Origin of the sequence: Methylobacterium gossipiicola (assembly GCF_900113485.1) — a bacterium.
Lineage (GTDB): Bacteria > Pseudomonadota > Alphaproteobacteria > Rhizobiales > Beijerinckiaceae > Methylobacterium > Methylobacterium gossipiicola.
This window is the reverse complement of record NZ_FOPM01000023.1, coordinates 1-56,766: the sequence shown is the minus strand read 5'-3', so window position 1 is coordinate 56,766 and position 56,766 is coordinate 1. Positions and strand designations below refer to the sequence as shown.

Sequence of the window (56,766 nt, the reverse complement as noted above, 5' to 3'; positions counted from 1 at the left end):
AGGTCGTTGCGCACGGCGCGGAACAGACGGCGCCCGAGGCCGAGACCCTGGTGAGTGGGCAGGATGTAGAGTTCGTCGATCTCCGCCGCCGTGCCGAGGGCGGGCCCCCGGGCCGGCCCGTAGACGGCGTAGCCCACGACGCCCTCCCCCGTCTCCACCACCACCAGGGGGCGGCGGCGCTGGGCCGCCCCGAGCCACCACGGCGCGCCGCGCCGGGCGATCATCCGCTCCAGGGACACGCCCGGAATGAGACCGCGATAAGCCTCGCGCCAAGTTTCGTCGAACACCTCCGACAGGCGGTCGGCATCCAGGGGGCGGGCGCGGCGGATACTGGTGGTGCTCGTGCTCATGGCGGGTCCCCGCGCGTGCCGTCCTGCCCCCGGACACCGCATCGAAGCTGACGATCCCGGCCAAGTTGAGACGGGATTGGGCAGGGCGAGACGAGGCAAGGTCGATGCCGTGGCGGTTTGCCCGGCCGGGGCGCGCCTGATAGATGCCGGGCTCCCCCGCAGAGCCGCGACCGCCCGCCCCGTGTTCAAACGCTTCCTGAAGCCCGAGACCCGCTATGCGCGCCGCATGGCCCGCATCGCCCGGTTCGAGCGGCCCATCGCCGGCCCGGTCTCGCGGGCGAAGGCCTGGGCGAACATGCTGCTCGTCGATCACGGCGTGTTCCGCCTCGCCTATCTCAACCGCCACCGGGTGGGCCAGGGCAAGCTGTGGCGCTCGGCCCAGCCGACGCCGCACCAACTCGCGTGGTTCAAGCGACAGGGGGTGCGCACCGTCATCTCCCTGCGGGGCGGGCGCGAGCACGGCTCCTGGCCGCTCCAGCGCGAAGCCTGCGCGCGGGAGGGGCTCACCCTGGTGGAGTTCGTCCTGCGCTCGCGCGAGGCCCCGTCCCGCGAGACGATCCTGGCCGCCAAGGATTTCTTCGCCAGCGTCGAATACCCGGCGATGATGCACTGCAAGTCCGGCGCCGACCGGGCCGGCATGGGGGCGGTGCTCTACCTCGTCCTGCACGAAGGCCGGCCCGTCTCCGAGGCCATGGGCCAGCTCTCGGCCCGCTACGGCCATTTCCGCTTCGCCAAGACCGGCATCCTCGATGCGTTCTTCGAACGCTACCTGCGCGAAGGCGAGGCGCGCGGCCTCGATTTCCTCACCTGGGTCGAGACCGTCTACGATCCGGAGGCGCTCAAGCGCGACTTCCGGCCCGGCTTCTGGTCGGATCTCGTCGTCGACCGGGTGATCAAGCGGGAATAGCCGAACCGAGGGCCGGTAAGGGTTTGTTAACCAAACCGGGTCGAACTGATGCTTCCGCACAGTGACTGGACCCGCGATGGCATCCTCTCCCCTCCGGCCCACCACGCCGACCCTGGCGAAGTACCCGATCCCCGTCGAGCTCATCACCACGCTCTACCGTGCGCAGGGGGCCGAGCTCGACGCCCTCATCGCCGGCATGACCGAATATGCCCGCGCCCGGGTCGCGGCGTATTGCGTCGAGCGCGAGCGTCTCCTCGACCTCGGCCTGCGCATGGCCGGCACCTGCGGCGAGGCGACCCTCGTGAAGGCCGCCGGGCCGAAGGCGGGCGCCGCCCTGTTCGAGCAGTCGCGCCCCGCGCCGGTCGCGGAAGCCGCGCCCGAGCCGGCCCCCGTCGTCGAGGCGGTTTCCGTCGTGCCGGTTCCGGCCGAGCCCGCCGCCCCGGCCCTGCGCGTCCTCGAATTCACCCCGGCGACCCCGGCGGCGGAGGCGCTGCCCCCCGCCGTCCTGGTCGGCCCGGCGAAGGCCGCCTGAACCGGGCCTTGTTGAACCGGGTCCTGCCCGAAAATGACCATCATTGCGGCCAAGCGTGGCCGTGACCGATCGGCTCGGGCCAACGTCCGGGCGACACCCATCACGTGGAGCGAGACGGCATGCGGGGATCCTGGGCGCGGAAACGGGGGGCGCAGAAATCCTGGACGAAGACGGCGGGGTCGGCCTTCGGCTTGATCCTGACGCTTCCGGTCCTCGGCGCCTGCCAATCCTCCACCTCCGCCGTCCAGACCACCGGCTCCCTGGCCGCCCGCCCCATCGCCGTCACCGACGAGGAGCGCGACTGCCTCGGCCGCGCCATGTACTTCGAATCGAACCGCAGCGACCGCGACGGGTTGCTGGCCGTGGGCACCGTGGTGATGAACCGGGTGCAGGCGGCCCCGCCCGGCAGCAGCATCTGCTCCGTGGTCGGCCAGCCCCGGCAATTCGCCCCCGGGGTGCTGACCAGGGCCATGGCGGCCCGGGATCTGCCGAAGGTGGCCGAGGTCGCCGACGCGATCCTCGACGGGCAGCGCCACCCGAAGGTCGGCCGGGCCATGCACTTCCACACGGCCGGCCTGCGCTTCCCCTACAACAACATGCACTACGTGGCGGCGGCGGGCGGCAACGTCTTCTACGAGAAGCGCAAGCCCGGTTCCCACGAGCTCATGATGCCGAGCCAGCCCACCACCGCCATGGCGTACGCCCCGGCGGCCACCCCCTCCCCGATCCAGAGCCGCATGGCCGAGCGTGACGTGCCGGCGGCCCAGACCATCCTCAACGAACCCGCCAAGGACATCTGTCGGACCGCCGGCCTCGCCATGACGAGCCAGGGCGGCTGAGGCGCGGCGCCCCTACTCCGCCGCGAGCCGGCTGACCTCGCGATAGGGATCGGCCGGATAAGTGCCGATGATCCGCACTTCCCGCGAAAAGTAGCCAAGTTCCTCCAGCGCCCGGGCGAGGCCCGGCTCCTCGGGGTGGCCGTCGACCTCGGCGTAGAACTGGGTCGCGGAGAACTGGCCCTCGACCATGTAGCTCTCGAGCTTCGACATGTTGACGCCGTTGGTGGCGAACCCGCCGAGCGCCTTGTAGAGGGCCGCCGGGATGTTGCGCACCCGGAAGACGAAGCTCGTGACGGAAGGCGCGGCGTTCGGCTCCGGCACCTCGGGTTCGGGGGCGAAGACGACGAAGCGCGTGGTGTTGTGGCTCTCGTCCTCGACGTTCCGAGCCACGATCTCCAGGCCATAGACCTCCGCCGCGAGCGCCGGGGCCAGGGCGCCGCGGGTCGGGTCGCCGGCCTGCGCCACCTCGCGGGCGGCGCCCGCCGTGTCGCCCGCCACCACGGCGCGGAGCCCCAGGCGCCGGATGATCTTGCGGCACTGCCCCAGCGCATGGACGTGGCTGTGCACGGTCTTGAGCGCCTCCGCCTTCGTCCCCGGCAGCACCATCAGTTGGAAATGGATCGGCAGGAAGTGTTCGGCGACGATGTGTAGGCGCGCCGTCGGGATGAGGTGATGGATGTCGGCGACGCGGCCGGCGATGGAGTTCTCGATGGGGATCATCGCCCGGGCGGCCCGGCCCTCGTTCACCGCCGCGAAGGCGTCTTCGAAGGTCGCGCAGGGCAGCGGCGTCCAGTCCGGATAGGCCTGGGCGCAGAGGATGTGCGAGTTGGCGCCGGGCTCGCCCTGGTAGGAAATGGTGCGGTGGGGCATCGAAGGGTCCGGGTGTCGAGGATCAGTTCAGGCGCCGGGCGGAGACGACGGCCCGGGCGCGTTCGAGGTCGGCCGGGGTGTCGACGCCGAGCGGCAGGTCGTCGACGATGATGGCGTCGATGCGCATCCCGGCTTCGAGGGCCCGCAGCTGTTCGAGCTTTTCGCGGGTCTCCAGGGTGCCGGGCGGCAGGGCCATGAATTTGGCGAGCGCCCGGCGGCGATACGCGTAGAGGCCGATATGGTGGTAATGCGGCCCCTCCCCCCATGGCGCCCGGGCGCGGGTGAAGTAGAGGGCCCGCAGGCGGTGCGGACTCAAGGGATGGCCCACGAGCTTGACGACGTTCGGGTCGTCGCGCTCCGCCTCGTGGGTGATGACCGCGCACAGGGTGGCGATGTCCACGGCCTTGTCGGTGAGCGGCAGGATCGCGGCGCCGATGATGGCCGGATCGATGGTCGGCAGGTCGCCCTGCACGTTGACGACGACGTCGTGGTTGCCCTGCGGATCGACGATCTCCAGGGCTTCGGCGAGGCGGTCGGAGCCGGACGGGTGGTCGGCCCGCGTCATCACGGCGATGCCGCCCTGCGCCTCGATGACGTCCCGGATGGCGGGGGCGTCGGTGGCCACCACCACGGGACCGATCCCGGCCTCGACGGCCCGGCGCCAGACGTGGACGATCATCGGCGCGCCGTCGAGGTCGAGGAGCGGCTTGCCCGGCAGGCGGGTCGCGGCGAGGCGCGCGGGGATGAGGATGAGGGGATCGGACATGTCTCGACACGCTCCGGCGGGCCGGCCGCCCCGGGCTCCGGGGAGCCTTCGGCGGTCGAGGAAATCTCGTGCCTGCGCTTAGCAGCGGTGGCGCGCCTTGTCATGGCGGGGCCGACGGGGCGGTTCGGAGCGGACGAGTTACGGATCGGCCTCTGCGACTACGCGGCGTCCCCCCGCGCCATTGTCAAGATCGGGCCGCAGCGGCTAAGCACTCTCGACCGTTTCCAAAGTCCGATGCGCCCCGCGTCCGGACCCGTCCTAGCGCGCCCGAACGGACGCACCGGAGTTGTCGAGAATGGACTCTTTCGAGCTGAACAAGGTCGCGGGTGCTGCGCTCGGCGCACTCCTGTTCGCCGTGGGGTCCGGGTTCGTCGCCGAGTTGATCTATCACCCGAAGCCCGCCGGGGCCGCCGGCTACGCCCTGCCCGAGCCGCAGGCCAAGGCCGCCGGCGCCGCCCCCGAGGTGAAGGCCGAGCCCCTTCCGATCCGGCTCGCCAGCGCCAGCGCCGACAAGGGCCAATCGGCCGCCAAGAAGTGCGCCTCGTGCCACAGCTTCGACAAGGGCGGTCCGAACAAGGTCGGCCCGCACCTCTGGGGCGTCGTCGACCGGCAGAAGGCGCATGAGAGCGGGTTCGAATATTCCGCCGCCCTCAAGGAGAAGGGCGGCACCTGGACCTACGACGAACTCGACCACTTCCTGACCAATCCGAAGGGCTACGTCGCCGGCACCAAGATGGCCTTCGCCGGCATCGCCTCGCCCACGGAGCGCGCCGACGTCATCGCCTACCTGCGCACCCTGTCGGACAGCCCCGCGCCCCTGCCGGCGGCGGAGAAGAAGGCCGAGGCCAAGCCTGCGGACGTCAAGCCTGCGGATGCGAAGCCGGCCGAGGCGAAACCCGCAGATGCGGTAAAGCCGGCGGGCACCCCGCCGACGCCTCCGGCTCCGAAGCAGGGCGAGTAGGAAGCGACAGGTCTCGATGAGACGGAAGGCCGGGCCCAAGCCCGGCCTTCTTCGTTCTGCGCGCGCTGGTGCGTACTCTTGCCGTTGCGCGGATGCGCGCCCTTGGCGCCGCCCCTCCGTCCGTCCTAGAACAGCCCCCTGCTGTCGTCGCGCGGACGGCACGCGGGAGGCCCTGGACCAAACGGAAAGATCGCCCCATCGTGATGCGACACGCCCTGATCGGACGCCTCCTGGCCGCTTCCCTGGCCTTCGGAGCCCTGACGCCCGCAGCCCAGGCCGCGCCCGATCCGGCAAGCCAGACCGCTCCCGAAAAAGTCCCATCCGGCGTTTGGCGCCATGCCGTCACCCTCATGGGCGAGCCGAAATACGGCGCGGATTTCAAGCATTTCGATTATGCCGACCCGGCCGCACCCAAGGGCGGCCTCGTGCGCCTCGGGGCACAGGGGGGCTTCGACAACTTCAACATCGTCGTGGCGGGCCGCAAGGGCGACCTCGAGAACGGTATCGCGCAGATCTACGATACCCTGATGACCGAGTCGGCCGACGAGCCGTTCTCCTCCTACGGCCTCATCGCCGAGGGGCTGCGCCTCGCGGACGACCTCTCCGCCGTCACCTACCGCCTGCGCGAGGGGGCGCGCTGGCATGACGGCCAGCCGATCACGCCCGAGGACGTGGTGTGGTCCTTCACCGTGCAGAAGGAGAACAGCCCGTCGCTCGCCGCCTACTATCACACCGTGACCAAGGCCGAGGTGACGGGGCCGCGCGAGGTGACCTTCACCTTCGCGGAAGCCGGCAACCGCGAATTGCCCCAGGTGATCGGGCAATTGCGCGTGCTGCCGAAACATTGGTGGACGGGTCAGGATGCGCAGGGCCGCCCCCGCGACGTGACGCAGACCACCCTGGAAATCCCCCTCGGTTCCGGCCCCTATCGGCTCGCCAAGTTCGAGCCTGGCCGCAGCGCCACCTACGAGCGCGTGGCCGATTACTGGGGCAAGGATCTACCGGTCAACGTCGGTCGCTATAATTTTGGCACGATGCGGTTCGAGTATTTCCGCGACGCCACCGTGCAGATCGAAGCCCTGAAGGGCGATCTCTACGACTTCCGCGCCGAGAACATCGCCCGCAACTGGGCCACCGCCTACGACGATTTTCCTGCCGTGAAGGAGGGCCGCCTCGTCAAGGAGGAGTTCCCCGATCGCGGCAACGGCAACATGCAGGCCTTCGCCTTCAACACCCGCCGAGCGAAGTTCGCCGATCCGCGCGTGCGCCGGGCCTTCAACCTCGCGATGAATTTCGAGGAGATGAACCGCGCGCTGTTCTACGGCCTCTACAAGCGCATCGACTCGTATTTCTACGGCTCGGAACTGGCCTCCTCCGGCCTGCCCCAGGGCGAGGAATTGGCGATTCTGGAGAGCGTGCGCGACAAGGTCCCGGCCTCCGTGTTCACGACGCCCTACACCAACCCCGTCTCCGGCACGCCCGACGCCGTGCGCGCCAACCTGCGCGAGGCCGTGCGGCTCTTCAAGGAAGCGGGTTACGAATTGCGCGGCGGCCAGATGGTCAACGCCAAGACCGGCGAGCCGCTGACCGTCGAGTTCCTCGAATTCCAGAACGTGTTCGAGCGGGTGATCCTGCCCTACGCCGCCCAGCTCAAGCTCATCGGCATCCAGAGCAGCCTGCGGGTCATCGATCAGGCGCAGTACCAGAACCGGATCCGCGCCTTCGACTTCGACGTCACCACGGCGTCCTGGCCCGAATCCCTCTCGCCCGGCAATGAGCAGCGCGAATATTGGGGCTCGGCCGCCGCCGGCAAGGAAGGCTCGCGCAACCTCATCGGCATCAAGGATGCGGGCATCGACGCCCTCATCGACCGGGTGATCTTCGCCAAGGACCGGCCCACGGTCCTGGCCGCCACCCATGCCCTGGACCGGGTGCTCCTCGCCCACGATTTCGTGGTGCCGCAATGGGCTTCCAACGTCTCGCGGACCATCCGGTGGAATCGGTTCGCCCATCCCAAGGTGTTGCCGACCTACGGCAGCTCGGGCTTCCCGACCACGTGGTGGTACGACGAGGCGCTCGCGGCCAAGACGGGAGCGCCCCGTTGAGCGGCGCAACCCGGCGCACCCTCGTGTTCGGCGCCGGGGCGATCGCCGCCGCCGCCGCCCTGCCAGCGCGGGCACAGTCACGCACCCACCATGGCCTGTCGAGCTTCGGCGACCTGAAGTACCCGGCCGATTTCCGGAACTTCGACTACGTCAATCCGGAGGCCCCGCGCGGCGGCCGGTTCTCAGCGCAGCTGACTCAGACCTTCGGCAATCAGGCGAGCGACACCTTCAACACCCTCAACGTCTACGTCCTGCGCGGCGATGGCGCGGCGGGGATGAACCTCACCTTCGATTCCCTGATGGTGCGGGCGCTCGACGAACCCGATGCCCTCTATGGCCTCGTCGCCCGCGCGGTGGAGATCTCCGACGACGGCCTGACCTACCGTTTCGCCCTGCGGCCCCAGGCGCGGTTCCACGACGGTTCGCGGCTGACGGCGCGGGATGTCGCCTTCTCGCTCATGCTCCTGAAGGACAAGGGCCACCCGGAGATTTCCCAGGTGATCCGGGACATGAGCGAGGCGGTGGCCGAGGGCGACGAGACCGTAACGGTCCGCTTCGCGCCCGGCCGCAGCCGCGACCTACCGCTGTTCGTCGCGACCCTGCCGGTGTTCTCGGCGGCCTATTACGAAAAACGCGACTTCGAGGCCTCGACCTTGGAGCCGCCCCTCGGCTCCGGCCCGTATCAGGTCGGGCGCCTCGAGCCTGGCCGCTTCATCGAGCTGCAGCGGGTGGCCGATTACTGGGCCGCCGATCTGCCCGTGAATGTCGGCCAGAACAATTTCGACGCCATCCGGTACGAGTATTTTCGCGACCGTCAGGTGGGGTTCGAGGCGTTCAAGAGCGGTGCCTTCACGTTCCGCGAAGAGTTCACCGCCCGCGTCTGGGCGACGCTCTACGATTTTCCCGCCGTCACCGAAGGCCGGGTGCGTAGGGAGGTGTTGCCCGATGCGCGCCCCTCCGGCACGCAGGGCTGGTTCCTCAACACCCGCCGCGAGGCGTTCCGCGATGCCCGGGTGCGCGAGGCCATCGGCCTGTGCTTCGACTTCGCGTGGTCGAAGAAGAACCTGTTCTACGGCAGCTACCTCCGCACGGCCTCGTTCTTCGAAAATTCCGACCTCAAGGCCACGGGGACGCCCGACGCCGCCGAGCTCGCCCTCCTCGATCCCCTGCGTGCCGACCTGGCCGCGGAGGTGTTCGGGCAAGCCTGGACGCCGCCGGATTCCGACGGTTCGGGCCAGGACCGGGCCAACCTCAGCCGCGCCGTGGCGCTGCTGCGCGAGGCCGGCTGCACCCGCGAGGGCGGGATCGTGCGGCTCCCCGGCGGCAAGCCCCTGGAGATCGAGTTCCTCGACGCCGATCCGGTGTTCGAGCCGGTGACGCACCCGTTCATCCGCAACCTCGGCCTCATCGGCATCAAGGCCCGCTTTCGCCTCGTCGATGCCTCGCAGTACCAGTCGCGCCTGAAGGATTTCGACTTCGACGTCACCTCGCGGCGCTACGCCAGCGGGGTGAATCCGGGCGCCGAATTGCGCGAGGTCTACGGATCGCGCAGCGCCGCGACGCCGGGCTCCAACAACCTTGCGGGCATCAGCAATCCGGCCATCGACCGGCTCCTCGACCGGGTCGCCGAGGCGCGGACCCGGGCCGATCTCGTCACCGCCTGCCGTGCCCTCGACCGGACCCTGCGGGCCGGGCGTTACTGGGTGCCCATGTGGTACAAGGCCGACCACCGCCTCGCCCTGTGGGACGTCTACGGCCGTCCGGCCAAGGGACCGGCCTACGACCTCGGCGTGCCGGGCGTGTGGTGGTACGACGCGGAAAAGGCCCGGCGCATCGGCCGCAACTGAGGTTTCGAGAGTGTTCGCCTACATCCTGCGCCGCCTCGCCCTCATGGTGCCGACGATCCTCGGCATCATGCTCATCACCTTCGCCATTGTGCAATTCGCCCCCGGCGGCCCCGTCGAGCGGGTGCTGGCGCAGATCCAGGGCCAGGGCGACGGCAGCCTGTCGCGCATCACCGGCGGGGCCGGCGATCTCGGCGGCGCGGCACGGGCCAATTCCGGTGGGGCTGAGACCAATGCCCGCTATCGCGGCGCCCAGGGGCTCGACCCGGCCTTCATCAAGAAGCTCGAACAGCAATTCGGCTTCGACAAGCCGGCCCCCGAGCGGTTCCTGAAGATGATCTGGGACTATGCCCGGTTCGATTTCGGCAAGAGCTACTTTCGCGACGTGTCGGTGCTGCAATTGATCCGCGAGCGCCTGCCGGTGTCGATCTCCCTGGGCCTCTGGATGACGCTGATCTCCTACGCCATCTCGATCCCGCTCGGCATCCGCAAGGCGGTGCATGACGGCTCGCGCTTCGACCTCTGGACCTCGGGCGTCGTCATCATCGGCTACGCCATCCCGAGCTTCCTGTTCGGCATCGCCCTCATCATCCTGTTCGCCGGGGGCTCGTTCCTCCAGCTCTTTCCCCTACGCGGCCTCACCTCCGAGAACTTCGCGACCCTGAGCTTGTGGGGCAAGGTGGTGGACTATGCCTGGCACATGGTCCTGCCGCTCACCGCCCTGGTACTCGGAGCGTTCGCGACCTCGACTCTGCTCACGAAGAACTCGTTCCTCGACGAGATCCGCAAGCAATACGTCCTGACCGCGCGGATGAAGGGCCTGTCCGAGCGCCGGGTGCTCTACGGGCACGTGTTCCGCAACGCCATGCTCATCGTCATCGCGGGCTTTCCGGCGGCCTTCATCTCGGCCTTCTTCACGGGCTCGCTCCTCATCGAGACGATCTTCTCCCTGGACGGTCTCGGGCTCCTGTCCTTCACCTCCATCGTCGGGCGCGACTATCCGGTGGTGTTCGCGACCCTCTACATCTTCTCCCTCGTGGGGCTGGCGGTGAACCTGCTGTCGGATCTGATCTACACCTGGATCGACCCGCGCATCGATTTCTCGGCCCGCGCGACGTGACCGCCCTGCCGCTGATCCTGCGCACGGAGCATCCCGGGGACGCGGCCGGCATCGAGCGTCTGCACGCCCGCGCCTTCGGGCCGGGCCGCTTCGCCCGCACCGCCTACCGCCTCCGCGAGGGCAGCGCGCCCGTCTCGGAACTCTGCTTTACGGCCCTCGTGGGTTCCTATCTCGTCGGCTCCGTCCGCCTGTGGCCAGCCGAGGCCGGTGGGTCTCTCCTCGTGCTGGGACCCCTGACCGTCGATCCGAGTTTCGAGGGACGCGGCATCGGCAGCAGCCTCATGCACACGGCCCTCGACGCCGCCCGGAGCGCCGGCCACGGCCTCGTCGTGCTGGTGGGCGACGCGCCCTATTACCGCCGCTTCGGCTTCACCCCCGTGCCGCCCGGCCGGCTGGTCCCGCCCGGCCCCGTCGACCCCGCCCGCTTCCTCTGTTGCGAACTCGTGCCGGGCGCGGCCGAGACGGTGTCGGGAACCGTCAGCGCGGTGCGCCCGCGCTGATCCTCGGGCTGGGGGCGATGCTCACCCGAGACCGAAGGGTTCGCTCGGAGGTATCACGGGCGTTCGCCGTCAGGCTGCTTGCGCCCTCGGCGTTTCGAGGCGCGCCAGCGCCCGTTCCAGGGCGGCGAAGCAGGCCGGATCGAACGAGGTCCCGACCTCGTCGCGCATGATGCCGAGGGCCTTCGGGATCGGCATTGCCGCCCGATAGGGTCGGTTGGCCGTGAGGGCGTCGAACACATCGGACACCGAGACGATGCGGGTCTCGAGGCAGATCGCCTCGCCCGCCAGGCCCCGGGGATAACCCTTGCCATCGAGGCGTTCGTGATGCCCGCCGCCGATGCGGGCCATCTCCCGGAAGGCTTCGACCCGGCCGAGGATGTTCTCGGACAGAGAGGCATGGTTGCGCATGGCGATCCATTCGGAATCGTCGAGCTTGCCGTTCTTGTCGAGGATGGTGTTCGAGACTCCGAGCTTGCCAATGTCGTGCAGGAGTGCCGCCCGCTTGAGCCAGCGGCGGCGCTCGGCCTCGAAGCCGAGTTCCTCCGCGATCAGATCGGCATAGACCGCGACGCGTTCGGAATGGCCGGAGGTGAACGGGCTCTTCGAGTCGATCACCTGCGCGAAGGCGCGGGCGATGTCGTCGAGGTAATCGGCATCGAGGACGATCTGGCGCTGGGCCGGTTCGAGGGCGAACACGGCTTCCTCGACGTTGTCCGACGCCAGGACGGCCCAGAACTCGTCCGAGGCGGCGACGCCTTCGAAGGCCGCCGTCACCTGAGGGTCGAACCACGTCCCCGTCCGCGAGCGGACCTCCGCCAGGGCGGCGGCGCGGCCGGCCGAGCGATGGAACACGTCCACGATCTGCGCCAGGAGAGCGATGCGGGCGTAGAGGGGAATCGCCGGACCGGCCAGCCGATGGGGCTTGCCCTGCCCGTTCCAGTGCTCATCGAGGGCGAGGATACCGCCGCAGACGGATTCGGGGAACCGCATCTGCCGGGCGATCTCGGCCCCGCGCTGGCAGCGGGTCTCGATGAGTTCCTGGGCGATCTCGCCGCCGTTCTGCAGAATGTTCAGGATGGCGCGGAAGCGGTCCGCCAATCCCGCCTTCAGGCCCGTATGCGAGAAGACGAAACCGAGAACCTGGGGAAGGCGGTCGCTGACGGTCTTGAAGTCGTGTTTGAAGGTGAGATCGTCGGCCATGTACAGCTGGCAGATGCGCGCGGCGTTCGAGGAGCAGCCGAGGTCCTTCAGCAGGATCGTGTAGTAGAGTTCCCAGAGTTGCAGGTCCGGCAGTCCCATGGCCCGGCCGATATGGATGCCGATCCAGCACGCGCGCACGCAGTGCCCCTCCGGCTGGCCCTCGGTGAGATCGAGGGCGTGGCTCAAGGCCCCCAGGAGTTCCGAGAGCCGCATGCTGCTCGCCGCATCCGGGACGGGGGGGGCGGTCGGATCGACGAGGGACAGGGGCATCGGGCGGCTCGGTTCGAACGCGGCTACGGCAGCCCTCTTATGTTACGATGGAACCTCACCAAGCCTTAAGGGCGCGGCTCCATCATCGGACGTGGTTTCCCATCCCTCACGCCGCCCGGCCGCGCCGTCCCTCCACGAGCCACATGGCGAGGACCGCCGCCGCCAGGGCCGCCAGCGCCCAGAGGCCGAGCGCCAGGGGATAGACCGCGACACCCCGGATGTTGGCGCTGTCGCTGGGGCGGAAGCCGATCCAATCGGCGCCGCTCGCGCGGCCGCTCCGCACGGTCTGGAGGCGCGGCACCACCGTCCCGCCGGCTTCCGCCACCCGGCGAATCGAGCCGCCCGTGGCCTCGGCAAGCGCCCTGAGGCGGTCGGTGTCGCTGAAGACGTCCGTCAGCTCGCGCGGGTTCGGCGGACCGACGCTGACGAAGGCGACAAGGTTGCCCGAGCGCAGGGTGTGGAGCCCGAGTTGCTCGGCCTCGAAGGTCGTGGCGAACAGACCCGGTTCGGCCTGAGTCAGGGTGAGGCTGCGCTCGGCCCCCGTCGGCCCCGTGACGGTGACGGGCTCGACGGTGTCGGCCATGGTCTGGCGTTCGACCCGGATCTCGCGGCCATGCCCCGTGGTCGTCGCCCGCAGGGCCTCCTCCTCCAGGGCCGGCTCCTTCATCAGCCAGTGCCCCAGCCGCCGCAGGAGATCGAGATAGGGGCCGCCCTCCTGGTAGCCCCGCGCCCACAGCCAGGCATGGTCCGACAGCAGCAGGGCGACGCGGCCCTTCTCCTCGCGGGAGAGGGCCAGCAGCGGCAGGGCGTTCGGCCCCTGGAGGATCGGCTGGATACCGGGCTTCACGCCCGCCGAGACGATGCGCAGCCAGTCGCCCCAGGCCGGGGGCGTCGCGTCCGAGCCCGGCAGGGCGCGGGTGACGGGATGGCGGGTACCCGTGGCGGTCAAGGCCGCCTTGTAGGGCTGCTCGACGACCCGACCGTTGGGCTCGCCCGGCAGGATCGCCGAGAGCCGGGTGCGGGCCAGACTCGCCGGGCCGGCGAATTCCGGCCCCGCCGCGATGAGGAGCGCGCCGCCGTCGCGGACGTAGCGGACGATGTTGTCGAAATAGGCCTGCGGCAGCACGCTCTGGTTGGCGTAACGGTCGAAGATGATCAGGTCGAAATCCTTGATCTTCTGGACGAACAGCTCCCGCGTCGGGAACGCGATGAGGGAAAGTTCCGAGATCGGCGTGCCATCCTGCTTCTCCGGGGGGCGGAGAATCGTGAAGTGCACGAGATCGACGTTGGCGTCGGATTTAAGCAGGTTGCGCCAGGTCCGCTCGCCCTGGTGCGGCTCGCCCGAGACCAGAAGCACCCTGAGTTTTTCGCGAATTCCCTCGATGGGCAGGACCGCGCGGTTGTTCACGTTGGTGAGCTCGCCGGCCAAGGGCTCGACCTCGATCTCGACGACGTTGGGGCCGCCATGCTCGATCCGCAGGGTAAGGGAGAACGGCTTGCCCGTGGGGAAGCTGCGCCGCCCCACCTCCTCGCCGTCGCGGCGCACGGTGACGACGGCGTTGCCGGTGCCGCCGCGCTCCATCACCTCGGCGCGGATCGTGAGATCGCGCCCGACGATGCCGAAGCGCGGTGCCTCGATGAGCTTGATCTGGCGATCGCGCTCGTCCGGGTGCCCGGTGACGAGGACGTGCAGCGGCCCCTTGATCCCGAGGGCCGCCGCCGAGGCCGGAATGTCGTGGACCACACCGTCCGTGAGCATCACCACCCCGGCGAGGCGCTCAGGCGGCACGTCGGCCAGCGCCTGCGAGAGGGCGGTGAACAGCTTGGTGCCGTCGTCGCTGTCCTTGGCGTCGGGCACGTCGATGAAGCGCGGCTCGATCCCCGTCAGGGCGCCGAAGCGGCGCTGGAGTTCGGCCCGGACTGTGTCGGTCATGGCCGGCCGGTCGCCCAGCGTCTGCGAGCCCGAACGGTCCACCACCACGGCGACGACGTCTTTGACCGGCTCGCGGTCCTCCCGCACGAGGGCTGGGTTGGCGAGGGCCAGGAGGACGAGACCCAGCACGAGGGCGCGGAGAAGCGCGGTGCCGCCGCGTGCCAGGATTGCCAGGACGGCGAAGACCGCAACGAGGACGCCGAAGCCGGCGAGCACCGGCCACGGCACCAGGGGGGTGAAACTGAGGCTCAGCATCGGCGCGCGGCCTCTTCCTTGCTCGAAATCCCGCTCACTGGCCCAGGCGCTCCAACAGGGCCGGCACGTGGACCTGATCGGCCTTGTAGTTACCCGTAAGGGTGTAGATCACGACGTTGACGCCGCCGCGAAACGCCATCTCGCGCTGACGCTCCTCGCCGCCGACGACGGGGTAGAGCGGCTCGCCGCCCTTGCCCACCGCCCAGGCGGCCGCGAGATCGTTGCCCGTGATGATGATCGGCGAGACGCCGTCGCCCGCCCGCGCCGGGCGGCGCTCCGTGCCCTCGGCGGCGGGTGGCAGGGCCTCGACCCAGGTCTGACCCGTGGCGTAGCGGCCGGGGAAGCTGTCCACGAGGTAGAACGCCTTGGTCAGCACATGGTCGGGCGGCACCGGCTCCAGCTCGGGGACTTCGAGGGTGGACAGCATGGTGCGCAGGTACAGGGCCTCGGGCGACGGCGGGCCGCCGGGGCGGGCCGTCAGCGCGTCGCGGGTGTCGAACAACACGGTGCCGCCGTTGCGCATGAAGGCGTCGATGCGCCGGATCGCGACCGCGCTCGGCTGCGGCCGATTGGCGGCGATGGGCCAGTAGATCAGGGGATAGAACGCGAGTTCGTCCTTGGCCGGATCGAGGCCGATGGGCTCGCCCGGTTCCAGGGCGGTGCGGTTGGCGAGCACCTGCGTCAGGCCGGTCAAGCCTGCCCGGCTCGCCGCATCCACCGCCTCGTCACCGGTGATGACGTAGGCGAGGCGGGTGACGAGGGCCGATTCGATGTGGCCCGGCTTCCCCGCATTCTGGGTTTGGGCCTGGGCCGGATCGGGCACGATGCCGGGTGTGGCGAGGGCCAGCACCAGGGCGGCCGTCGCCGCCCGCCCGCCGACGCGGCGCAGGAAGCCGCCGAGCCAGAGGCCCGCGAGGGTGTCGAGGAGGAGGAGCATGAGGGCCAGGGTGAAGAGTGGGGCGCGCAGATCGAGAGTTTCGGCGCCGGCCAGGGTCCCCGTGCGGGCGGTGGAAAGGGGCGCGAAGTCGAGGGCGGACAGGCGGTCGCTCGGCGTCAGGGCGTTGACGGCGATGCCGCCCTCCGGCGGACCGTAGAAGCCGGGCGGATGCTCGAACGCACCGCGCTCGGCGTAATCCGCCGGCACGGCGGTGGCGCCGGGGGGCGGGCTTCCCAAGGCGCCGAACCCGTCGAGGGTCAGGCGCGGGGCGAGAATCGCCGCCGGGGCGCGGGCCGCCTCGCCGGCCGGTTTGGCTCCCGTGCCGGCGAGCGCCACCACCCGGCGCAGCATGTCGATGAACAGGCCCGACAGGGGTAGGTTCGACCACGTGGTGTCGGCGGTGACGTGGAACAGGACCACGAGCCCCTGCCCCCGCTTCTGCGCGGTGACGATGGGGGTGCCGTCCTGCAGGGAAGCCCAGGTCCGGCCCGGCAGGTCGCCATCGGGCTCGGCCAGGATCTGGCGGCGCACGCCGATATCGGCCGGAGGCGTGAGACCGGCGAACGGGCTCTCGGGGGCGAAGGGGGCGAGCGTCTTCGGGCTGTCCCACGACAGGGTCCCGCCGAGCGTCCGTCCGCCGCGGCGCAGGCGCACGGGCACTAGGGGATCGTTGCCGGCGGCGAGGCGCGGCCCGGCGAAGCGCAGGAGCAGGCCGCCCGCATCGACGAAGGATTCGACCCGCTCCAGGGTGGCGGCGTCGAGGGCGCCGACATCGGCGAGCACGAGGACGGAGACCTGTCCGTCGAGCATCTGGGCGATGGAGTCTGCCACCCCCTTGGCCCCGCGCGGCTCCAGCACGTCGGCGAACGGCGTCAGGGCCTTGGAAAGATAATGCGTCGGCGCCAGCAGGGGCTGGGCCTGATCGCTCGTGCCGCCGAAGACGAGGCCGACCCGGCGGCGCTTGCCGCGCTCGTCCACGAGGGTCACGGCCCCGGCCGAACGCTCGCCGAGGATTTCGAGGCGGCTGATGCCGTTGCGCAGCTCCACCGGCAGGTCGAAGCCGACCTCCGCCTCGGTGGCATCGGCCGCGAAGGTGAAGCCGGTCTCGGCGAGGGGCAGGCCCTTCTGGTCGAGGGCACGCACGGTGCCGCCGTCGCGCCCGTTGGCCGCCGCCCGCAGGGCACGGACGGTCAGGCGCCCGCCGGATTCGGCGCCCGACAGGGCGAGGGCCGGCGGGCGGTCCGCCCGCAAAATGGTCAGGGCCGTGCCGTGCTTCGCGACGAGGTCGGCCAAATTCTTGGAAAAACCGCCCTCCCCCGGCGCGGCGACGCCGTCGCTGATCCAGAGGGCGGCGGCCCCGGGGTTGCGGTCGAGGAAGGTCGCGAGGGCCGGGAGATGCGGGCCGCGCGCGGCGAGGTATGGCCGGGGCGAGACGGCGCGCAGGCGCTCCAGGGCATCGGCCGGGCTGCGGGCTTCGAGGGCGGCCGGCGGTTCGGCGAGGCCCACCAGGGCGACGGGGCGCCCGTCCCGCGCGGCGGCTTCGAGCGTGTCCTCGGCGACGGCGAGGCGCTCGCGCCAGTCATGGGCGGCGGAGAAGCCGTTGTCGATCATCACCACGAGGGGCGTGCGCCCCGCCGCGCCGCCGAGGCCCGACGGGTTCCAGACCGGGCCGGACACCGCGAGGATGAGGCAGGCGGCCACGAGCAGGCGCAGGATGAGGAGCCAGGGCGGCGTGCGGGCCGGCGTCTCGCGCTTCGGCAGCAGGTCGGCCATGATCCGCAGGGGCGGGAAGTCGATGCGGCGCGGGCGCGGCGGCGTCACCCGCAGCAGGAACCACAGGGCCGGCAGGGCGATGAGCGCGGCGAGCGCCAGGGGGGCGGCGAAGGTCAGGGGCAATCCGAGCACGGTTCGTGGTCCTCAGCCGGTCCCGCGCGCGGCGGCCACGAGGGTGAGCAGGCGCAGGGCGGCTTCGCTGGCCGGTCGGTCGGTGCGGTGGAGGGTGAGGGTCCAGCCCTGCGCGCGGGCGATCTCGGCGAGACCGGCGCGGTGCGCGGCGAGGCGGTCGCGGTAGGCGTCGCCCCAGGCCCCGGCATCACCGATGGCGAGGCTGCGGTTCGTCTCCGGATCGTGCAGCACCGCCTGACCCGAGAACGGGAAGGTTTCCTCCACGGGGTCGGCAATGGCCACGAGGTGGCCGTGGGTGCCGTGGGCCGCGATGGCGTCGACCGAGGCTTTCACCTCGCTCAAGGGCGACAGGAAATCGCTGACGAGGATCGCCTCGTCGAAGCGGCCCGGCGTGGCACGGGGCGGCGCGTCGTTCGTGAGCCCGGCGCCATCGCCCACGAGGGCCTGGGCCAGGGTCTCGACGATGCGGCGCGACGTGACGGCGCGGGTGAGGCCCAGCAGCCCGACCCGTTCGCCGCCCTCCACCAGGGTATCGGCGAGGGCGAAGGCCAGCACCAGGGCTCGCTCCACCTTCGGCGCCTGGGCGAGGTGCGAAGCGAATCCCATGGAAGCCGAGCGGTCGACCCAGAACCAGATGTTGTGGGCCGCCTCCCATTCGCGCTCGCGCACGTAAAGCCGGTCGTCGCGGGCTGAGCGGCGCCAGTCGATGCGCGCCGCCGCCTCGCCGGCCACGAAGGGGCGGAACTGCCAGAAGCTCTCGCCCGGTCCCGCCCGGCGGCGCCCGTGAAGGCCGTGCGCCAGGGTGGTGGACACCCGCCGGGCTTCGAGGATCAGGCGGGGCATCCGCTCGGCGAGCTCAAGCGCGCTCTCGGTCTCGCGCCGCCCCGGCGTGCGGGCCTCGGCGGGCAAGACGCGCGTGGGAGATAGGGCCATCGCCTAGAGCTTGGCCGCGAGCCCGGCGATGAGACCCGGAATGGTCTCGCCGTCGGCCCGTGCGGCGAAACTGAGCGCCATGCGGTGCTTGAGGACGGGTTCGGCGAGCGCCTTCACGTCGGCGATGGAGGGGGCGACGCGGCCCTCGATGAGGGCGCGGGCGCGCACCGCCAGGGTGAGGGCCTGACTGGCGCGGGGGCCCGGTCCCCACAGGAGCTTGCCCTTGAGGGACGGATCGCCGCCCTCGGGCCTGGCCGAGCGCACGAGGTCGAGGATCGCGTCCACCACGGCGTCGCCGACCGGCAGGCGGCGCACGAGGCGCTGGGCCGTCAGCAACTGCTCGGTGTCCATCACCGCCTTCGGCTTGTGATCGTCGACGCCCGTGGTCTCGATGAGAATGCGACGCTCGGCGGCGCGGTCGGGATAGCCGACGTCGATCTCCAGCAGGAACCGGTCGAGCTGTGCTTCCGGCAGGGGGTAGGTGCCCTCCTGCTCGATGGGGTTCTGGGTCGCCAGCACGTGGAAGGGGCGCGGCAGGTCGTGGCGCTCGCCCGCCACGGAGACGAAATGCTCCTGCATGGCCTGGAGCAGGGCCGATTGGGTGCGCGGGCTCGCACGGTTGATCTCGTCGGCCATGAGGAGTTGGGTGAAGACTGGCCCCTTCACGAAGCGGAACGAGCGGTGCCGGTTGGCGTCCTCGTCCAAGATCTCGGTGCCTAGGATGTCGGACGGCATCAGATCGGGGGTGAACTGGACGCGCCGGCCATCGAGGCCGAGCACGGTGCCGAGGGTCTCGACGAGTTTGGTCTTGGCCAGGCCCGGCAGGCCGACCAGCAGACCGTGGCCGCCCGCCAGGATGGTGATGAGCGAGAGATCGACCACCTGCTCCTGGCCGAAGATCACCCGGTGGACCGCCTCGCGCGCTTGGCCCACCGTCTCGAGACAGGCTTCCGCCGTGGCGACGATGCCGTCGTCGAGAGCCGTGGCCGGCTGGGAGCCTTGCGTCATGCGGTGTCGGTCCTCGCGGGAGCCGCGACGTGTCGGGTCGAGGCGGCGTTCAGGGTGGCGGAGTGTGGCGCCGTTTGCCTCGCCCTGGCAAGGTCGGCGCGACGCCGCAGGCGCGAAGCGCCCGTTTGACAGTGCCTTTCGGGCCGCGAATCGCCCGGGCTCGCGGCGGAGTCCGGCTGTACCCAACGGTGTGGGGGGCGCTATCTCATGGCCATGACCACGTCTTCGTCCGATCCGACCATCGACCGCCTGAGCGCCGCCCTTGGGGACCTCCCCCGGCGCGGCCCCCCGCCCGTCGAGCAATGGAATCCGCCCTATTGCGGCGCCATCGACATGCGCATCGCCGCCGACGGGACCTGGTTCCACGATGGCGCGCCGATCCGGCGTCCCGCCCTCGTCAAGCTGTTCGCCTCGATCCTCCGCCGAGAGCCCGATGGACGGGTGGTGCTGGTGACCCCGGTGGAGAGCGTCGGCATCACCGTGGAGGACGCGGCCTTCGTGGCCGTCGAGATGGCCGTGGAGGGGGACGGCGACGGGCGCCGCATCGCCATCCGCACCAACGTCGATGACCTCGTGGCGGTGGATGCCGACCATGCCCTACGGTTCGAGGAGGATGCGGCCGGGGGCCTGCGCCCCTACGTCCATGTCCGGCGCGGCCTCTGGGCCCTGGTGACGCGGGCCCTCACCTACGATCTCGTGGCTCTCGCCGAGGAGCGCGACGGCTGGCTCGGCATCGCCGCCGGGGGCCTGTTCCACCGGATCGCCCCCGCCGCCGGGGCATGAGCGCGGACGCCGTCGCCGATTTCGTCGCCCGTGCCGCCCGCCTCGACACGGAGCCGCCGCGGCCCGGGGAGCCGACCGCCAATCCCCGCGGCGACCACGACCTCGACGGCCCCGAGGTCGTCCCGGAGGGGCCGCATCGCCGCGCGGCGGTGCTGGTCCCCGTGGTGCCCCGCCCGGCGGGGCTCGGCGTCATCTTCACCGTGCGCTCGGCACACCTGCGCGACCATTCCGGCCAGATCGCGTTTCCGGGCGGCAAGATCGACCCAGGTGACGCCTCCCCCGCCGCCGCCGCCCTGCGCGAGGCCCAGGAGGAGATCGGCCTCGAAGCGGGCGCGGTCCGGACGCTCGGCTACCTCGACCCCTACCTCTCGGCCACGGGCTTCCTGGTGATCCCGGTGCTCGGCCTCGTCGATCCGGACGCGCCCCTGCGCCCCAACCCCGCCGAGGTGGCGGCGATCTTCGAGGCACCCCTCACCCATCTCCTCAACCGCAGCCTGCGGCGAATCGAGAGCGCGGACTGGCGGGGGCGCACCCGCCGCACCTATGTGATCCCCTACGGCGCCCACCGGATCTGGGGCGTGACGGCCGGCATCGTGAACAACCTTCACGAGCGCCTGTATCCCTGATCCAGCGCACCGCGCGAGAGTTTCATGATCCGCAGACTCGTCGAGGAAGTCGCCCTTTTCCTCCTGCCGTTCCTGCTGTTCGCCGGTTACCTCGCCCTCAGCGGCCGGCATCCTCACGACAAGGCCCATTGGGAGGGCAAGGTCTTTCGCCTCACCCTCACGGGACTCGTCCTGGCCATCCTCGCCCTCGTGGCCACCGGCCTGTTCGGCGAGCGCCATCGCGGCGGCTACGTGCCGCCGCACATGGAGAACGGCGTCGTGGTGCCGGGGCAGTTCCGGTGAGACCCCTCGATTCGAACGGCCCCCGCCGCCTCCTGGCAATGGCAGGTGTCGGACGGGTGTTGGACGCCCTGGCGGTCGCGGGCGAAGAGACACGCCTCGTCGGTGGCTGCGTCCGTGATGCCCTCCTCGGCCGCCCGTCCGACGACATCGATCTGGCCACAACCCTGACGCCGGAGGCCGTCATCGCCCGCGCGGCGGCGGCGTCCTTGCGCAGCATCCCCACGGGGATCGAGCACGGCACCGTGACGCTGCTCGTCGGGGTCCAGACGTTCGAGGTTACGACCCTGCGGGAGGATGTCGAGACCGATGGACGCCACGCCGTGGTGCGGTTCGGCCGCGACTTCGCCCGCGACGCCGAGCGCCGGGACTTCACCATCAACGCCCTGTCGGTGGACGTCACCGGCACGGTCCAGGACACCACGGGCGGGATCGCCGACCTCGCGGCGGGCCGCGTGCGCTTCATCGGCGACGCCCGGACCCGCATTCGCGAGGACGCCTTGCGCATCCTGCGGTTCTTTCGGTTCCAGGCCCGCTACGGCCTCGGCCCACCCGATCCGGAGGGGCTCGCCGCCTGCATCGCCGCCCGCGCCGCCCTCGACGGCCTGTCGCGCGAGCGGGTGCGGGCCGAACTGTTGAAACTGGTGATGGCACCCGGCAGCATCGCGGCGGTGACGACCTTGAGCGAGACCGGTCTCCTCGGCCGCCTCATCGGCGGACTCGGTGACCTGCGGCGGTTCGCGCGCGTTGCGCAGGCGCCCACCGATGCGGCGGGGCGCCTCGCCGCTCTGGCGGTCTTTTCGGAAGACGATGCCGAACGGCTGGCCGGGCGGTTGCGCCTCTCGAAGGCCGAACTGGTTCGGCTCGCCACCTACGCACGGGCGCTCGTGGCCGCGAAAACCCTGGAAACGATCGACGAATCGCGCCTGCGCGGTCTGGCGGCGCTCCACGGGGCGCCGAACCTCGAACTGGCCTTCACGGCCCTGGGGGGCGGATCGCGCCCGACTCTGACGGCCGAGGCCGGCGATCTCCTCGGGCGGATGGCACGGGGCGAGGTGGCGGCGCCGGTCTTTCCCCTCACGGGGGCGGATCTCGTGGCCCACGGCATCCCGCCTGGGCGGGAGATCGGACGGCGCCTCGGCCGCGCGCGGGCGCTCTGGCTCGAAGCCGGCTGCCCGGAGGGGATCGAGGCACGGGAGACTCTGCTGGTCCGCGCCCTCTCCTAACGGTTAGGGCGACGTCCGCGATTCACGAATCACGGACGTCGCCCTCGATCCTGCTACGGTCGCACGCTCTTCATGCGACCCGAAAACCACTTCCCTCGACAGGGCTTGGAGTGCCCCATGAAACTCCCGTCCCCGGACGGTTCTCGCTCTGAAGACGACGGGAGAGCGGGAGTTTCGTGAGAAACACTCAGAGGGCCAACGCCACCTTGGCGTCCTGGAGCTGGACGATCTGGCCGTTCAGCTCGTCCTTCTTGGCGAAGTCCGTCGTGGCGTCGCGCAGGAGCTCGACGGCGGCGATGTCGCGGTCGAGGGATTCCGGCGTGATCTCCTCGAAGGCCGTGGCCCGCTCGGCGATGACGGTGACGGAGGTCGGTCCGATATCGGCGAAGCCGCCTCGCACGAGGACGCGCTTGCCGGCATGTCCCGCCTCGTTGATCACGATCACGCCGACCTTGAGGGCCGTGAGCACGGGCGCGTGGCCGGGCAGGACGGTCATCTCGCCGTCGACGCCGGGCAGCTGCACCGCCTCGATGGGGCCGGAATACACCGTGCGCTCGGGGCCGACGAAATCGAACTGGAAGGTGGCCATATCGTCGCGAATCCCGGTTCGGGTTGTCTGCTGTTTAGAAACGGCGCGCGGCCCGGGGCCGTGCGCCGTGGATGGGGTCAGGCCCGGTCGCGACCGGCGGTGGCGCCGGTCGCGAGGCCGATCCTGCGGTTCGAGTCTTAGGCCGCCGCGGCGATCTTCTTCGCCTTCTCCTTGGCGTCCTCGATGGTGCCGACCATGTAGAACGCCGCCTCCGGCAGGTCGTCGTAGTCGCCGTTCACGAGGCCCTTGAAGCCCTTGATCGTGTCGGCCAGCGGCACCTGGATGCCGGGCGAGCCGGTGAAGATCTCGGCCACCGAGAAGGGCTGCGAGAAGAAGCGCTCGATCTTGCGGGCGCGGGCCACGGTGAGCTTGTCCTCTTCCGAGAGCTCGTCCATGCCCAGGATCGCGATGATGTCCTGCAGGGCCTTGTAGCGCTGCAGGGTCTGCTGGACCTTGCGGGCGACCTCGTAGTGCTCGTCACCGAGCACGGCGGGGTTGAGCATGCGCGAGGTGGAGTCGAGCGGGTCCACGGCCGGGTAGATGCCCTTCTCGGCGATGGAGCGCGACAGCACCGTCGTGGCGTCGAGGTGGGCGAACGAGGCGGCGGGCGCCGGGTCGGTCAGATCGTCGGCCGGCACGTAGATGGCCTGCACCGAGGTGATCGAGCCCTTGGTGGTGGTGGTGATGCGCTCCTGCAGGGCGCCCATGTCGGTGGCGAGCGTCGGCTGGTAGCCCACGGCCGAGGGGATGCGGCCGAGAAGCGCCGACACTTCCGAACCGGCCTGGGTGAAGCGGAAGATGTTGTCCACGAAGAACAGCACGTCCTGGCCCTGATCGCGGAAATCTTCCGCGATGGTGAGGCCGGTGAGCGCCACGCGCGAGCGGGCGCCGGGGGACTCGTTCATCTGGCCGTACACGAGGGCGCACTTGGAGCCTTCGGCCGAGCCGTTGTGCTCCTTCGGGTCCATGTTCACCTTGGACTCGATCATCTCGTGGTAGAGATCGTTGCCCTCGCGGGTGCGCTCACCCACGCCGGCGAACACCGAGTAGCCCGAGTGCACCTTGGCGATGTTGTTGATGAGCTCCATGATCAGCACGGTCTTGCCGACGCCGGCGCCGCCGAACAGGCCGATCTTGCCGCCCTTGGCGTAGGGGGCGAGGAGATCCACCACCTTGATGCCGGTGACGAGGATCTGCGACTCGGTGGACTGCTCGGAATAGGCGGGCGCCGGCTGGTGGATGGCGCGGAGCGTCTCGGACTGGATCGGGCCGGCCTCGTCGATGGGCTCGCCGATGACGTTCATGATGCGGCCGAGGGTGTTGAAGCCCACCGGCACCTTGATGGCCTCGCCCGTGTCGGTGACCTCCTGGCCGCGGACCAGACCCTCGGAGGTGTCCATGGCGATGCAGCGCACGGTGCTCTCACCGAGCTGCATGGCGACTTCGAGAACGAGGCGGTTGCCGTTGTTCTTGGTTTCGAGGGCGTTCAGGATCTCGGGAAGGTGGCCGTCGAAGGCCACGTCGACGACGGGGCCGATGACCTGGGTGATCTTGCCGACCTTGCTCGAGCCGGCGCCGGGGATCGCGGTGTTCGCCATGTTAACGGTCCTTGAGAGATGTTGCGGTCAGGGCGTCGGGAGCGCTTAGAGCGCTTCGGCGCCCGAGATGATCTCGATGAGTTCCTTGGTGATCATGGCCTGACGCGTGCGGTTGTAGATCTGCGTCTGCTTCTTGATCATCTCGCCGGCGTTGCGCGTGGCGGAATCCATGGCGCCCGTGCGGGCACCCTGCTCGGAGGCGGCGTTCTCGAGGAGCGCCCGGAACACCTGCACCGTGAGGTTGCGCGGCAGCAGCGTGTCGAGGATCACCTCTTCGTTCGGCTCGAACTGCAGGGCGGCGTCGGGGGCGGTGCCGCCGGTCTCGGGCAACTCGGCCGGGATCAGGCGCTGGGCGGTGGGCACCTGCGCGATGACCGAGCGGAACCGCGAGTAGAACAGCGTCGCGACGTCGAACTCACCGGCGTCGAAGCGCGCGATGATGCTGTCGGCGATCTCGGCGGCGAACTCGTAATCCACCGGCTTGTTGCCGCGCAGGTCCCGGTTCTCGATGATCTGATCGCGGTACTGCCGACGCAGGAGGTCGTAGCCCTTCTTGCCGACGGTGACGATCTTGACCGTCTTGCCCTCGGCCGTCAGGCGGCGGATGTGCTCGCGGGCCAGACGCACGATGGAGGAGTTGAAGCCGCCGCACAGGCCGCGATCGGCGGTGCAGACGATGAGGAGGTGGGTCTTCTCGGAGCCCGTGCCGGAGAGCAGCCGGGGGCCCTGCACGCCGCCGACGAGGTTCGCCGCGAGGTTTCCGAGCACCTGGGACATCTTCTCGGCGTAGGGACGCGCGCTTTCGGCGGCCATCTGGGCGCGCCGCAGCTTGGCGGCGGCGACCATCTGCATGGCCTTGGTGATCTTCTGCGTGCCCTTCACCGACGCGATGCGGTTACGCAGATCCTTCAAACTCGCCATGGGTGTCTTCCAGATCCATCCGCTACGGCTCGGGAGGGGGCGCCCGGCCTTCCGGGCGCCTCACTGACGGGGCCGGTCCCGAGACGGACCGGCCAGGACTTGGTCAGGCCGGGGGCCTCAGGCCAGCGACTTGGCCACGCCCTCGACGACGCTCTTCAGCGTCTTGGCGCTGTCGTCGGACAGATCCTTCGAGTCGCGGATCTTGGTGAGCAGATCGGCGTGCTTCGTGCGCAGGGTCGACAGCAGGGCGTCCTCGAACGGACGGACCTTCGAGACCGGCAGGTTGTCGAGGTAGCCGTTGACGCCGGCGTAGATCACCGCGACCTGCTCTTCCATCTTCAGCGGCGAGAATTGCGGCTGCTTCAGGAGTTCGGTCAGGCGCGAGCCGCGGTTCAGCAGCTTCTGGGTCGACGCGTCGAGGTCGGAGCCGAACTGCGCGAAGGCGGCCATCTCGCGGTACTGGGCGAGCTCACCCTTGATCTTGCCGGCGACCTTTTTCATGGCCTTCGTCTGGGCCGAGGAGCCCACGCGGGAGACCGAGAGGCCGACGTTCACCGCCGGGCGGATGCCCTGGTAGAACAGATCGGTCTCGAGGAAGATCTGGCCGTCGGTGATCGAGATCACGTTGGTGGGGATGTAGGCCGAGACGTCGTTCGCCTGGGTCTCGATGACCGGAAGCGCGGTCAGCGAACCGTTGCCGGCGGCGTCGCCCATCTTGGCGGCGCGCTCGAGGAGACGCGAGTGGAGGTAGAACACGTCGCCCGGGTAAGCCTCGCGGCCCGGCGGACGGCGCAGGAGCAGGGACATCTGGCGGTAGGCCACGGCCTGCTTCGAGAGATCGTCATACACGATCACGGCATGCATGCCGTTGTCGCGGAAGTACTCGCCCATGGCGCAGCCGGCGAACGGTGCGATGAACTGCATCGGCGCGGCGTCGGAGGCGGTGGCGGCGATCACGATGGAGTATTCGAGCGCGCCGTTGTCCTCGAGGGACTTCACGAACTGGGCGACCGTCGAGCGCTTCTGGCCGATGGCGACGTAGACGCAGTAGAGCTTGGCGTTCTCGTCGGTGCCGGCGTGAGCGGGCTTCTGGTTCAGGATCGTGTCCAGGGCGATGGCGGTCTTGCCGGTCTGGCGATCGCCGATGATGAGCTCGCGCTGGCCGCGGCCGACGGGGATCAGGGCGTCGATGGCCTTCAGGCCCGTGGCCATCGGCTCGTGCACCGACTTGCGCGGGATGATGCCGGGGGCCTTCACGTCGACGCGGCGACGCTCGGTGGTGGCGATGGGGCCCTTGCCGTCGATGGGGTTGCCCAGCGCGTCGACGACGCGGCCGAGCAGCGCCTTGCCCACCGGCACGTCCACGATGGCGCCGGTCCGCTTGACGGTCTGGCCTTCCTTGATGTCGCGGTCGGACCCGAAGATCACGATGCCGACGTTGTCCTGCTCGAGGTTGAGGGCCATGCCGCGCACGCCCGACTCGAACTCGACCATCTCGCCGGCCTGAACGCTGTCGAGGCCGTAGGCGCGGGCGATGCCGTCACCGACGGACAGAACCTGACCCACCTCGGTGACTTCGGCTTCCTGGCCGAAATTCTTGATCTGATCCTTCAGGATCGCGGAGATCTCGGCGGCGCGGATGTCCATCGTCGGGCCTCTTGTCGTTGATTGAATGAATGGGTCTTGAAGAACGGGAAGGGTCGGGCCTGTGACGGCCTACCGGGCTTCCCGCATGGCAAGGCGAATACCGTTGAGCTTGGTCCGCAGGGACGCATCCACCATGCGGCTGCCGATCTTGACCACGAGGCCGCCGATCAGGCTGGGGTCGATCCGGAGGTCGAGGTCGATCTCAGCCCGGGCGACGTCGCGCAGGGACGCCTTGATCTCCTCGACGACGGCGTCGGACGGACGCTCGGCGACGGTGACCTCGGCGCGCACGATCCCCTTCGAGTCCCGCACGAGGCCCCGGAAGGCGCGGATCATGTCGGGCAGGGCGAACAGGCGGCGGTTGGAGGCGGCGAGGCGAATGAAATTCGCGCCGAGTCCGCCGATGCCGGCCTTCTCGAGGAGGGCGCCGATGGCGGAGGCCTGCTCCTCGCCGGAGAAGACGGGGCTACGCACGAAACGGCGCAGATCCGCGCTCTCCTTGAGGAGCGCATCGAACTGATCGAGGCTCGCCGCGACACCATCGATATCGCGCTCGTCGCGCGCCAGTTCGAACAGGGCCGACGCGTAACGCGCCGCCACACCTGCAACCGGGGAACCCGCCTCGGAACCGTTCTGCGCCACGCGCCGCTCTCTCTTCAATCCGGCCCTAGGGTTTCCCGCCACCGCGTGCCGTGGAGTGCGGCGCGGCTTCGAAAACCGTCAGGATTGGGAACTGCCGGTCTGCGCGGGTCATATCAAAACCCGCCCTTCCGGCGCGGCGAGGGCCTAGCATGCGGGTTGTGGGGGCGCAAGACGATGGGCCGCGCCCGCACGGGAGAGGCGCGAAGGGGGCGAGGCGACCGTCGAATCGGCCGACTGCCGTTGTGCGCTGCGGGAGATTCGGTCGCTCCAAACGGTGGCGAAGGTGAGGCGGGGACGCTTCGTACCGGTTCCGAACGATCCACTCGGTCTTCGGCGGGGGCGCGCCCCTCGCCCGACAGGAGAACGAGCGCGTCTCGCCGATCCGACTTGAACGACCGGACATGCGTCAGCAGGTGATTCGATCGCAGCGGCGCGTCGCGGCGATCATCCGCGCGAGGGATTTCGCGCCGGGATGGCCGAGGAGGCCGGTGTTGCCCAGCACGTAGGACGGGGTGGCGGAGAGCCCGAGATCGGCGGCCATGCGCATCTGTGCCTTCAGGGCGAGACGGACCTCCTCGCTGTCGCCGATGGCTTCCAGGTCCGCCGCCGGCACTCCGAGCTTGGCCGCGGCCTTCAGGGCGCCCGGGCCGTCGATGGTGCCGCGCCCGGCCAGCAGGGTACCGTAGAGGCTCCACGCGGCGGACGAGCCGAGCTTGCGCTGCACCGCGAGCACGACCTTGGCGGCTTGCGCCGATTGCGGCGACAGGATCGGGTTGTTGATGAGGCCGATGCGGAGGGTCGGGTCGCTCTCGGCGAGGGACTGCATGTCCGCCGCCGCCTTCCGGCAATACGGGCAATTGTAGTCGAAGAACTCGTACAGCGTCGTCTCGGCCTCGGCCGGGCCGACATAGGTGACGCCCTTCAGGCCGGGGATTTCCCCCACGATCTCGCCGGGCAGGCGCATGTTGGCGACGGGTCGACCCTCGTCGTTGTCGACCTTGTAGGTCTGTCCGTAGCCCTGCCCGTGGGCCCCCCCGGAGAGGCCGGCGCCGAGTCCGGCACCCAGGGATGTGACGAGGAAGTGTCGACGGTCGAAACGCATGGGAGACAGCCCGAGGAGCGAGGAGCGGATCGGGCCGGCTCCTACAGCACCGTGTCCAAAATGGGATTGGGCCCGGGCCGGAGGTCCGTTTTCGCCGACGCCCGTCGCCGATGCCTGTCCTGGAACGCGGTCGCCCGCCTATTCCCGCATGGCGCCCGGCCGGTCGCCGACGGCCCAGGCCAGGGCCTGTTCGAGGCGATCGTTGCCCCAGAACAATTCGCCGTCGCCCGTGAGGAAGGTCGGCGCCCCGAAGATGCCGCGCGAGCGCGCCTCTTCGCCGTTGACCCGCAGGCGACCCTTGTTGGTCTCGGCCGCCGCCTGTTTCAGGATCACCGTGCCGTCGAGGCCGAGGCCATTGAGCAGGCCGACCACGGCCGAGGGCTCGGCGACGGACTGGCCCTTGGCGAATTCGGCTTCGTACACAGCTTTCGAGAAGGGCACGAGCCAGTCATGGTCCATGCCGTAGGTGGCCGCGCGGGTGGCGCTGAGGCTGTTCTGCGGGAACGGGTCGGGCCGCTTCACCGGCGGCAGCCCGAGGCGGGCGGCCTCGCGCTCCACGTCGCGCCACATGTGCCGGCCCTTGGCCGGATAGAGGTTGAACGGCGAGGAATTCCAGCCCTGCGCCGCGAAGATCGGGCCGACGAGAAATGGGCGCCAGCGCACCTCGACGCCGGCGTCTTCCGCCAGGGCTTCGATCCGCATAGCCGCGAGGTAGGAGTAGGTGGAAGCGAACTCGTACCAGAATTCGAGGGTCGGCCGGCGCGGCATACGTCGAAACTCCGGATCGTGTGAGGAGGCCACTTTCGCCGCCCGGCCCCCCGGGGGCAAGGCCGCCGGCAGGGTTAGCAAGCCGTGACCCCGGTCCCTGGGATGAGCGGGGACAAGGCGGTCGGACCCTCGGTGGGGCATGGGGCGAACGCATCCGGCGGCATGGCGGTTGCACCGCCCGTCGCTCCGCTGTTAAGCCGCCGCGAGACGCCAGGCCCCCCTTTTTTCCAATCCGAGCGAATCCGATGTCAGACCCGAACTCGAAGCCCGTCAACAAGGTGGTGCTCGCCTATTCGGGCGGCCTCGACACCTCGATCATCCTGAAGTGGCTGCAGACCACCTACGGCTGCGAGGTCATCACCTTTACGGCCGATCTCGGCCAGGGCGAGGAGCTGGAACCGGCGCGCAAGAAGGCGGAACTCCTCGGCATCAAGCCCGAGAACATCTTCATCGAGGATCTGCGCGAGGAATTCGTGCGGGACTACGTGTTCCCGATGTTCCGCGCCAACGCCGTCTACGAGGGCGTCTACCTGCTCGGCACCTCCATCGCCCGGCCGCTCATCGCCAAGAAGCAGATCGAGATTGCCGAGCGCCTCGGCGCCGACGCCGTCTGTCACGGCGCCACGGGCAAGGGCAACGATCAGGTGCGGTTCGAACTCGGCTACTACGCCCTCAAGCCCGACGTGACCGTGATTGCGCCGTGGCGCGAGTGGGATCTGAAGTCCCGCGAGCAGCTCATCGCCTTCGCCGAACAGCATCAGATTCCCATCGCCAAGGACAAGCGCGGCGAGAGCCCGTTCTCCGTGGACGCCAACCTCCTGCATGCCTCCTCCGAGGGTAAGGTGCTGGAGGACCCCGCCGACGAGGTGCCGGACTACGTGTTTTCCCGGACCCGCTCGCCGGAGGAGGCCCCCGACACGCCGACGGTCATCACCATCGGGTTCGAGAAGGGCGATGCCGTTTCCATCGACGGCGAGCGGCTGTCTCCCGCGACCCTGCTGGCCAAGCTCAACCAGCTCGGCCACGACAACGGCATCGGGCGCCTCGATCTCGTCGAAAACCGCTTCGTCGGCATGAAGAGCCGCGGCATGTACGAGACGCCGGGCGGCACCATCCTGCTGCCGGCCCACCGCGCCATCGAGTCGATCACCCTCGACCGGGGGGCCGCACACCTGAAGGACCAGCTCATGCCGCAATACGCGGAGCTGATCTACAACGGCTTCTGGTTCTCGCCCGAGCGCGAGATGCTCCAGGCTCTCATCGACAAGAGCCAGGAGATGGTGACCGGCGAGGTGCGGCTGAAGCTCTACAAGGGCGGCGTCCACGTCATCGGCCGCACCAGCCCGAACTCCCTGTACGACCAGGATCTCGTCACCTTCGAGGAGGGGGCCGTGGCGTACGATCACCGGGATGCCGCGGGCTTCATCAAGCTCAACGCCCTGCGCCTGCGCACCCTGGCGCAGCGCAAGAAGAAGCTCGGCGCCTGAGGGCGTCATTTCCCCGGTGCGGGCCGCGCCGGGGAGACCGTTCGCGGTGGGGTGCGGGTTCCCTTCTCAGAACCATGGAGGCTGGCTGAAAACCCGAATCCTGCGCGGGAAGCGGTCTGGCTATGCAACGGGCCGAAACTGGGTCGATCAAGGCAAATCGGTGAATCTGCCCTGGGAACAAGACCTGCTCACCGGACTTATGGCTTTGTCCAGTCTATGGAGAAGTCATTATGGCTAAGACGTTGACCGGTGCTGTTCTTTGTCTGTCCTGTGTTTGGATGGTTGCTCCAGCCCTCGCCTCGCCCAACACGATGCCCCAGGGCAAGCGGGATGAGATGGCCCAACGGGACACCAAGCACGAAGTGACCGCGCAGCAGAAGGAAAACAGGGAAGCCAATCGCAACGTCGACACTCTGATCCAGAACCGGAAGTAGGCGGAAGACGGGCTTCGCGAAACGCCCGCTCTCTCTCCGCTTCTCCCTCCGGAGGGTGAGCGGGCGTTTCCCGAACGACGACCGTTTCCAAACGGACGATGGGGTTCAACCCCGGGGCGGGTCGGCGGTCATCATCCATCCGACCTACCTTTGGTTTGTCTCAGCGGTCGGCCCGCCTCGAGATTTGGGTCTCAGGCCGCGATCCAGCCCGATTCGCCGCGCCGGAACAGGCCTGGACCGAGATCGGCGTAGCGCAGGAAGATCTGCAGGGCCGGCTGCATCTCATGATGAAGGGCCGGCGGAGCTTCGGCCTTGCCATAGGGGCGCGCCGGATCGATGGCCGGCACGTCCCGGGCCGCGTCCCAGATCACGCTTAAGGCACGCACCAGGGCGAGGTGCTCGGCGCCGACGTCGAAGGTCACGTGCTCGGGCGTCTCGCCCGTGGTCTCATCGCGAAACACGTCGCCGACATCGTCCGAAGCCAGCTTGGCCAGGGTGTTGTGATAGGCGTAGCGCCCCGGCTTCAGGACCGCGTGGGCGCAGAACACCGCCAGGGCGTCGCCGAGCGCCCGGTGTTCCTCGTCCGCGCCGTCGTCGTCGCCCGTGACGTTGAAGATGTCGCCGTCCCGGTCGGTGCTGCCGTAGGGCGCATCCGGATGCACGATGGGCGCCCCCACCCCGTCGCGGTTCCAGGCCACCACCATCCGGCGGATCAGCGCGATGCGCTCGAGGGTGAGTTCGAAGGTCGGCTCGGTCATCGCGGGTCTTTCTCGATACGGTCCGGCCTGCTCTATCGGATGTCGAGGGACCGCGCATCTTGCGACACGTAGAGCACCCGCAAGTCCGAATCGGGCACGTAGTTCTCCGCCGTGAAGGCGAAGGTCGTGGGTCCGGTTTTCGCGATGCCGTTCCGGCACAGGCTCACGAGGTTCTTGGGGTCGCCCTTGTCGATGGTGAGCGCGAACGTGCCGATGGTACCGGCCCAGTTGCGCGCCGTCGTGACGATGTAGGGAACCACCACGGCGCTGACCACGGCGTCCGCGCCGCCGCCCTTGTCCGCCGCCTTCGCGCTCGCCGCGGCGAGGAGCCGGCGCAGGCCGGCCACGCCCGCATCGTCGAGGCAGTAGCGGGCGCGGAAGGCCCGGTCGGTGAGATCGCTACGCCCGATCAGCAGGCTGCCCTTCACCGGCCGGTAGGCATGCTCGATGACGAGGTCGCGCCCGGCCGGGAAGGTCTGCTCCCAGTGGAACTTGGCCTCGCTGCGCCAGAGACCGCCGCCGGGTCCATCCTCGTCCGTGATCAGCTCGGCCTTCACGAGTTCGGCGCGTGCGGTCGGCGTCAGCTTGGCCAGAGCCGCCTCGAACGCGTCCCGGCGCATGGGGTTGAGGGGGAGGCCGTGCTTGCGCAGGAGGTCGCCGACCTCGCGGGTGCCGAGGAACGCGCGCTCCTCGAGCTGCGGGGTGAGCGGCGCCCCGTCCACCGTCACGGTGAAGCCGACGAAGTTGGGGCTCGATTCGTCGGGTAGGGTCTGGGCCGAGGTCACGAGTTCGGCCCCGTCGATGGGCGGCAACGGAAACGCCACCCGCACGGTGCGCAGGCTCGCCGATCGGTTGCGAAATACGTAGCGCACGGTGATGCGGTCGAGGCCGATCCGCAGATCCTCGCGCGCGAGACCGATCTCGGGATCCTTCACCAGGACGAGGCCGCCGGCGTCGAGTTCGGCGGCGCTGTCATTGGCTCGGGCGGGCGCCGCGAGGAGAATGGCCGCCAGGAGGGCGACGGGCACGCGGCGGGACTGAAGCATCGTGGCGGGAATCCGGGAGACAGCGATTCGGCGGCGGGGCCTGGGCGACCCCGGCGACTTATGACATCACCTGGACCCGATCGGCGAGACAAGCAGAGCTGGGTCCGTCCGGATGCGGCGCCTCATCGCTTGAGGCACCCCATCAGCCCCGCCACGCCGTTCATCCGTCCCTGAATCCGTGCCGCCGCCGCCCGCACGCCCCGCGACGGCAGGGCCGGGTTGCGCAGGATCGGGTTGGGCAGCACGGCGGCGAGCAAAGCCGCCTCCCCGCGCGTCAGGTCGCGGGCGGGCTTGCCGAACCAGCGTCGCGCGGCGGCCTCGGCCCCGAACACACCCTCCCCCCATTCGGCGACGTTGAGGTAGATCTCCATCATCCGGCGCTTGCCCCAGAGGGCGTCGGCGCCGAGCGCCAGGGGGATCTCGAGGCCCTTGCGCAGCACCGAACGGCCCGGCCACAGGAACACGTTCTTCACCGTCTGCATGGAGATCGTCGAGGCGCCCCGGCTCGGGCCGTCCTCGTCGTCGACAACCTCGCGCAGGGCACCCCAATCGACGCCGTCATGCAGGCAGAACCTCTGGTCCTCGGAGGCGATCACAGCCTGGACGAGATGGGGTGAGATCGCCGCCAGGGGCACGGCCTGCCGGTCCACGGAGCGCAGGGTTGCCCACCGCGCGAGCATCAGGGTTGAGGGCGGCGGCACCGCGCTATAGACGAGCGCCATGACGAGCAGGACGCCGAAGGCCAAAGCGGGCAGCAGCAGGACGAGTCCGACGATCCGGCGCGGGCGCCAGCCCCGTGCCGAGTCCGTCGCCGCCCGTGTTGGCCGGCGGCGCAGGGGCCGCTCGGCGCTCTCCGCTCCCTCCCGAATCTGACTTTCCTCCCCTCGCCGCACGTTCACCCTTCCGAAGGCCCGCCCGACCATGACGTCAACGCAAGGATCCCACGCTTCGGTCAAGGCGGATGCCCCGGTCGATGCGTTTTCCCACAGGCTTGCCACGGTGGCGGACGCCGTGGAGGCGTGGCTCGCCGACCGCCTCACCCCCGAGACCCAGGCCGGCGAGATCACCCGGCCGGTGCGCCTGATGGAGGCCATGCGCCACGCCGTGCTCGGCGGCGGCAAGCGCCTGCGCCCGTTCCTCGCCGTGGAGACGGCCCGGATGCTCGGCGCCGACACCGCCGGGGCGCTCGCCGCCGGTTCGGCCATCGAACTCGTGCACTGCTATTCCCTCGTCCACGACGACATGCCGGCCATGGACGACGACGACCTGCGCCGCGGCAAGCCCACCGTCCACAAGGCCTATGACGAGGCCACCGCCATCCTGGTGGGCGACGCGCTCCAGACCCTCGCCTTCGAGGTGCTGGCCGATGCCACCTGGCAGCCCGATCCGGCGATCCGGGCCGACCTCGTCCTCGGCCTCGCCAAGGCGTCGGGCCTCGGCGGCATGGTCGGCGGCCAACTCCTCGACCTCGGGGCGGAGGGCCGCTTCGGCCCGGTCTCGCTGACCGTCGACGACACCCTCCAGCTTCAGGCCATGAAGACCGGCGCGATCCTCGCCTTCTCGGTGGAAGCCGGCGCCATCGTGGGCGGCGCCACCCCGGACGAGCGCCGCGCCCTCCTGCGCTACGGCCACGCCCTGGGCCAGGCCTTCCAGATCGCCGACGACATCCTCGACCGCGAAGCCTCCGCCGAAGCCATGGGCAAGGCGACCGGCAAGGACAAGGATGCCGGCAAGGCCACCCTCGTCGACCGCCTCGGCCTCGACGGCGCCCGCGCCGAGTGCGACCGCCTCGTCGGCGTCTGCGAGGACGCCGTCTCCGCCTGGGGCGACCGGGCACAGATCCTTCGCGAGGCCGCGCGGTTCACCGTGGCGCGCAAGGTCTGATCCCCGAGAGCCTCGCGCTTCCTTCGTAACACCGAACCCGCTCCGCCGGCCCGACGAACCCAAGCGAGTTGATCCCATGACCACCCACAAGCTCCTCCTCTTGCCCGGCGACGGCATCGGCCCCGAGGTGATGGCCGAGGTCGAGAAGGTGATCGGCTTCCTCGGCGAGGCCGGTATCGCGGCGTTCGAGACGGAGGGCGACCTCGTCGGCGGTTGCGCCATCGATGCCCACGGCGTGCCGCTCACCGACGCCGCCCTCGCCCGGGCGGAGGCCGCCGACGCGGTCCTGCTCGGCGCCGTCGGCGGACCGAAATGGGCGAACGTCGCCTACGAGATCCGGCCGGAGGCGGGCCTGCTGCGCCTGCGCAAGGATCTCGGCCTGTTCGCCAACCTGCGCCCGGCCATCTGCTACCCGGCGCTCGCCGAAGCCTCCGCCCTCAAGCGCGAACTCGTCGAGGGCCTCGACATCATGATCGTGCGCGAGCTCACGGGCGGCGTCTATTTCGGCGAGCCGAAGGAGATCACGACCTTGGCCGACGGCACGAAGCGCGCCGTCGACACCCAGGTCTACACCACGGGGGAGATCGACCGCATCGCCCGCGTCGCCTTCGACCTCGCGCGCAAGCGTTCGGGCCGCGTCGCCTCGGCCGAGAAGCACAACGTGATGAAGTCCGGCGTCCTGTGGAAGGAGGTCGTCACGCAGGTGCACGCCGAATACGCCGATGTCGCCCTGGAGCACGTGCTGGCCGACAATTGCGCCATGCAGCTCGTGCGGCGCCCCAAGCAATACGACGTCCTCGTCACCGACAACCTGTTCGGCGACGTGCTCTCCGACGTGGCCGCGATGCTCACCGGCTCCCTCGGGATGCTGCCGTCGGCGTCGCTGGGCGCCGTCGACGCCAAGGGCTCGCGCAAGGCCCTGTATGAGCCCGTGCACGGCTCGGCCCCGGACATCGCCGGGCGCGACCTCGCCAACCCGCTGGCCATGATCGGGTCCCTGGCCATGGCCCTGCGCTACTCGTTCGGCCTCGGCGAGGCGGCCGATCTCCTCGACGGCGCGATCACGGACGCCCTGGCGGGTGGCGCCCGCACCCGCGACATCGCCCCCGAGGGAACCCGGGCGCTGGGCACCGCCGGTATGGGCGATGCCGTCGTGGCTGCCCTCAAGGCCCGGATTGGCTGAGGAAAACACGGCTGCCACGGCTTCGCCACAAGCGGAGCCGTGTTGTCGCCACATCTGTCAAGGTAATCTGTCCCCGTAGTTACCAGCCGCGGGAAGAACAGAGCACATGCAGGGTCGCACGGTCGGATCGTCACGGACTGTCCTCGCCAACGGCCCGTTCAAGGGGCCTGTCAAAGGACCCCTGCGGGGGCGCTCCGGGGCATCCGCCACGACATCCGATGCCCTCACCCTCGGCGGACATGTCGGCCACCAGCACGGGAGCCGCGCCGCACTCATCCGTTCCGTACTGTCCGTGACCCTGCTGGCCGGCGGCCTCAGCGTCGCCCTCCTCAACGGCGTGGGCCCGAGCGGGACGGGCCTCGCCGGCGTCCAGTCGGCGCAGGCCATGACCAACGTGGCGATGCCCCCGCCCCGCCTGCGGACGGCCGAGCCCGCCATCCTGGGTACGTCCCCCGGGGTCCTGACCGCCTCGGCCGCCTTCGCGCCGATCCACGACCTCGACACCGAACTCGGCTCCAACGCCGTCGACCGGGTGTCCTACGACTTCCTCATCACCGAGAGTGCCGTGGGCGACCCCAACGACATCCTCGAATTCGGCCCGATGAAGATTCGCCGCCACCTCGTGCAGAAGATCGTCACCGCCGCCCAGAAGGTGGAGACCGATCCCGTGCTGCTCATGGCGGTGGCCGACAAGGAATCGAGCTTCAAGACCGAGGTGCAGGCGCAGACCTCCTCGGCCACGGGCCTGTTCCAGTTCATCGAGCGGACCTGGCTCGGCGTCGTGCGCGATTTCGGCCCCAAATACGGTCTGGCCCAGGATGCCGCCCTGGTGGTGACGGGCGACAACGGCCGCCCCGCGGTCAACGATCCGGCCGAGCGCATCCGCATCCTCGAGATGCGCCGCGATCCCTACCTCTCGGCCCTCATGGCCGGCGAGATGCTGAAGCGCGACGCCGCCCGCATCGCCCTGCGCATCGGCCGCGATCTGTCGCTGGGGGAAATCTACCTCGCCCACTTCCTTGGACCGGACGACGCCGAGCAGTTCCTCGCCACCGTCGTCGACAAGCCGAAAGCCGCCGCCGCGCAGATGTTGCCGGGGCCGGCGCGGGCCAACAAGGCCATCTTCTTCGCCGCCCAGCGCGGCCGCCGCAAGGCGACGAGCCTGTCCGTCGCCCAGGTCCACGAGAAGTTCGAGGCGATGATGAGCGCCCGTGGCGCCCGTTACCGCGATGTCAAGGCGGTCGCCGGATTGCTGAGCTACGCCGACGCCTCCGCCGAATGAGCGGATGGCGGTCCGGGCGCGGATTTTTCCGCAACTCGTCGCGCCGTCCCGGCTTTAAGGTGAGTGCGCTCGACTCCCGGAGCACCGCGAGACCCATTGTCGGAGGCTTCCCTTGGCCGATCCCGAGGCCGATACGAACGGCATTCCGCAACGCGGCGTCGGCGCCGGACGCGACCCCGCCGTCGAGACCTTGAGTCCGAGCCTATCCCTCGACCGGATCGGGCAGGCCCTCGCCTCGTTCTACGACGACCTCATCGCCGAGGGGGTGCCGGAGCATCTCGCCGTCCTCGTGCGCCAGGTGCGAACGCCCGAAGCCGCCGCGCCCGATCCCGCGCCGGCGGCCTGCGGACTCAAGCCCGGCCGGCTCGCCCTGGTGGTCGAGGACGACGCCGCCATCCGCGCCATGGCGGTCGCTCTCCTCGACGAGACGGAACTCGATGTCCTGAGTTGCGACAGCGCCGAAGCCGCCCTCGACATCATGCGGGCTCGCGGTGGTGAGGTCGCCCTCGTGTTCGCCGACGTGCATCTCGCCGGCGTCATGGACGGTGTTCAGCTCGCCTCCGCCATCGCCCTCCTGTGGCCGACGACCCGACTCGTCGTCACCTCCGGTCAGCGCACGCAGCGCCCGAGCGCCCTCGCCCCCCAGGCGGTGTTCATTCCCAAGCCCTGGCGCCCCCTGGATCTCCTCGGCGAGGTCGAGCGCGCCCGCGTCACCCCCCACCTCCTGTTGCCTTGAGGGCGCGCGCCCACCCTCGCGATGAGGGTGGCGTTCGGGCGCGTCTCTTGCATCCGGGACTTCCAGCCCGCGCCGGTCGGCGCGGCGGAGCCGATCCGTGCCGATCCTGTCCGTCCGCCACGTCACCACCTACCGCTACCGCCAACCCGTGGCGTTCGGTGAACACCGGATCATGTTCCGGCCGCGGGACAGCTACGACCAGCGCCTCATCGCCGCCAGCCTGACGATCACCCCCGAACCCGCGTCCCTGCGCTGGCTCCACGACGTGTTCGGCAATTGCGTCGCCGTGGCGGTCTTCCAGGGGCGGGCCTCCGCCCTGGTGTTCGACTGCGCCATCACCCTCGACCACACGCCCGAATTGACGCCGGATTTCCCCCTGGCGCCCCACGCGGCGTTCTATCCGTTCAGTTACGGCGCCGACGACATCGCCGATCTCAGCCGCTCCATCGAGCGGCAGCATCCGGACCCGCGCAACGAGATCGATGCCTGGGCACGTGGCTTCATTCCCCCCAACGGACGAATCGCGACGCAGGATCTCCTTGCCGAGATGACCCGCAGCGTCCGGCGAAATTTTGCCTACCTCGCCCGCTTCGAGCGGGGCGTGCAGGACCCGGTCACCACCCTGCGGCTGAAGCGTGGCAGCTGTCGCGACTTCGCCGTGCTGATGATGGAAGCGGTCCGGGCGCTGGGCATGGCCGCCCGGTTCGTCTCGGGCTACCTCTACAATCCGCGCGGCGACCGCGATCGCCATGTCGGCGGCGGCTCCACCCATGCCTGGGTTCAGGTCTATCTGCCCGGGGCGGGCTGGATCGAGTTCGATCCCACCAACGGCATCGTCGGCAACCGCGATCTTATCCGCGTCGCCGTGGCCCGAGATCCGCGTCAGGCGGTGCCGCTGCACGGCTCGTTCTTCGGGTTTCCCGCCGACGACCTCGGCATGACCGTGAGCGTCGCCGTCGACGAAGTCGATCCGAACGGCTTCGACCCGAGGGGGCCGAATGCCGCGCCGGTGCGTTGACGGTCCGATTACTGCATGATCCTCAAGGCATGACCCGGATCGTGGCCCGGGGCTGGCCTTGCAGGGCCGAGAGATCAGGTGAGCGGCATGAAAATTAGGACCGGGTTCGACATCGCATTCGAGTCGGTTCAGCCGACCCCCATGATCCTGGCGCTGAGCGTGCACCCGTCGCGGATGCCCGATCTGCTCACTCCGCACACGATCACCTTCGATCCGCCGATCCCGTCGCAGGAGTATCGCGACGTCTTCGACAACGTCCTCACGCGGATCGTCACGCCGCCGGGGCGCCTCACCATGTCGGCGGATTTCACTATCCAGGATTCGGGCCTGCCCGACGTCTATGCCCCCCACGCGCAGCAGATCGAGGTGCAGAACTTGCCCTCCGATGTCCTGGTCTATCTTCTGGGCAGCCGATACTGCGACACCGACAAGCTGTCCGAGACCGCGTGGTCGCTGTTCGGCGGCACCCCCACGGGATGGGCCCGGGTGCAGGCCATCGTCGATTACGTCCACGACCGGATCCGCTTCGACTACATGTGCGCCGACGCCACCCGGACGGCCTGGGATGGATTCATGCAGCGCCAGGGCGTCTGCCGCGATTTTGCGCACCTCGCCGTCGCGTTCTGCCGCTGCATGAACATTCCGGCGCGCTACTGCACCGGGTACCTCGGCGATATCGGCGTCCCGCCCGTGCCCGATCCGATGGATTTCTCCGCCTGGTTCGAGGTCTACCTCGACGGTGGCTGGTACACGTTCGACGCGCGCCACAACAAACCGCGCATCGGCCGCATCGTCATGGCCCGGGGCCGCGATGCCACCGATGTCGCGATCACCACCAACTTCGGCTACGCGCACCTCGCCCGCTTCGACGTGCACACCGACGAAGTGTTCTGAGAAACGCCCACCCGCGAAATCTTCGATCCCGATGGAACCGGTTCCCTACGCTTTCGCTTGTATAGCAAAGGTTACGCTCCAGGTAAGGCATCCCACGATGAAGACCTTGGCTTCCGCCCTCGCTGGCATTCTCGGCGTCTGTGTTCTGGCCAGCGGCCCTGTGCTGGCAAACCCCTACGATCCCTTCGGTGGCGACACCGGCGAAGACTATTATGCCGATCCGGCCTACGGCCAGACCGGCACCAGCCCCTACAATTACCAGGGGACCTATGGCGGCCGGCAATCCTACGGCGGCACCGTCGGACAGGGCGTGCAGGCGGCGCCCCAGGCGCAGGTCGCCCCGATCCCGCGCGAGATCGTCGCCTTCCGGGGCGACTACAAGCCAGGCACCATCGTGGTCTCGACCTCCGAGCGGCGGCTCTATTTCGTGCTGCCCGACGGTGAGGCGATCCGCTACGGCGTTGGTGTGGGCCGCCCGGGCTTCACTTGGTCGGGCACCAAGACCGTGACGGCCAAGAAGGAATGGCCGTCGTGGACCCCGCCGGCCGCGATGCTCGCCCGCCGTCCCGATCTGCCGCGCTACATGGCCGGCGGCGTCGAGAACCCCCTCGGGGCCCGCGCCATGTATATCGGCAACACCGAGTACCGCATCCACGGCTCCAACGAGCCGGACACCATCGGGCAGGCCGTGTCCTCGGGCTGCATCCGCATGACCAACGACGACGTCACCGATCTGTACGACCGGGTGAAGGTCGGCGCCAAGGTCGTGGTCCTGAACTGAACCGATCCGGTTTCCAGGGCCGGTTTCTCAGGGTTCCTGCCTGGACCCGGGAAGGGCGTGCCGTTCGAGACCCATGACTTTCTAGACTGCCGTGAACGAGAAGAGCCGCCCCTTCGAGAGAGGGGGCGGCTCTTCTCGTGTTCGCTCCGCAATGCCGCTTACGGCACCACCCGGCCGACGGCGGTCTGCGGGCCGCTCAAGGGGGCGATGGGCATGTTGCAGAAGCAGCGGACGCCGAGGGGGCGCGGCCCGGGCAGCGGGCAGGAATAGGGCTTGTAGCCCGTCAGCCCGGACTGGACCGCGTCGCAATTATAGCCCGTGGCGACGCGGCGCGGGGCGGGGCGCGCGTAGGGCTCGTCGTAGATCCGGCGCGGCGGCGGCCCCCGGTCTTCGTAATACCGGCGCGGTGGCGGGCGGTCGTAGCCGTCGTCGTAATATTGCGCGCTGGCGCCCTGGGCGCCGAGCGCGGCGGCCAGGGCCGCGACCATCACGCTGATTCGGTGGGCCGATCGCATTCGATTCCGCGCTCCTCGATCCATGCTGTCCGCCACGGGCGCAGGGGTCGCCCGGCGGGGCGCAACCGTTAGAGCATCGCCGCGCCGAGGGGAATCCGGTTCCCGCAAAGTTGAAGGCCGGAACGCGAACGGCCCGCCCCGCGCGCGGCGGGACGGGCCGTCTGACAGTCGGGACCGGTCCGAGCCGGCCTCGCGATCCGTTGCCGTGCGATCAGTTGCCGTTGGTGTTGGTCGCGTTGCGCAGGGCCTGCTCGGTCTCGGCGCCGGCCTTGCGAGCGGCCTCGGCGCCCTGCTCCATGGCCTTGCGGGCATGTTCGGCGGATTCCTGCATCACACCCTTGGCCTTCTCGGCGCTCTGCTGCATCGCCGTTTGGGCGAGGCCGCCGAACTCCTTGGCCTGGGCCTGGATCGCCGCGAACTGGCTGCGGACGAACTCGGCCTGATGCTGCATGGCCTCCTGCAGGTCGCGCGAGCGGACGAGCTTCTGGGCGAGATCGAAGGCGGCCGTCACGTTCTGCTCGGCGAACTCGAACCCCCGGGCGGAGACGTCCTGGGCGCTGGTGCGGGCGGTCTCGGCCGAGCCCTGGACGGTGTCGGCGGTGCGGCGGGCGGCGCTGATGAACGAATCGAATGCCTTGCGGGCCTGATCGACACTCTTCTCCGCGAAATCGCGCATCTCGGCGGGGACTTCATAATTCGGGGTGCTGGTCATCATCCTCTCCTTTTCGTTGGCTTGTTGATTCGTTTGTTGTGCGCTGCACAATAGCACACCGTCCGCCCTATGCCACCCTGGGCGGGCGCATTAAGATTGACAACAGGTAAACGTGTGGCGCTGTCGATTGATGTCCACTCTCCGCCTCGCTTGCGGTTAAGTGTCGTTCCCGAGGCGTTCACTCCGAACCCGGTCCATGGCATCGGCCGGGTTCGGATGCCTCACGGAGGGCTCCGCGGTGGAGCGCCTCTTCCAGAAGCTCGTTCCGTGAACTGGGTACGAATGTTCGACAACGGGATCGAAGGGCCTGTCCCGGGCAACGATGGGGCGCTGGCGGCTCTGCTGGCCGGTCTGAACCGCGATCCGCGCTTCGGGCCGCTTCTATGCGCGCCCGACGCCGTTCTGCTCGTCCTCGATGCGTCGGGGACCCGATTGGTGCATGCTTCCCCGGCGGCCGCGCCCCTGGCGCGGGCGATCGCGGCGGATGGCGCTGTGTCGCCGGCCCTGCGGCTCGGCGCGCAAATGCGCGCCACGGCCGAGCCCACCCTCACGCGTATCCAGTTCGACCGTCGTGGCGTCGCGGTGCCGACGACCTGTTTCGTCGCGCGACGCGCCCTCGCGGACGGCCGCGCCGTGATCGTTCTCGTGCCGGTGGCGCCGCTGCCCCGCCTGCGGCCCGTCGCGGCGGCGCCGAGCCAAGCGGGTCCGTCCAGCCCCGCGCCTGTTTCGGACGAGCCCACCGAGGCGGCGATGCCCCCAGCCGGTACGGTGCCCCGCTTCACCTGGGCGACGGATGCGTCCGGGATCCTGGTGCGGGTCGATGGTCCGGCGGGGGCGCTCCTGCGCGGCACGATCCTCGGCCGGTCCTGGCCCGCCCTGTCGCGTGCCGGCATCGTCCGCGACGGCGAGGGCCTGATCAGCGTCCTCGCGGCGCAGCGCACGTTCCGGGCCATTCCCCTCGGCATCCGCCGGGCTTCGGGGGAGTGCGTCGAATTCGAGTTGTCGGGCGCTCCCCTCGCCCGGTCCGGACAGGCGCCGCGAGGCTTCGCGGGGTTCGGCCTCGTGCGGTCTGTCGAGGCCGCGCCTATGCCTCAAGCCGCGCCTGCGCCCATTCTTCCGTCCGTCCCCGTTCCTCCGCCCGAGTCGGCGTCCCGCCCCGAGGCCGTCGCGCCGCCGCCGCCCGAAACCGTCGTTCCCGAGGCGACGGCTCCCGTTCCCGTCATCGCACCGGAGCAGGAGCCGGAGCCGGAGACTTGCGAGGCCCCCGCGCCGGAACCGTCCCTGACGGTCCACGAGCACGCCGCCTTCCGCGAGATCGCCCGCGCCCTCGGCGCGCGCTTCGCCGGGGATGAAGCCGAGGAAGCGCCCGCCCGCGAGGCCGCCGGGCCGAGCGGTGACGTGATGCCGTTTCCCGCGCCCGCCCTGCCCGCGGCACCGGACGCCGCCGTGGCCGCGACCCTCGATCGCCTGCCCACGGGCGTCCTCGTCTACCGGGGTGCGGACCTCCTGTTCGCCAACCGGCACCTCCTCGATCTCGCGGACTTTCCCGACCTCGACGCCGTCGTGGCGGCGGGCGGCCTCGCCTGCCTGTTTCGCGGCCTGCCACCCCACGAGCGCCCGGCGAGCGACGCCCCCGCGATCCTCACGGACCGGAGCGGCGCCCATCGGGGCGTCGATCTGCAGACTTCGGTCATCGATTGGGCCGGTCGACCGGCGCAGCTCGTCCTCGCCCGCGACGCGGCGGCGGACGAGCCGGCCCGCGCCCGCACGGCCGAGCGGATCGCCCGGGACTTCGCCGCGCATCGCGCCGACGAGGTTCTCGGCATCCTCGACATCCTCGACGACGGCATCGTGACCCTCGACGGAAGCGCCCGCATCCTCGGGCTCAACCGGCGGGCGGCGACACTGTTCGGCACGGACCCGCGCGAGGTGGTGGGCGAGAGCCTGCTCGGCCTGTTCACGCCCGAGAGCGCCGTGGATGTCCTGGCCCTGGCCCACGGCGTTTCGGATGCGGGTCACACCGTCGTCGAGATGCGGGACGTGACCGGGCGTGGCCCCGACGGGCCGGTTCCCCTCCGCCTCGGCGTCCGCGCCGTCGCCGGCACGGCCGAGATCCGTCTGTGCGCGATCCTCAGACCCGTATCGGATTGGGTGGGGTCACCCGCGGAGGCCCTGCGCGTCGCCGAGATGGCCAGCGCCCGCAAATCCGAATTCCTCGCCCATGTCAGCCACGCCATCCGGACGCCCATGAGCGGCATCCTGGGCTTTGCCGACCTCATGCTCACGGAGCCGTTCGGAGCCCTGGGGAGCGACCGTTACCGGACCTATCTCGGCGACATCCGGCAATCCGGCACCCAGATCCTGACCCTCGTCGACGATCTCATCGATCTCGCGCGCATCGAGGCCGGGCGCCTCGACCTCGCTTTCACGGAGATTCCCCTCAACGATCTCGTCTCGCGCTGCGTCGCCCAGATGCAGCCCGAGGCGGCCCGCGAGCGCATCGTCGTGCGCACGAGCTTCTCCACCGATCTCGCGCCCCTGGTGGCCGACGAGCCCTCCCTGCGGCAGGCGGCGCTCACCGTCATCGCCAACGCGATCCGCTTCACCGAGGCCGGTGGGCAGGTCATCGTCTCCACCACCATGGCCGACCGGGGCGAAGTGGCCCTGCGGGTGCGCGACACCGGCATCGGCCTGACGCCGGCCGAAATCGACACCCTGCTGGAGCCCTACCGCGCCGCGCCGGTGCCGGGCCCGCGCCCCGGCACCGGGAGCGGCCTCGGCCTGCCCATCACCAAAGCGCTGGTGGAAGCCAACCGGGGCGAGTTCCGCATCACCAGCCGCAAGGACGAGGGCACCCTGGTGGAGATGCTGTTCCCGCCGGCCCAGGCCAGCCGCAGCGCCTGATCGATCTCCGTTCGCCGAAGGCGGGGATCGTATCGCCAAGTCCGCGTGTCGTCTGATCCGCGTGTCGTCTGAGCGAAACCGAACGCCGCCATACCGAACGGATCGAACGGCGCGCCGATGAGGGCAGAACCGGGTCGGAACTCGCGCGTTGGCCGTCCGAATGAGGAGGCCGCCATGCCCGTCCACACCGTTTCCCGCACAAGGTCGCTGCGTCTGTTGCTCGCCTCCGGGCTGATCGCCGTCGCGGGCGGCGCCGCCCTGGCCCAGGGCGTGGCGCCCGAATCCATGCGGAACATCGAATCCGCCGGGACCTTCCGCAACATCACCGCCACGGGGGTGACCAAGCCGCCGGGCCGTGCCCTCGGCGGCGAACGGCCCCGGGAAACGGACACGCCGTCCGCCAAGGAACGCGTCCTCGACCGTCGGATCGAAACCCAAATCTGTGTCGGCTGCAACTGATCGCGGTGGCCCGCGCTCCGCGTGACACCCGTCCAGAAGTATAGTGTCGCAGGTGCTTGCCGACGATATCTCCTTGCGCTTAAGAGTATTTTCAGGAAGCCCCGGCTGCGCGGATCATCGCGATACGATCGGGCACCGCAAGGGAAGACGTCATGGACGAGAAGGTGGTGGAAGTCCGCGCGGCTTGGGCCGAGGGGGCTCATGTCGACGACGCCCAGTATCAGGCCATGTATCAGGCCTCCGTCGAGGACCCGTCCGCTTTCTGGGGTGAACACGGCAAGCGGATCGATTGGTCGACGCCCTACACCACCGTCAAGAACACGAGTTTCGAGCCGGGCAACATCTCGATCAAGTGGTTCGAGGATGGGCGCACCAACGTCGCCTACAACTGCATCGACCGTCATCTCGAGACGCGCGGCGATCAGGTCGCCATCATCTGGGAAGGTGACGATCCGAGCGAGTCCAAGCACATCACCTACCGTCAGCTTCACGCCGAAGTCTGCCGGATGGCGAACGTGCTGCGCAATCGCGGCGTCTCGAAGGGCGACCGTGTCACCCTCTACCTGCCGATGATCCCGGAAGCCGCCTACGCCATGCTCGCCTGCGCGCGGCTCGGGGCGATCCACTCCATCGTGTTCGGCGGCTTCTCGCCCGATTCCCTCGCCGGCCGCATCGAAGGCTGCGCGTCGAAGCTCATCATCACCGCCGACGAGGGCCTGCGCGGTGGCCGCAAGGTGCCGCTGAAAGCCAATGTCGACGCCGCCATCGCCCGCCTCGGCAAGGATGCCGTCGATCACGTGGTGGTTGTGCGCCGCACCGGCTCCGAGGTCGCCATGGAGCCGGGCCGCGACGTCTATTACGACGAGGCCGCCGCCCAGGTCACCGACGAATGCCCGGCCGAGGCCGTGGAGGCAGAGCACCCGCTGTTCATCCTCTACACCTCCGGCTCGACGGGCCAGCCCAAGGGCGTGGTCCACACCACCGGCGGCTACCTCGTCTACGCGTCGATGACGCATCAATACGTGTTCGATTACCGCGAGGGCGAGGTCTACTGGTGCACCGCCGATGTCGGCTGGGTCACGGGCCACAGCTACATCGTGTACGGGCCGCTGGCCAACGGCGCCACGACCCTCATGTTCGAGGGCATCCCGACCTATCCGTCGAATTCCCGGTTCTGGGACGTGGTCGACAAGCACAAGGTCAACATCTTCTACACGGCGCCCACCGCCATCCGCTCCCTCATGGGCGGCGGCGAGGGCCCTGTGAAGCGCACCTCCCGCGCCTCCCTGCGGGTCCTCGGCTCCGTCGGTGAGCCGATCAACCCGGAGGCGTGGGACTGGTACTTCAAGGTGGTGGGCGACTCGCGCTGCCCCATCGTCGACACCTGGTGGCAGACCGAGACCGGCGGCATCCTCATCACCCCCCTGCCGGGCGCGACGAAGCTCAAGCCCGGTTCGGCGACGCGGCCGTTCTTCGGCGTGCAGCCGATGATCGTCGATGCCGAGGGCAAGACCCTGGACGGGCCGTGCGAGGGCAACCTCTGCATCAAGGATTCCTGGCCGGGCCAGATGCGCACGGTCTACGGCGACCACGAGCGCTTCGAGCAGACCTACTTCTCGACCTATCCGGGCACCTACTTCACCGGTGACGGCTGCCGCCGCGACGCCGACGGGTATTACTGGATCACCGGGCGCGTCGACGACGTCATCAACGTCTCGGGCCACCGCATGGGGACGGCGGAAGTCGAATCCTCCCTCGTCGCCCACCCCAAGGTCTCGGAAGCGGCCGTGGTCGGCTATCCCCATTCCATGAAGGGTCAGGGCATCTACGCCTACGTCACCCTCATGGAGGGCGAGGAGGGCTCCGAGGCGCTGCGCAAGGAACTGGTCGCCTGGGTCCGCAAGGATATCGGCCCCATCGCGTCGCCGGACCTGATCCAGTTCGCCCCCGGCCTGCCCAAGACCCGCTCGGGCAAGATCATGCGCCGCATCCTGCGCAAGATCGCCGAGGACGAGTTCTCGTCGCTGGGCGACACCTCGACCCTCGCCGAACCGGCCGTGGTCGACGACCTCATCGAGAATCGCCAGAACCGGACCCACTGAACGCGGTCCGACGGTGACGAAGGCGGGCGCCCCTCGGTGGCGCTCGCCGAACCGGCCACTTCAAGCACATCAATAACGGAAGAGTCAGGCGCCCTCGAGAAGGGGCCGGCTCGGGGAGAGTTGCGCCATGACCGATCCTATGACTGCGCGGATCGCGCAGAACCCGCGATTCAAGGAGCTCGTGCACGAACGCACCCGCTTCGGCTGGATCCTCACCGGCGCCATGCTGGTGGTCTATTTCGGCTTCATCGGCCTCATCGCCTTCGACAAGGCCCTGCTCGCCACGAAGATTGGCACGCCGACGACGTCGCTCGGCCTCATCCTGGGCGTTGCCGTCATCGTCTTCGCCTTCATCCTCACGGGCATCTACGTCCAGCGCGCCAACGGCCGCTTCGACGATCTGACGGCCGAACTCATCCGGGATCTCGGACGATGAGCCGCTTCAATCATCCCCTTCTCCTGGGCGCCGCCCTGGCGGCCCTGGCCGCCAGCGCCGCCTTCGCGGCCGGCCCCGATCTCGGGGCGGTCAGCCAGCAAGCCACGAACTGGCCGGCCATCGGCATGTTCGGCTTTTTCGTGATCTTCACCCTCGGCATCACCTACAAGGCCGCCATGGGGACGAAGTCGGCCGCCGACTTCTACGCCGCCGGCGGCGGCATCTCGGCCGGCACCAACTCCCTGGCGATTGCCGGCGACTACATGTCGGCCGCCTCCTTCCTCGGTATCTCGGGCCTCGTCTACACCTCGGGCTTCGACGGGCTGATCTATTCCACCGGCTTCCTCGTCGGCTGGCCCATCGTGCTGTTCCTCATCGCAGAGCGACTGCGCAACCTCGGCAAGTTCACCTTCGCGGACGTGGCCTCGTTCCGCCTCGACCAAACGTCGGTGCGCATCATCTCGGCCATCGGAACCCTGGTGGTGGTGGCGTTCTACCTCATCGCCCAGATGGTCGGCGCCGGGAAGCTGATCCAGCTCCTGTTCGGCCTGCCCTACCTCTACGCGGTGATCATCGTCGGCGTGCTGATGATCGTCTACGTCGCCTTCGGCGGCATGAAGGCCACCACCTGGGTGCAGGTGATCAAGGCCTGCCTGCTGCTCGGCGGCGCCAGCTTCATGGCCGGCGCGGTGCTCTTCAAGTACGGCTTCAACCCCGAGGCGCTGTTCTCGGCCGCCGTCGCCACCCACCCGAAGGGCGACGCCATCATGGCGCCGGGCGGTCTGGTCAACAACCCGATCGAGGCGATCTCGCTCGGCATGGGCCTGATGTTCGGCACCGCCGGCCTGCCGCACATCCTGATGCGGTTCTTCACGGTGTCGGACGCCACGGCGGCGCGCAAGTCGGTGTTCTACGCCACCGGCCTCATCGGTTACTTCTACATCCTCACCTTCATCATCGGTTTCGGCGGCATCGCCCTGCTGATGTCCGATCCGGTCTACTTCAAGCTCGGCCCGGCCGGCGCCTTCGACAAGCTGAAGGACATGATCGGCGGCACCAACATGGTGGCGGTGAACCTCGCCAACGCCGTCGGCGGCCCGTACTTCCTCGGGTTCATCTCGGCGGTGGCCTTCGCCACCATCCTGGCCGTGGTGGCCGGCCTCACCCTCGCGGGGGCCTCGGCCGTCAGCCACGATCTCTACGCCAGCGTCATCGCCCGTGGCCGCACCAACGAAGCCTCCGAGGTGCGTCTGTCGAAGATTTCCGCGGTGGTGATCGGCCTGGTGGCGATCTACCTCGGCTACATCTTCGAGAACCAGAACGTCGCCTTCATGGTCGGCCTCGCCTTCTCGGTGGCGGCGAGCTGCAACTTCCCCGTCCTCACCATGTCGATCCTGTGGCGGGGCACCACCACCTGGGGCGCCCTCATCGGCGGCTTCGTCGGCCTGTTCGCGGCCGTCGGCATGGTGGTCCTGTCGAAGGCCGTCTGGGTCACCACCTTCGGCAACCCGGTGGCGATCTTCCCCTATGACAACCCGGCGCTGTTCTCGATGCCGCTCGCCTTCCTCACGATCTTCATCGTGTCGAAGCTCGACAACACGGCCCGGGGCAAGCGCGAGCGCGCCGCCTTCGAAGCGCAGTTCGTCCGCTCGGAGACCGGCATCGGCGCCGACGGCGCCCACGCCCACTGAACGGACGGGGGCGCCGCGGCGCCCCCGAACAACAGAAAGGCGCGGGAGGCAGCCTCCCGCGCCTTTTTTGCTTCCAACATTCGGGTCTCGAAGGGCAAGCCCTTCGCGGGTCCAGGGCAGAGCCCCGGGACACACATCGGGCGCCGCCCGAACCCGCCGAAGGAGTAACCCCTTCGGGAGCCCGGACGTCAGGCGTTCTCGGCGCAGAGGGCGGCGTGATCGGCCACGGTCTGATGCGCGTAGCGCAGGGCGAACTCCGCGACCGCCTCGTCGAAGGCCGCGCCCTTGCCGAGATAGCCCGTGATCATCGCGGCATCGCCCGAGCGGGCATGGGCGCGGGCCAGCGTGGTGCCGCAGAGCTGGGCGTAGGTCTTGGCGCCGCCCTTGGCCAGGATTTCCCCCACCGCCGAGAGCTTCTTGTTCTTGAGTTGGCGCACGTAATACGACCGTCCGCTCGCGTCGCACTGGGCGGTGCCGAGGAACGGGTCGCTCGCCGCCTGCATGATCCGCTGCCCGTCGATGACGCGCTGGCCCTCCGAGATGAGGGAGAACGGGCGCAGGGCCAGGGGCGCGAGGACGGAGGGGCGGGCCTCCTTAATCTGCAGGAACAGCGGCGCCCCGTCCGCGTCGGCATAGACGCCGACGGCGCAGACCGTGCCGACGGAGCCGATCCCCACCACCTTGAACGCGACGTCGCGCTGGGCATAGCGCAGCACCAGGGTGTGGCGCTCGGCGCTGAGACTGCGCGGATAGGCGCGCAGGGCCTCGGCCGCCTCCTGTACCGCTTCGGTCAGGCCGTTCTCGCCTTCGTGGAAGATCGTCGGCGCCTTGTCGGCGATGCGCCATTTCGCGGGATCGCCCTGCGTCGTCGCCGGGTCGAGGTCCGGGGCATCGCCGTGGCTGAGGCCGTCCGAGGTCTCAATGGCGGCCTTGCGCAGGAGATGCCGGCACAGGTTGCCGTCGCCGAACCGCCCGATCTCCCGTTCGAGGTCGATGCGACTATGCCAGATCGCCAGGGGGCCGAGATCGGCGAGGTCGCGCATGTGCTGGCGATAGGCCCGCACCCCGGCCCGGGCCGCCTTGCGGGCCTTGTCCTCGCCCTGGCCCAGGGCCGCGACGGCGATGCTGGCGGCGAGGCGCTTCACGTCGACGGTGAAGTCGACGTTCCACAGGGTCTCGTCGAAGTCGTTGATGTCGAACAGGGTCAGCCCCTCGGGGCTGCGATAGACGCCGAAATTGCCGATGTGGCAATCGCCGCAGGCCTGGACGGGGAGACCCGGCACCGGGACTCCGGTGAGGTCTGCGGCCATGATGGCGGCGGCGCCGCGCAGGAACGCGAACGGGTTGGCCCGCATCCGCTCGTGGCGCAGGGGAATGAGTTCAAGGAGGCGGCCCCGGTCGCCGGCGCGCAGGATGGCCAGGGGATCGCGCCCCGGCGCCGGTGTCCATTCGGCGTGGGATTCGCGCGGCACGGCCTCGCGCAGGCGCTTGCCAGCCGCCCGGCGCTCGGCGCGGCGGAGGGACGTTGCGGAATCGGTCATGGTCGTCAGCCTCGGTAGGAAGCCGGGTTCGGCCCGCGCCGCACCCGGCCTTCGGAATACCCCGAGCGCAGGATCGGGGTCGCAGGATCAAGGGGCAGGGTTCAATGCCGGAAGTGACGGTGCCCGGTGAACACCATGGCGAGGCCGGCGGCGTCGGCCGCCGCGATCACGTCGGCGTCGCGCATCGAGCCGCCCGGCTGGATCACCGCCGTGGCCCCGGCTTCGGCTGCGGCCAGCAGGCCATCGGCGAAGGGGAAGAACGCGTCCGAGGCGACGACGGCGCCCTTGGCGAGGCTCTCGGGCACGCCGATGCGGGCCGCACCCTCGGCGGCCTTCCAGGCGGCGATGCGCGAGGAATCCACCCGCGACATCTGCCCGGCGCCGATGCCCACGGTGGCGCCGTTCCGCGCGTACACGATGGCGTTCGACTTCACGTGCTTGGCGATGCGGTAGGCAAAGCGCAGATCGGCGTATTCCTGTTCCGTCGGGGCGCGCTTCGTCACCACCGTCAGGGTCATGTCGTCGACGGTCGCCGCGTCACGGCCCTGCACGAGGAAGCCGCCCGACAGGGTCTTGACCGTTTCGCCCCCGGCACGCGGGTCCGGCAGGCCCCCGGCCAGCAGCAGGCGCAGGTTCTTCTTCGCCGCCACGAGGGCGATGGCCTCGGGCGTCGCGTCGGGGGCGATGATCACTTCGGTAAAGATCTCCACGATCTTCGCGGCGGCCTCGGCATCCAGCGTTCGGTTGAGGGCCACGATGCCGCCGAAGGCCGAGGTCGGGTCGCAGGCCAGTGCCCGCTCGTAGGCATCGAGGAGGGTCGCGCCCTCGGCGACGCCGCAGGGATTGGCGTGTTTGACGATGACGACCGCCGCGCTGCGGGCGGGATCGAACTCGGCGACGCATTCATAGGCCGCGTCGGTGTCGTTGAGATTGTTGTAGGATAGCTCCTTGCCCTGAAGCTGGCGGGCCGTGGCGATGCCGGGCCGAGTCGCGCCGGGCGTCCGGTAGAAGGCCGCCGTCTGATGGGGGTTCTCGCCGTAGCGCAGGGTTTGGGCCAACTGGCCCCCGAGCGCGCGGAACGCGGGCGCCGACGTCTGCGCCTCCGCCTGCGCGGCCATCCAGTTGGCGATGGCGGCGTCGTAGGCGGCCGTGCGGGCGAAGGCCTTGCCGGCCAGCCGCCGGCAGGTGGCGACGGAGAGGGTCCCGCCCCCGGCCGCGAGTTCGTCGAGGATGGCGCCGTAATCGGAGACATCCACCACCACGGCGACGTCGGCATGGTTCTTGGCCGCCGCGCGAATCATGGCCGGGCCGCCGACGTCGATGTTCTCGACGCAATCGTCATAGGAGGCGTCGCGCGCGATGGTGGCCTCGAACGGGTAGAGGTTGACCACGAGGAGATCGATGGCGCCGATGCCGTGGGCGGCGAGCGCCGCCTGATGCTCCGGATTCTGGCGCACGGCGAGCAATCCGCCATGCACCGCCGGGTGCAGGGTCTTCACCCGCCCGTCCATCATCTCGGGATAGCCCGTCAGGTCCGCCACCTCCGTCACCGGCAGGCCGGCGGCCTTGAGCTCGCGGTGGGTGCCCCCCGTGGAGACGAGGGCGATCCCGCGGGCGTCGAGGGCCCTGGCGAAATCGACGAGCCCCGCCTTGTCCGAGACGGAGAGGAGCGCGCGGGTCAACCGCACCTGATCATGCGACATGGGATTCGTCCGGTCGAACGGCGATGGAACTGCCGGGCGCCTAACACGAAAATCGGGGTCGGTGGAATCCGGGTTTCGGAACGCCGGCCCTGGACACCGCGTCGGGCTCTGTCCGCCACCCGCCAAGGGTGGGAGGCCATGAGCGGTGGTCAGGCCCTGGCGAAGCGCCAGCGCACCCGCGCCTCGCCCATGACCGTGAGATAGAGCACAACCTGGTCCGTGCGCCGCGCGCCCGTGAGCCCGGCGAAGTAGACGCTTTCCTCGATGGCGATCTGCGCGCCCTCGGCCTCCATCTGCCAGACCTCGCCGATGGGCGAGACGAGTTCGAGGCCGCCCTCCGTTCGGCCCCGGGCGGCGATGGCGGGGTGAAGGTGGAAGCGGATCGCGACCTCGTGGGCCTTCGGACGGGCCGATCCGGTCCGCACGAAAGCGTCCTCCCCCTCCAGGGTGGCGCCGTCGGCGGAAAGGCGCCAGCGCCGTTCGTGCACGAGGCCGAATTCGGGTCCGTAGCCATCATGGCGGGCGGCCAGCACCCGCGTCCCGTCCGGCTCGAGGGTGCGCTCGGATTTCACGTCCCGGGGGCCGCGCAGGATCACGGGCCCGATGCGGGCGGCGAGCCAGCGCACGGCCCAGCGCTCATGCCAGGCCCCGCCACCCGCGAGGAACCGGCACGAGGAGGTGTCGGCGACGGTGGCGGTGGAATGGGCCGCCGTGCTGCGGGCGAGGCGCCGGAGTTCCGGCCCGCTCGCCGGCAGGCCGCAATTGATGACGATCCGCTGGGGGCCGCTCGAGAACTCGAACGAGAGGCAGCCCGCCCCGGCATTGATGGAATCCCGCAGGGGCGGCGGCGCGCCGACATCGGCCACGAGCAGGACGCGGCCGGCTTCCAGGCGCTCGTAGCCGGAATTCGGCGCGTGCATGAGCGGCTGGGCGAGGGCGCCGTCATAGGCCAGCAGGGTGGCGAGGTGGTCGGCCGCCGTCTCGCCCATGCCGTTGAAGTGGCTGAGCGACGCGTCGGCGTGGCGCAGGAGTCTCAGCAGGGGCAGCATCCGGTCCACGGCGTGGAGCAGGGCTTGCGGCGGATCGATGCCGCGCCCGAGGAAGCTCTGACGCAGGGGCAGGAGGTCGAGGAGCAATTCCATGGTGAAGCGCGGGTCGCGGCTGCGGTGGCCGCCATCCGGCATGATCTGCCGTTCGAGTTCGCGGGCGAGGATGCGGGTCGCCCGGCGCAGGATCGGCTGGATGCCCTCGCAGCACAGGCCGGCGTAGCAGAGGGCCACGGCGGCGAGCAGGCGGGTCTGGGGCGAGAGCCCGCGCCGCAGGTCGCGTTCGAGGTCGCGGGCCGTGCGGCCGATGGTCTTGAGGAAGTTGCCGTAGAAGGTGCGGTCCGCCCCCTCGAGCACCAGGGGCGACTGGCACAGGAACGAGACGAGGCGCCGGGCGGCGACGGGGGTGGGCTTGGCGAGACCGGCGTCGCCGCGCCCGGCCATGAAATCGGCCACGAAGGCGCGGGCGTTGGCGCGGGCGAGCGCCGTATCGGCGGCGCGCAGGTGGCGCAGCCAGCCGAACCCGTAGAGGGCGTCGGCCCATTCCGGCGATGGCGGGGCGTAGTCGAACGGCGAGCGCCCGCTCACCGAGAGGGAGCGCCCGGCGAACACGAACAACCCGGCATAGATGTCGTCCGCGAAGGTGGCGTCGCTGGTGCGCAGGTCGTGGGGCGCGATGACGAGGCCCGTGACGCGGGCGCCGGCCAGGATGTCGGGCCGCCCGGTGGCGCCCGCAGAGAGGTTGCGGGCCGCCTTCGCGACCTCGCGGCCGATCAGACGATAGAACCGCCAGCGATCAGCCCCCCAACGCACACCGTCTCCCTTCCCGATGGGGCCGACGTTCCGCCGGTCTCCCTCAGCCTCAACCTAGGCCGTGCGCCTTGAGGGTTGGTTAACCTCAATGGGCCGGGGGGTCGAGGGCTTCCCGAGGACAACCCACCATCGACCGCTGCCGCTCCCAGGGGCCTGCCGTGCAAGTTCACCCGTGCGGGCAGAGGCGACGCGCCGTGGCGGGGTCGCGCTCACTCCGTGACGTCGAGGGACATCGGCCGGGGACGAGCCGAACGGCGGTGGCTCAGGATTTCTGGCCGTCCGATTTCGTGCGCAGTTCCGCGATCCGCTGCAGCAGTTCCTGCGTTTCGTTCGAGGCGGCGTGACGCATCCGTTCGTCGTGCGACAGGCGGGACTCTGCCGGAGCCGCCATCGGTTCCGGCGCGGGATCGTCGTCGCGCAGGACGAATCCGTTGGTTCGCCTGAAGTTCAGCAGCGGGAATCGGCTCGTCGTCTTGCCGTCGGTGATCCGTTCCGCCGCGATCGAGACCGAGATCTTCCGGCCCGCCATCGGCGCCGACACCCCGTCCACGGCGGTCTTGCCCGCGTTCGGTCCTCCGGCATGGAGGGAACTGCCCTGACCTTCGCGCGCGGCCTGCTCGCCCCGCGTCTCGCGCGAAGCCTGATGCTCCAGCATCCTCTGGCGGTCGAACAGATCGCGCGCGTCCCGGCTTCGCTTGTCGTCGAAGACTTTGTAGATGAACGTCAGTGTCGCCGCGACGGCGGAAGCGGCGATCGCCGCTTGCTGGATCGAAGCCAGATCCATCGATCCCTCCCCACCGTGCCCCGGTCCGGTCCGCCCGAACGCAGCCTACGCCGTCTCACGGCTCCGTGTAAAACCATCGTTTCCGGTGCAAAGTCCAGACCACGTGCCGCAACGAGGACGCTCGCTGTGCATCGGGCTCGACGACGGGAATGGTGAGCGCGCTGGGGCTCGAACCCAGGACCTACAGATTAAGAGAATGATTGTTCTGGCAAAAAATCTAATAAAATCAAAGGTCCCTGTGTCCATGGCGTGACGCTGGATCGGGCGCTATCACGAAGCAGGTTCGGCGCAATGGACACACAGCGCAAGCGAGTGCCGTATCGCGACGACTTCAAAAGCGAGAACCTCCCCCTGGCTGATGACGCGTGGCGCTTGCAGACATTGGAGGCGTCATCATGGGATTCCTTGTCGAGCCGAAGCTGTTTCTTCACGCGTGCGCCGTCGGCAACTCGGCCACCTGCGTCGTGTAGCGCGGGCTCCGCATCTCGAACTTCGTCGACCACGTGCGCTTCTCCGTAAGCCCTGCCCGTGCCGGCACAACCGATCCCCGCCCGAACCGGCTGTTGCATGCGTCCATCGCCGCCATCAGCGGGCCGCTGCGCTCACGGTCCAATCGGCCGATCAGGGCGCGTGGCGAGGCCGCGAGCGGCATCAGGTCCGTGGTGATGACGCCGGCTTTGCTGTAGCGCCACGGCCGATCCCCCGGCGCCTCGCGCCACGTCCTGGCGACCCCGAGCTGCGCCGCCTGGATCAGCACAAGGCTGTCGTTCGTCGCCTCGGGCAGCGTCACGGTGGTGGAGACCGAACGCATCGGGTCGCCCCGGTCATGGGTCGAGGTGTGATAGAAGACCGTGAGTTGGTCGGTGCCCAGCCCCTCGCTCCGGAGCTTCTCGCCGAGCCGCGTCGCGTGGGCGGCCACCGCCTGCTCCACGTTCGCCCGGTCCTCGACGCGGCAGGAGAACGAGCGGGTCACGGCGCAGCCCTTGCGCTTGGCCGGCACCAGTTCGAGGGGCAGGCACGATACACCGCGCAACTCGTGGATGATGCGCTCGCCCACCACCGTCATGGCTTTGCGCACCGGCCGGGGATCGAGGTCGCGCAGATCCGCGACGCTGTCGACGCCCATGGCGGTGATCTTGGC

General features: G+C 69.7%; 50 protein-coding genes and 1 pseudogene (1 of these 51 only partly in view). 26 read left to right on the top strand and 25 right to left on the bottom strand.

What is annotated here, in order from left to right; translation table 11 throughout:
• Positions 1 to 350: the 5' portion of a GNAT family N-acetyltransferase gene (locus tag BM249_RS17165; RefSeq protein ID WP_091974295.1), read on the bottom strand. Its footprint begins 157 nt before the window's first position; 350 of the gene's 507 nt are visible here — the first part of the coding sequence; it begins with the start codon at positions 348 to 350; its stop codon lies beyond the left edge, outside the window.
• Positions 351 to 531: 181 nt separating this feature from the next.
• Between BM249_RS17165 and BM249_RS17160 the strand changes: the two genes are divergently transcribed.
• The 3 genes from BM249_RS17160 (at position 532) to BM249_RS17150 (ending at position 2,628) form a co-directional block, all read left to right on the top strand.
• Positions 532 to 1,257 carry a fused DSP-PTPase phosphatase/NAD kinase-like protein gene (locus BM249_RS17160; protein WP_091974294.1) on the top strand — a complete coding sequence of 242 codons (726 nt, stop codon included), beginning with the start codon at positions 532 to 534 and terminating at the stop codon, positions 1,255 to 1,257.
• Between the two features lie 76 nt (positions 1,258 to 1,333).
• Positions 1,334 to 1,789 carry a hypothetical protein gene (locus BM249_RS22040; protein ID WP_244528837.1) on the top strand — a complete coding sequence of 152 codons (456 nt, stop codon included), beginning with the start codon at positions 1,334 to 1,336 and terminating at the stop codon, positions 1,787 to 1,789.
• A gap of 119 nt (positions 1,790 to 1,908) precedes the next feature.
• Positions 1,909 to 2,628 (top strand): cell wall hydrolase, encoded by a 720-nt coding sequence (locus tag BM249_RS17150; protein ID WP_091974293.1) that lies wholly within the window; start codon positions 1,909 to 1,911, stop codon positions 2,626 to 2,628.
• A gap of 12 nt (positions 2,629 to 2,640) precedes the next feature.
• Here BM249_RS17150 and BM249_RS17145 read toward each other — a convergent pair whose 3' ends face one another.
• Positions 2,641 to 3,498, bottom strand: coding sequence for a prephenate dehydratase (locus BM249_RS17145; RefSeq protein WP_091974292.1), 858 nt, complete (start codon positions 3,496 to 3,498; stop codon positions 2,641 to 2,643).
• A gap of 22 nt (positions 3,499 to 3,520) precedes the next feature.
• Positions 3,521 to 4,264: a 3-deoxy-manno-octulosonate cytidylyltransferase gene (locus tag BM249_RS17140; RefSeq protein WP_091974291.1), complete on the bottom strand. Its 744-nt coding sequence runs from the start codon at positions 4,262 to 4,264 to the stop codon at positions 3,521 to 3,523.
• A gap of 295 nt (positions 4,265 to 4,559) precedes the next feature.
• Here BM249_RS17140 and BM249_RS17135 point away from each other — a divergent pair.
• From BM249_RS17135 to BM249_RS17115, 5 genes and pseudogenes are all read left to right on the top strand, one after another.
• A pseudogene (locus BM249_RS17135) lies at positions 4,560 to 5,207 on the top strand (c-type cytochrome); the annotation flags it as partial.
• 221 nt (positions 5,208 to 5,428) lie between these two features.
• On the top strand, positions 5,429 to 7,330 hold the full coding sequence (locus BM249_RS17130; protein WP_091974289.1) for an extracellular solute-binding protein: 1,902 nt from the start codon (positions 5,429 to 5,431) through the stop codon (positions 7,328 to 7,330).
• Complete coding sequence (locus tag BM249_RS17125) at positions 7,327 to 9,177, top strand: extracellular solute-binding protein (RefSeq protein WP_091974288.1); 1,851 nt, start codon at positions 7,327 to 7,329, stop codon at positions 9,175 to 9,177. Before BM249_RS17130 ends, BM249_RS17125 begins: the two co-directional genes overlap by 4 nt.
• 10 nt (positions 9,178 to 9,187) lie before the next feature.
• Positions 9,188 to 10,294 carry a microcin C ABC transporter permease YejB gene (locus BM249_RS17120; protein ID WP_091974287.1) on the top strand — a complete coding sequence of 369 codons (1,107 nt, stop codon included), beginning with the start codon at positions 9,188 to 9,190 and terminating at the stop codon, positions 10,292 to 10,294.
• Entirely contained in the window at positions 10,291 to 10,794 is a 504-nt protein-coding gene (locus tag BM249_RS17115) for a GNAT family N-acetyltransferase (protein WP_091974285.1), read from the top strand. The genes BM249_RS17120 and BM249_RS17115 overlap by 4 nt, the downstream gene beginning before the upstream one ends.
• A 69-nt stretch (positions 10,795 to 10,863) precedes the next feature.
• Here BM249_RS17115 and BM249_RS17110 read toward each other — a convergent pair whose 3' ends face one another.
• From BM249_RS17110 to BM249_RS17090, 5 genes are all read right to left on the bottom strand, one after another.
• Positions 10,864 to 12,264, bottom strand: a complete 1,401-nt coding sequence (locus tag BM249_RS17110) for an HD-GYP domain-containing protein (RefSeq protein ID WP_091974283.1) — start codon at positions 12,262 to 12,264, stop codon at positions 10,864 to 10,866.
• A gap of 106 nt (positions 12,265 to 12,370) precedes the next feature.
• Positions 12,371 to 14,452: a hypothetical protein gene (locus BM249_RS17105; protein WP_091974281.1), complete on the bottom strand. Its 2,082-nt coding sequence runs from the start codon at positions 14,450 to 14,452 to the stop codon at positions 12,371 to 12,373.
• 34 nt (positions 14,453 to 14,486) lie between these two features.
• On the bottom strand, positions 14,487 to 17,294 hold the full coding sequence (locus BM249_RS17100) for a DUF4159 domain-containing protein (RefSeq protein ID WP_091974279.1): 2,808 nt from the start codon (positions 17,292 to 17,294) through the stop codon (positions 14,487 to 14,489).
• A 12-nt stretch (positions 17,295 to 17,306) separates the two neighbouring features.
• Positions 17,307 to 18,227: a DUF58 domain-containing protein gene (locus tag BM249_RS17095; RefSeq protein ID WP_091974278.1), complete on the bottom strand. Its 921-nt coding sequence runs from the start codon at positions 18,225 to 18,227 to the stop codon at positions 17,307 to 17,309.
• Between the two features lie 3 nt (positions 18,228 to 18,230).
• Entirely contained in the window at positions 18,231 to 19,235 is a 1,005-nt protein-coding gene (locus tag BM249_RS17090; protein ID WP_091974276.1) for an AAA family ATPase, read from the bottom strand.
• Positions 19,236 to 19,448: 213 nt separating this feature from the next.
• Here BM249_RS17090 and BM249_RS17085 point away from each other — a divergent pair, with 213 nt between their 5' ends.
• The 4 genes from BM249_RS17085 to BM249_RS17070 are packed head-to-tail and all read left to right on the top strand — an operon-like array spanning position 19,449 to position 22,149.
• Entirely contained in the window at positions 19,449 to 20,018 is a 570-nt protein-coding gene (locus BM249_RS17085; RefSeq protein ID WP_091974312.1) for a DUF1285 domain-containing protein, read from the top strand.
• Positions 20,015 to 20,644 carry a CoA pyrophosphatase gene (locus BM249_RS17080; RefSeq protein ID WP_091974274.1) on the top strand — a complete coding sequence of 210 codons (630 nt, stop codon included), beginning with the start codon at positions 20,015 to 20,017 and terminating at the stop codon, positions 20,642 to 20,644. Before BM249_RS17085 ends, BM249_RS17080 begins: the two co-directional genes overlap by 4 nt.
• A gap of 24 nt (positions 20,645 to 20,668) precedes the next feature.
• Positions 20,669 to 20,926: a DUF6111 family protein gene (locus BM249_RS17075; RefSeq protein ID WP_091974272.1), complete on the top strand. Its 258-nt coding sequence runs from the start codon at positions 20,669 to 20,671 to the stop codon at positions 20,924 to 20,926.
• A gap of 38 nt (positions 20,927 to 20,964) precedes the next feature.
• Positions 20,965 to 22,149, top strand: a complete 1,185-nt coding sequence (locus BM249_RS17070; RefSeq protein WP_091974270.1) for a CCA tRNA nucleotidyltransferase — start codon at positions 20,965 to 20,967, stop codon at positions 22,147 to 22,149.
• Positions 22,150 to 22,336: 187 nt separating this feature from the next.
• On the opposite strand, the gene atpC is transcribed toward BM249_RS17070, so the two are convergent.
• The 7 genes from atpC to BM249_RS17035 all read right to left on the bottom strand — a co-directional run bounded on the left by atpC (position 22,337) and on the right by BM249_RS17035 (position 29,416).
• Entirely contained in the window at positions 22,337 to 22,738 is a 402-nt protein-coding gene (gene atpC / locus BM249_RS17065) for an ATP synthase F1 subunit epsilon (RefSeq protein WP_091974268.1), read from the bottom strand.
• Positions 22,739 to 22,875: 137 nt separating this feature from the next.
• The gene (gene atpD, locus BM249_RS17060; RefSeq protein ID WP_091974266.1) at positions 22,876 to 24,336 is read right to left on the bottom strand and encodes a F0F1 ATP synthase subunit beta; all 1,461 of its coding nucleotides are present in this window, start codon (positions 24,334 to 24,336) and stop codon (positions 22,876 to 22,878) included.
• Positions 24,337 to 24,381: 45 nt separating this feature from the next.
• On the bottom strand, positions 24,382 to 25,257 hold the full coding sequence (locus BM249_RS17055; RefSeq protein ID WP_091974264.1) for a F0F1 ATP synthase subunit gamma: 876 nt from the start codon (positions 25,255 to 25,257) through the stop codon (positions 24,382 to 24,384).
• Between the two features lie 117 nt (positions 25,258 to 25,374).
• Positions 25,375 to 26,904, bottom strand: a complete 1,530-nt coding sequence (gene atpA / locus BM249_RS17050; RefSeq protein WP_091974261.1) for a F0F1 ATP synthase subunit alpha — start codon at positions 26,902 to 26,904, stop codon at positions 25,375 to 25,377.
• Positions 26,905 to 26,973: 69 nt separating this feature from the next.
• The gene (locus BM249_RS17045; protein ID WP_091974259.1) at positions 26,974 to 27,546 is read right to left on the bottom strand and encodes a F0F1 ATP synthase subunit delta; all 573 of its coding nucleotides are present in this window, start codon (positions 27,544 to 27,546) and stop codon (positions 26,974 to 26,976) included.
• Between the two features lie 406 nt (positions 27,547 to 27,952).
• On the bottom strand, positions 27,953 to 28,648 hold the full coding sequence (locus tag BM249_RS17040; RefSeq protein WP_091974257.1) for a DsbA family protein: 696 nt from the start codon (positions 28,646 to 28,648) through the stop codon (positions 27,953 to 27,955).
• Positions 28,649 to 28,786: 138 nt separating this feature from the next.
• Positions 28,787 to 29,416 carry a 2-hydroxychromene-2-carboxylate isomerase gene (locus BM249_RS17035; protein WP_091974255.1) on the bottom strand — a complete coding sequence of 210 codons (630 nt, stop codon included), beginning with the start codon at positions 29,414 to 29,416 and terminating at the stop codon, positions 28,787 to 28,789.
• A gap of 245 nt (positions 29,417 to 29,661) precedes the next feature.
• Here BM249_RS17035 and BM249_RS17030 point away from each other — a divergent pair, with 245 nt between their 5' ends.
• Together BM249_RS17030 and BM249_RS17025 are read left to right on the top strand one after the other, a co-directional pair.
• Entirely contained in the window at positions 29,662 to 30,903 is a 1,242-nt protein-coding gene (locus tag BM249_RS17030) for an argininosuccinate synthase (RefSeq protein WP_091974253.1), read from the top strand.
• 230 nt (positions 30,904 to 31,133) lie between these two features.
• Positions 31,134 to 31,337: a hypothetical protein gene (locus tag BM249_RS17025; RefSeq protein WP_091974251.1), complete on the top strand. Its 204-nt coding sequence runs from the start codon at positions 31,134 to 31,136 to the stop codon at positions 31,335 to 31,337.
• Positions 31,338 to 31,528: 191 nt separating this feature from the next.
• Here the strand turns inward: BM249_RS17025 and BM249_RS17020 are convergent, their stop codons facing one another.
• The 3 genes from BM249_RS17020 to mtgA form a co-directional block, all read right to left on the bottom strand.
• Positions 31,529 to 32,095 carry a hypothetical protein gene (locus BM249_RS17020; protein ID WP_091974249.1) on the bottom strand — a complete coding sequence of 189 codons (567 nt, stop codon included), beginning with the start codon at positions 32,093 to 32,095 and terminating at the stop codon, positions 31,529 to 31,531.
• A gap of 32 nt (positions 32,096 to 32,127) precedes the next feature.
• Positions 32,128 to 33,141, bottom strand: a complete 1,014-nt coding sequence (locus BM249_RS17015; RefSeq protein WP_091974247.1) for a DUF4424 domain-containing protein — start codon at positions 33,139 to 33,141, stop codon at positions 32,128 to 32,130.
• A gap of 122 nt (positions 33,142 to 33,263) precedes the next feature.
• Positions 33,264 to 34,064 (bottom strand): monofunctional biosynthetic peptidoglycan transglycosylase, encoded by an 801-nt coding sequence (gene mtgA, locus BM249_RS17010; RefSeq protein WP_091974245.1) that lies wholly within the window; start codon positions 34,062 to 34,064, stop codon positions 33,264 to 33,266.
• Here mtgA and BM249_RS17005 point away from each other — a divergent pair.
• From BM249_RS17005 to BM249_RS16975, 7 genes are all read left to right on the top strand, one after another.
• Entirely contained in the window at positions 34,063 to 35,025 is a 963-nt protein-coding gene (locus tag BM249_RS17005) for a polyprenyl synthetase family protein (protein WP_091974244.1), read from the top strand. The two genes, mtgA and BM249_RS17005, sit on opposite strands and share 2 nt — an antisense overlap.
• A 76-nt stretch (positions 35,026 to 35,101) precedes the next feature.
• A complete protein-coding gene (gene leuB / locus BM249_RS17000; protein WP_091974242.1) occupies positions 35,102 to 36,208 on the top strand; it encodes a 3-isopropylmalate dehydrogenase in 1,107 nt (368 codons plus the stop codon).
• Between the two features lie 106 nt (positions 36,209 to 36,314).
• Positions 36,315 to 37,490 (top strand): transglycosylase SLT domain-containing protein, encoded by a 1,176-nt coding sequence (locus BM249_RS16995; protein ID WP_091974240.1) that lies wholly within the window; start codon positions 36,315 to 36,317, stop codon positions 37,488 to 37,490.
• 112 nt (positions 37,491 to 37,602) lie between these two features.
• Positions 37,603 to 38,226 carry a response regulator gene (locus BM249_RS16990; protein WP_244528835.1) on the top strand — a complete coding sequence of 208 codons (624 nt, stop codon included), beginning with the start codon at positions 37,603 to 37,605 and terminating at the stop codon, positions 38,224 to 38,226.
• A gap of 97 nt (positions 38,227 to 38,323) precedes the next feature.
• A complete protein-coding gene (locus BM249_RS16985) occupies positions 38,324 to 39,244 on the top strand; it encodes a transglutaminase family protein (protein ID WP_091974238.1) in 921 nt (306 codons plus the stop codon).
• An 87-nt stretch (positions 39,245 to 39,331) separates the two neighbouring features.
• Positions 39,332 to 40,138 (top strand): transglutaminase-like domain-containing protein, encoded by an 807-nt coding sequence (locus BM249_RS16980; RefSeq protein ID WP_091974236.1) that lies wholly within the window; start codon positions 39,332 to 39,334, stop codon positions 40,136 to 40,138.
• A 97-nt stretch (positions 40,139 to 40,235) separates the two neighbouring features.
• Positions 40,236 to 40,919, top strand: coding sequence for a L,D-transpeptidase (locus BM249_RS16975; RefSeq protein WP_091974234.1), 684 nt, complete (start codon positions 40,236 to 40,238; stop codon positions 40,917 to 40,919).
• Positions 40,920 to 41,077: 158 nt separating this feature from the next.
• On the opposite strand, the gene BM249_RS16970 is transcribed toward BM249_RS16975, so the two are convergent.
• Positions 41,078 to 41,434 carry a hypothetical protein gene (locus BM249_RS16970; RefSeq protein WP_091974232.1) on the bottom strand — a complete coding sequence of 119 codons (357 nt, stop codon included), beginning with the start codon at positions 41,432 to 41,434 and terminating at the stop codon, positions 41,078 to 41,080.
• A 211-nt stretch (positions 41,435 to 41,645) separates the two neighbouring features.
• Positions 41,646 to 42,146, bottom strand: coding sequence for a phasin (locus BM249_RS16965; RefSeq protein ID WP_091974308.1), 501 nt, complete (start codon positions 42,144 to 42,146; stop codon positions 41,646 to 41,648).
• 267 nt (positions 42,147 to 42,413) lie between these two features.
• Between BM249_RS16965 and BM249_RS16960 the strand changes: the two genes are divergently transcribed.
• From BM249_RS16960 to BM249_RS16940, 5 genes are all read left to right on the top strand, one after another.
• Positions 42,414 to 45,050 (top strand): PAS domain-containing sensor histidine kinase, encoded by a 2,637-nt coding sequence (locus BM249_RS16960; protein ID WP_143103787.1) that lies wholly within the window; start codon positions 42,414 to 42,416, stop codon positions 45,048 to 45,050.
• Between the two features lie 174 nt (positions 45,051 to 45,224).
• On the top strand, positions 45,225 to 45,509 hold the full coding sequence (locus BM249_RS16955; protein ID WP_091974229.1) for a hypothetical protein: 285 nt from the start codon (positions 45,225 to 45,227) through the stop codon (positions 45,507 to 45,509).
• 152 nt (positions 45,510 to 45,661) lie between these two features.
• The gene (gene acs / locus BM249_RS16950) at positions 45,662 to 47,611 is read left to right on the top strand and encodes an acetate--CoA ligase (RefSeq protein ID WP_091974228.1); all 1,950 of its coding nucleotides are present in this window, start codon (positions 45,662 to 45,664) and stop codon (positions 47,609 to 47,611) included.
• A 127-nt stretch (positions 47,612 to 47,738) separates the two neighbouring features.
• Complete coding sequence (locus tag BM249_RS16945) at positions 47,739 to 48,047, top strand: DUF485 domain-containing protein (RefSeq protein ID WP_091974227.1); 309 nt, start codon at positions 47,739 to 47,741, stop codon at positions 48,045 to 48,047.
• The gene (locus BM249_RS16940) at positions 48,044 to 49,738 is read left to right on the top strand and encodes a cation acetate symporter (protein WP_091974226.1); all 1,695 of its coding nucleotides are present in this window, start codon (positions 48,044 to 48,046) and stop codon (positions 49,736 to 49,738) included. The genes BM249_RS16945 and BM249_RS16940 overlap by 4 nt, the downstream gene beginning before the upstream one ends.
• A gap of 188 nt (positions 49,739 to 49,926) precedes the next feature.
• On the opposite strand, the gene BM249_RS16935 is transcribed toward BM249_RS16940, so the two are convergent.
• The 5 genes from BM249_RS16935 to BM249_RS16915 all read right to left on the bottom strand — a co-directional run.
• The gene (locus BM249_RS16935; RefSeq protein ID WP_091974225.1) at positions 49,927 to 51,279 is read right to left on the bottom strand and encodes a DUF2252 domain-containing protein; all 1,353 of its coding nucleotides are present in this window, start codon (positions 51,277 to 51,279) and stop codon (positions 49,927 to 49,929) included.
• Positions 51,280 to 51,380: 101 nt separating this feature from the next.
• Positions 51,381 to 52,982 carry a bifunctional phosphoribosylaminoimidazolecarboxamide formyltransferase/IMP cyclohydrolase gene (gene purH, locus BM249_RS16930; protein WP_091974224.1) on the bottom strand — a complete coding sequence of 534 codons (1,602 nt, stop codon included), beginning with the start codon at positions 52,980 to 52,982 and terminating at the stop codon, positions 51,381 to 51,383.
• A gap of 149 nt (positions 52,983 to 53,131) precedes the next feature.
• Positions 53,132 to 54,841: a heparinase II/III family protein gene (locus BM249_RS16925; RefSeq protein WP_091974223.1), complete on the bottom strand. Its 1,710-nt coding sequence runs from the start codon at positions 54,839 to 54,841 to the stop codon at positions 53,132 to 53,134.
• Between the two features lie 262 nt (positions 54,842 to 55,103).
• Entirely contained in the window at positions 55,104 to 55,625 is a 522-nt protein-coding gene (locus BM249_RS16920; RefSeq protein WP_091974222.1) for a hypothetical protein, read from the bottom strand.
• Between the two features lie 427 nt (positions 55,626 to 56,052).
• Positions 56,053 to 56,766: DUF4113 domain-containing protein (locus tag BM249_RS16915; RefSeq protein ID WP_143103786.1), on the bottom strand; the 714-nt coding region annotated here is incomplete at its 5' end.

Bases quoted from the DNA above. Each gene is read 5' to 3' on its own strand.
- BM249_RS22040 (WP_244528837.1), top strand. From the start codon at position 1,334: ATGGCATCCTCTCCCCTCCGGCCCACCACGCCGACCCTGGCGAAGTAC.
- BM249_RS17150 (WP_091974293.1), top strand. From the start codon at position 1,909: ATGCGGGGATCCTGGGCGCGGAAACGGGGGGCGCAGAAATCCTGGACG.
- BM249_RS17145 (WP_091974292.1), bottom strand. From the start codon at position 3,498: ATGCCCCACCGCACCATTTCCTACCAGGGCGAGCCCGGCGCCAACTCG.
- BM249_RS17140 (WP_091974291.1), bottom strand. From the start codon at position 4,264: ATGTCCGATCCCCTCATCCTCATCCCCGCGCGCCTCGCCGCGACCCGC.
- BM249_RS17130 (WP_091974289.1), top strand. From the start codon at position 5,429: ATGCGACACGCCCTGATCGGACGCCTCCTGGCCGCTTCCCTGGCCTTC.
- BM249_RS17110 (WP_091974283.1), bottom strand. From the start codon at position 12,264: ATGCCCCTGTCCCTCGTCGATCCGACCGCCCCCCCCGTCCCGGATGCG.
- BM249_RS17105 (WP_091974281.1), bottom strand. From the start codon at position 14,452: ATGCTGAGCCTCAGTTTCACCCCCCTGGTGCCGTGGCCGGTGCTCGCC.
- BM249_RS17095 (WP_091974278.1), bottom strand. From the start codon at position 18,227: ATGGCCCTATCTCCCACGCGCGTCTTGCCCGCCGAGGCCCGCACGCCG.
- BM249_RS17090 (WP_091974276.1), bottom strand. From the start codon at position 19,235: ATGACGCAAGGCTCCCAGCCGGCCACGGCTCTCGACGACGGCATCGTC.
- BM249_RS17085 (WP_091974312.1), top strand. From the start codon at position 19,449: ATGACCACGTCTTCGTCCGATCCGACCATCGACCGCCTGAGCGCCGCC.
- BM249_RS17080 (WP_091974274.1), top strand. From the start codon at position 20,015: ATGAGCGCGGACGCCGTCGCCGATTTCGTCGCCCGTGCCGCCCGCCTC.
- BM249_RS17075 (WP_091974272.1), top strand. From the start codon at position 20,669: ATGATCCGCAGACTCGTCGAGGAAGTCGCCCTTTTCCTCCTGCCGTTC.
- BM249_RS17070 (WP_091974270.1), top strand. From the start codon at position 20,965: ATGGCAGGTGTCGGACGGGTGTTGGACGCCCTGGCGGTCGCGGGCGAA.
- atpC (WP_091974268.1), bottom strand. From the start codon at position 22,738: ATGGCCACCTTCCAGTTCGATTTCGTCGGCCCCGAGCGCACGGTGTAT.
- atpD (WP_091974266.1), bottom strand. From the start codon at position 24,336: ATGGCGAACACCGCGATCCCCGGCGCCGGCTCGAGCAAGGTCGGCAAG.
- BM249_RS17055 (WP_091974264.1), bottom strand. From the start codon at position 25,257: ATGGCGAGTTTGAAGGATCTGCGTAACCGCATCGCGTCGGTGAAGGGC.
- atpA (WP_091974261.1), bottom strand. From the start codon at position 26,904: ATGGACATCCGCGCCGCCGAGATCTCCGCGATCCTGAAGGATCAGATC.
- BM249_RS17040 (WP_091974257.1), bottom strand. From the start codon at position 28,648: ATGCGTTTCGACCGTCGACACTTCCTCGTCACATCCCTGGGTGCCGGA.
- BM249_RS17035 (WP_091974255.1), bottom strand. From the start codon at position 29,416: ATGCCGCGCCGGCCGACCCTCGAATTCTGGTACGAGTTCGCTTCCACC.
- BM249_RS17030 (WP_091974253.1), top strand. From the start codon at position 29,662: ATGTCAGACCCGAACTCGAAGCCCGTCAACAAGGTGGTGCTCGCCTAT.
- BM249_RS17025 (WP_091974251.1), top strand. From the start codon at position 31,134: ATGGCTAAGACGTTGACCGGTGCTGTTCTTTGTCTGTCCTGTGTTTGG.
- BM249_RS17020 (WP_091974249.1), bottom strand. From the start codon at position 32,095: ATGACCGAGCCGACCTTCGAACTCACCCTCGAGCGCATCGCGCTGATC.
- BM249_RS17015 (WP_091974247.1), bottom strand. From the start codon at position 33,141: ATGCTTCAGTCCCGCCGCGTGCCCGTCGCCCTCCTGGCGGCCATTCTC.
- BM249_RS17005 (WP_091974244.1), top strand. From the start codon at position 34,063: ATGACGTCAACGCAAGGATCCCACGCTTCGGTCAAGGCGGATGCCCCG.
- mtgA (WP_091974245.1), bottom strand. From the start codon at position 34,064: ATGGTCGGGCGGGCCTTCGGAAGGGTGAACGTGCGGCGAGGGGAGGAA.
- leuB (WP_091974242.1), top strand. From the start codon at position 35,102: ATGACCACCCACAAGCTCCTCCTCTTGCCCGGCGACGGCATCGGCCCC.
- BM249_RS16995 (WP_091974240.1), top strand. From the start codon at position 36,315: ATGCAGGGTCGCACGGTCGGATCGTCACGGACTGTCCTCGCCAACGGC.
- BM249_RS16980 (WP_091974236.1), top strand. From the start codon at position 39,332: ATGAAAATTAGGACCGGGTTCGACATCGCATTCGAGTCGGTTCAGCCG.
- BM249_RS16975 (WP_091974234.1), top strand. From the start codon at position 40,236: ATGAAGACCTTGGCTTCCGCCCTCGCTGGCATTCTCGGCGTCTGTGTT.
- BM249_RS16970 (WP_091974232.1), bottom strand. From the start codon at position 41,434: ATGCGATCGGCCCACCGAATCAGCGTGATGGTCGCGGCCCTGGCCGCC.
- BM249_RS16965 (WP_091974308.1), bottom strand. From the start codon at position 42,146: ATGACCAGCACCCCGAATTATGAAGTCCCCGCCGAGATGCGCGATTTC.
- BM249_RS16955 (WP_091974229.1), top strand. From the start codon at position 45,225: ATGCCCGTCCACACCGTTTCCCGCACAAGGTCGCTGCGTCTGTTGCTC.
- acs (WP_091974228.1), top strand. From the start codon at position 45,662: ATGGACGAGAAGGTGGTGGAAGTCCGCGCGGCTTGGGCCGAGGGGGCT.
- BM249_RS16945 (WP_091974227.1), top strand. From the start codon at position 47,739: ATGACCGATCCTATGACTGCGCGGATCGCGCAGAACCCGCGATTCAAG.
- BM249_RS16940 (WP_091974226.1), top strand. From the start codon at position 48,044: ATGAGCCGCTTCAATCATCCCCTTCTCCTGGGCGCCGCCCTGGCGGCC.
- BM249_RS16935 (WP_091974225.1), bottom strand. From the start codon at position 51,279: ATGACCGATTCCGCAACGTCCCTCCGCCGCGCCGAGCGCCGGGCGGCT.
- purH (WP_091974224.1), bottom strand. From the start codon at position 52,982: ATGTCGCATGATCAGGTGCGGTTGACCCGCGCGCTCCTCTCCGTCTCG.
- BM249_RS16920 (WP_091974222.1), bottom strand. From the start codon at position 55,625: ATGGATCTGGCTTCGATCCAGCAAGCGGCGATCGCCGCTTCCGCCGTC.